Annotated in this window: 60 protein-coding genes and 1 pseudogene; 34 read left to right on the top strand and 27 right to left on the bottom strand. The window is 37.3% G+C overall.

The window, feature by feature from the left end; translation table 11 throughout:
* Positions 1 to 236: 236 nt before the first annotated feature.
* From IYQ91_RS04900 to IYQ91_RS04880, 5 genes are all read right to left on the bottom strand, one after another.
* A complete protein-coding gene (locus IYQ91_RS04900; RefSeq protein ID WP_003026633.1) occupies positions 237 to 794 on the bottom strand; it encodes an SP0191 family lipoprotein in 558 nt (185 codons plus the stop codon).
* Positions 795 to 897: 103 nt separating this feature from the next.
* Entirely contained in the window at positions 898 to 1467 is a 570-nt protein-coding gene (locus IYQ91_RS04895) for an SP0191 family lipoprotein (RefSeq protein WP_003026634.1), read from the bottom strand.
* An 84-nt stretch (positions 1468 to 1551) separates the two neighbouring features.
* Complete coding sequence (gene spx / locus IYQ91_RS04890; protein WP_003026638.1) at positions 1552 to 1950, bottom strand: transcriptional regulator Spx; 399 nt, start codon at positions 1948 to 1950, stop codon at positions 1552 to 1554.
* Positions 1951 to 2036: 86 nt separating this feature from the next.
* Positions 2037 to 3182 carry a recombinase RecA gene (recA, locus tag IYQ91_RS04885; protein WP_126467890.1) on the bottom strand — a complete coding sequence of 382 codons (1146 nt, stop codon included), beginning with the start codon at positions 3180 to 3182 and terminating at the stop codon, positions 2037 to 2039.
* A 46-nt stretch (positions 3183 to 3228) separates the two neighbouring features.
* The gene (locus IYQ91_RS04880; protein WP_195673241.1) at positions 3229 to 4497 is read right to left on the bottom strand and encodes a competence/damage-inducible protein A; all 1269 of its coding nucleotides are present in this window, start codon (positions 4495 to 4497) and stop codon (positions 3229 to 3231) included.
* A 599-nt stretch (positions 4498 to 5096) separates the two neighbouring features.
* Between IYQ91_RS04880 and IYQ91_RS04875 the strand changes: the two genes are divergently transcribed.
* The gene (locus IYQ91_RS04875; RefSeq protein WP_192876136.1) at positions 5097 to 5510 is read left to right on the top strand and encodes an EamA family transporter; all 414 of its coding nucleotides are present in this window, start codon (positions 5097 to 5099) and stop codon (positions 5508 to 5510) included.
* A 102-nt stretch (positions 5511 to 5612) separates the two neighbouring features.
* Here the strand turns inward: IYQ91_RS04875 and IYQ91_RS04870 are convergent, their stop codons facing one another.
* From IYQ91_RS04870 to IYQ91_RS04845, 6 genes are all read right to left on the bottom strand, one after another.
* On the bottom strand, positions 5613 to 6191 hold the full coding sequence (locus IYQ91_RS04870) for a DNA-3-methyladenine glycosylase I (RefSeq protein WP_195673240.1): 579 nt from the start codon (positions 6189 to 6191) through the stop codon (positions 5613 to 5615).
* A gap of 10 nt (positions 6192 to 6201) precedes the next feature.
* A complete protein-coding gene (gene ruvA, locus IYQ91_RS04865) occupies positions 6202 to 6792 on the bottom strand; it encodes a Holliday junction branch migration protein RuvA (protein ID WP_195673274.1) in 591 nt (196 codons plus the stop codon).
* Positions 6793 to 6925: 133 nt separating this feature from the next.
* Entirely contained in the window at positions 6926 to 8872 is a 1947-nt protein-coding gene (gene mutL, locus IYQ91_RS04860) for a DNA mismatch repair endonuclease MutL (protein ID WP_195673239.1), read from the bottom strand.
* Positions 8873 to 8966: 94 nt separating this feature from the next.
* Positions 8967 to 10115 (bottom strand): tyrosine-type recombinase/integrase, encoded by a 1149-nt coding sequence (locus tag IYQ91_RS04855; RefSeq protein ID WP_195673238.1) that lies wholly within the window; start codon positions 10113 to 10115, stop codon positions 8967 to 8969.
* Between the two features lie 156 nt (positions 10116 to 10271).
* Entirely contained in the window at positions 10272 to 11276 is a 1005-nt protein-coding gene (locus IYQ91_RS04850; protein ID WP_117645023.1) for a virulence RhuM family protein, read from the bottom strand.
* A 144-nt stretch (positions 11277 to 11420) separates the two neighbouring features.
* Positions 11421 to 11897 carry a helix-turn-helix domain-containing protein gene (locus IYQ91_RS04845; RefSeq protein ID WP_195673237.1) on the bottom strand — a complete coding sequence of 159 codons (477 nt, stop codon included), beginning with the start codon at positions 11895 to 11897 and terminating at the stop codon, positions 11421 to 11423.
* A gap of 161 nt (positions 11898 to 12058) precedes the next feature.
* Between IYQ91_RS04845 and IYQ91_RS04840 the strand changes: the two genes are divergently transcribed.
* The 16 genes and pseudogenes from IYQ91_RS04840 to IYQ91_RS04770 all read left to right on the top strand — a co-directional run bounded on the left by IYQ91_RS04840 (position 12059) and on the right by IYQ91_RS04770 (position 19649).
* Positions 12059 to 12256, top strand: coding sequence for a helix-turn-helix domain-containing protein (locus tag IYQ91_RS04840; protein ID WP_003038356.1), 198 nt, complete (start codon positions 12059 to 12061; stop codon positions 12254 to 12256).
* A gap of 16 nt (positions 12257 to 12272) precedes the next feature.
* A complete protein-coding gene (locus tag IYQ91_RS04835; protein ID WP_195673236.1) occupies positions 12273 to 12890 on the top strand; it encodes a Rha family transcriptional regulator in 618 nt (205 codons plus the stop codon).
* Between the two features lie 3 nt (positions 12891 to 12893).
* Positions 12894 to 13061 (top strand): hypothetical protein, encoded by a 168-nt coding sequence (locus IYQ91_RS04830; protein WP_003075312.1) that lies wholly within the window; start codon positions 12894 to 12896, stop codon positions 13059 to 13061.
* A gap of 342 nt (positions 13062 to 13403) precedes the next feature.
* Positions 13404 to 13682: a hypothetical protein gene (locus tag IYQ91_RS04825; protein ID WP_003027794.1), complete on the top strand. Its 279-nt coding sequence runs from the start codon at positions 13404 to 13406 to the stop codon at positions 13680 to 13682.
* Positions 13679 to 13855: a hypothetical protein gene (locus IYQ91_RS04820; RefSeq protein WP_003027795.1), complete on the top strand. Its 177-nt coding sequence runs from the start codon at positions 13679 to 13681 to the stop codon at positions 13853 to 13855. Before IYQ91_RS04825 ends, IYQ91_RS04820 begins: the two co-directional genes overlap by 4 nt.
* Positions 13845 to 14081 carry a hypothetical protein gene (locus IYQ91_RS04815; RefSeq protein WP_003038392.1) on the top strand — a complete coding sequence of 79 codons (237 nt, stop codon included), beginning with the start codon at positions 13845 to 13847 and terminating at the stop codon, positions 14079 to 14081. Before IYQ91_RS04820 ends, IYQ91_RS04815 begins: the two co-directional genes overlap by 11 nt.
* Positions 14078 to 14413: a hypothetical protein gene (locus tag IYQ91_RS04810; RefSeq protein ID WP_003038362.1), complete on the top strand. Its 336-nt coding sequence runs from the start codon at positions 14078 to 14080 to the stop codon at positions 14411 to 14413. The genes IYQ91_RS04815 and IYQ91_RS04810 overlap by 4 nt, the downstream gene beginning before the upstream one ends.
* A 1-nt stretch (position 14414) precedes the next feature.
* Positions 14415 to 14684: a hypothetical protein gene (locus IYQ91_RS04805; protein WP_003038376.1), complete on the top strand. Its 270-nt coding sequence runs from the start codon at positions 14415 to 14417 to the stop codon at positions 14682 to 14684.
* Between the two features lie 8 nt (positions 14685 to 14692).
* A complete protein-coding gene (locus IYQ91_RS04800) occupies positions 14693 to 15511 on the top strand; it encodes a phage replisome organizer N-terminal domain-containing protein (RefSeq protein WP_195673235.1) in 819 nt (272 codons plus the stop codon).
* Between the two features lie 14 nt (positions 15512 to 15525).
* The gene (locus tag IYQ91_RS04795) at positions 15526 to 16377 is read left to right on the top strand and encodes an ATP-binding protein (protein ID WP_195673234.1); all 852 of its coding nucleotides are present in this window, start codon (positions 15526 to 15528) and stop codon (positions 16375 to 16377) included.
* Between the two features lie 248 nt (positions 16378 to 16625).
* Positions 16626 to 17054: an ArpU family phage packaging/lysis transcriptional regulator gene (locus tag IYQ91_RS04790; protein WP_126467912.1), complete on the top strand. Its 429-nt coding sequence runs from the start codon at positions 16626 to 16628 to the stop codon at positions 17052 to 17054.
* Positions 17055 to 17346: 292 nt separating this feature from the next.
* A pseudogene (locus tag IYQ91_RS09995) lies at positions 17347 to 17460 on the top strand (phage terminase small subunit P27 family); the annotation flags it as partial.
* Between the two features lie 134 nt (positions 17461 to 17594).
* On the top strand, positions 17595 to 17786 hold the full coding sequence (locus IYQ91_RS04785) for a type II toxin-antitoxin system HicA family toxin (RefSeq protein WP_003038349.1): 192 nt from the start codon (positions 17595 to 17597) through the stop codon (positions 17784 to 17786).
* Between the two features lie 35 nt (positions 17787 to 17821).
* Positions 17822 to 18202, top strand: a complete 381-nt coding sequence (locus tag IYQ91_RS04780) for a type II toxin-antitoxin system HicB family antitoxin (RefSeq protein ID WP_003038371.1) — start codon at positions 17822 to 17824, stop codon at positions 18200 to 18202.
* Positions 18203 to 18753: 551 nt separating this feature from the next.
* Positions 18754 to 19194: a LytTR family DNA-binding domain-containing protein gene (locus IYQ91_RS04775; protein WP_003032335.1), complete on the top strand. Its 441-nt coding sequence runs from the start codon at positions 18754 to 18756 to the stop codon at positions 19192 to 19194.
* The gene (locus IYQ91_RS04770; protein ID WP_126467914.1) at positions 19191 to 19649 is read left to right on the top strand and encodes a DUF3021 domain-containing protein; all 459 of its coding nucleotides are present in this window, start codon (positions 19191 to 19193) and stop codon (positions 19647 to 19649) included. Before IYQ91_RS04775 ends, IYQ91_RS04770 begins: the two co-directional genes overlap by 4 nt.
* Positions 19650 to 19828: 179 nt before the next feature.
* On the opposite strand, the gene mutS is transcribed toward IYQ91_RS04770, so the two are convergent.
* Entirely contained in the window at positions 19829 to 22387 is a 2559-nt protein-coding gene (mutS, locus tag IYQ91_RS04765; protein ID WP_195673233.1) for a DNA mismatch repair protein MutS, read from the bottom strand.
* Between the two features lie 162 nt (positions 22388 to 22549).
* Positions 22550 to 22990, bottom strand: coding sequence for an arginine repressor (gene argR / locus IYQ91_RS04760; protein ID WP_195673232.1), 441 nt, complete (start codon positions 22988 to 22990; stop codon positions 22550 to 22552).
* A gap of 103 nt (positions 22991 to 23093) precedes the next feature.
* On the opposite strand from argR, the gene argS reads away from it, so the two are divergent.
* Positions 23094 to 24782, top strand: a complete 1689-nt coding sequence (gene argS / locus IYQ91_RS04755; protein WP_195673231.1) for an arginine--tRNA ligase — start codon at positions 23094 to 23096, stop codon at positions 24780 to 24782.
* A gap of 54 nt (positions 24783 to 24836) precedes the next feature.
* Here the strand turns inward: argS and nrdI are convergent, their stop codons facing one another.
* The 4 genes from nrdI to malQ form a co-directional block, all read right to left on the bottom strand.
* The gene (nrdI, locus tag IYQ91_RS04750) at positions 24837 to 25292 is read right to left on the bottom strand and encodes a class Ib ribonucleoside-diphosphate reductase assembly flavoprotein NrdI (protein ID WP_022526075.1); all 456 of its coding nucleotides are present in this window, start codon (positions 25290 to 25292) and stop codon (positions 24837 to 24839) included.
* 75 nt (positions 25293 to 25367) lie between these two features.
* Complete coding sequence (locus IYQ91_RS04745; RefSeq protein WP_022526076.1) at positions 25368 to 25877, bottom strand: hypothetical protein; 510 nt, start codon at positions 25875 to 25877, stop codon at positions 25368 to 25370.
* A 149-nt stretch (positions 25878 to 26026) separates the two neighbouring features.
* Positions 26027 to 28285, bottom strand: a complete 2259-nt coding sequence (glgP, locus tag IYQ91_RS04740; RefSeq protein WP_195673230.1) for a glycogen/starch/alpha-glucan family phosphorylase — start codon at positions 28283 to 28285, stop codon at positions 26027 to 26029.
* Between the two features lie 25 nt (positions 28286 to 28310).
* Positions 28311 to 29834 carry a 4-alpha-glucanotransferase gene (gene malQ, locus IYQ91_RS04735; RefSeq protein ID WP_195673229.1) on the bottom strand — a complete coding sequence of 508 codons (1524 nt, stop codon included), beginning with the start codon at positions 29832 to 29834 and terminating at the stop codon, positions 28311 to 28313.
* Between the two features lie 329 nt (positions 29835 to 30163).
* On the opposite strand from malQ, the gene IYQ91_RS04730 reads away from it, so the two are divergent.
* The 6 genes from IYQ91_RS04730 (at position 30164) to pulA (ending at position 37759) form a co-directional block, all read left to right on the top strand.
* Positions 30164 to 31426 (top strand): extracellular solute-binding protein, encoded by a 1263-nt coding sequence (locus tag IYQ91_RS04730; RefSeq protein WP_195673228.1) that lies wholly within the window; start codon positions 30164 to 30166, stop codon positions 31424 to 31426.
* 73 nt (positions 31427 to 31499) lie between these two features.
* Positions 31500 to 32795, top strand: coding sequence for a sugar ABC transporter permease (locus IYQ91_RS04725; protein WP_195673227.1), 1296 nt, complete (start codon positions 31500 to 31502; stop codon positions 32793 to 32795).
* Between the two features lies 1 nt (position 32796).
* Complete coding sequence (locus tag IYQ91_RS04720) at positions 32797 to 33639, top strand: sugar ABC transporter permease (RefSeq protein WP_003026676.1); 843 nt, start codon at positions 32797 to 32799, stop codon at positions 33637 to 33639.
* 215 nt (positions 33640 to 33854) lie between these two features.
* Positions 33855 to 34667, top strand: coding sequence for a DUF1189 domain-containing protein (locus IYQ91_RS04715; RefSeq protein ID WP_195673226.1), 813 nt, complete (start codon positions 33855 to 33857; stop codon positions 34665 to 34667).
* A gap of 10 nt (positions 34668 to 34677) precedes the next feature.
* Entirely contained in the window at positions 34678 to 35664 is a 987-nt protein-coding gene (locus IYQ91_RS04710; protein WP_195673225.1) for a LacI family DNA-binding transcriptional regulator, read from the top strand.
* A gap of 13 nt (positions 35665 to 35677) precedes the next feature.
* Positions 35678 to 37759 carry a type I pullulanase gene (pulA, locus tag IYQ91_RS04705; protein ID WP_195673224.1) on the top strand — a complete coding sequence of 694 codons (2082 nt, stop codon included), beginning with the start codon at positions 35678 to 35680 and terminating at the stop codon, positions 37757 to 37759.
* 219 nt (positions 37760 to 37978) lie between these two features.
* Here the strand turns inward: pulA and IYQ91_RS04700 are convergent, their stop codons facing one another.
* From IYQ91_RS04700 to hisS, 4 genes are all read right to left on the bottom strand, one after another.
* Positions 37979 to 38914, bottom strand: a complete 936-nt coding sequence (locus IYQ91_RS04700) for a YitT family protein (RefSeq protein ID WP_126467932.1) — start codon at positions 38912 to 38914, stop codon at positions 37979 to 37981.
* Entirely contained in the window at positions 38901 to 40655 is a 1755-nt protein-coding gene (gene aspS, locus IYQ91_RS04695) for an aspartate--tRNA ligase (RefSeq protein ID WP_195673223.1), read from the bottom strand. Before aspS ends, IYQ91_RS04700 begins: the two co-directional genes overlap by 14 nt.
* Positions 40656 to 40774: 119 nt before the next feature.
* A complete protein-coding gene (locus IYQ91_RS04690) occupies positions 40775 to 40981 on the bottom strand; it encodes a hypothetical protein (protein WP_106384203.1) in 207 nt (68 codons plus the stop codon).
* 78 nt (positions 40982 to 41059) lie between these two features.
* Positions 41060 to 42340 (bottom strand): histidine--tRNA ligase, encoded by a 1281-nt coding sequence (hisS, locus tag IYQ91_RS04685; RefSeq protein ID WP_195673222.1) that lies wholly within the window; start codon positions 42338 to 42340, stop codon positions 41060 to 41062.
* 228 nt (positions 42341 to 42568) lie between these two features.
* Here hisS and rpmF point away from each other — a divergent pair, with 228 nt between their 5' ends.
* Positions 42569 to 42748, top strand: coding sequence for a 50S ribosomal protein L32 (rpmF, locus tag IYQ91_RS04680; RefSeq protein WP_049533400.1), 180 nt, complete (start codon positions 42569 to 42571; stop codon positions 42746 to 42748).
* 15 nt (positions 42749 to 42763) lie between these two features.
* Positions 42764 to 42913, top strand: coding sequence for a 50S ribosomal protein L33 (gene rpmG / locus IYQ91_RS04675; protein ID WP_003026692.1), 150 nt, complete (start codon positions 42764 to 42766; stop codon positions 42911 to 42913).
* A 280-nt stretch (positions 42914 to 43193) separates the two neighbouring features.
* Here the strand turns inward: rpmG and IYQ91_RS04670 are convergent, their stop codons facing one another.
* Together IYQ91_RS04670 and IYQ91_RS04665 are read right to left on the bottom strand one after the other, a co-directional pair.
* Complete coding sequence (locus IYQ91_RS04670) at positions 43194 to 43655, bottom strand: hypothetical protein (protein ID WP_048800956.1); 462 nt, start codon at positions 43653 to 43655, stop codon at positions 43194 to 43196.
* 4 nt (positions 43656 to 43659) lie between these two features.
* Entirely contained in the window at positions 43660 to 46506 is a 2847-nt protein-coding gene (locus IYQ91_RS04665; protein ID WP_195673221.1) for an SEC10/PgrA surface exclusion domain-containing protein, read from the bottom strand.
* Between the two features lie 158 nt (positions 46507 to 46664).
* Between IYQ91_RS04665 and IYQ91_RS04660 the strand changes: the two genes are divergently transcribed.
* Complete coding sequence (locus IYQ91_RS04660; protein WP_000164875.1) at positions 46665 to 47000, top strand: helix-turn-helix domain-containing protein; 336 nt, start codon at positions 46665 to 46667, stop codon at positions 46998 to 47000.
* A gap of 34 nt (positions 47001 to 47034) precedes the next feature.
* On the opposite strand, the gene IYQ91_RS04655 is transcribed toward IYQ91_RS04660, so the two are convergent.
* Positions 47035 to 47799: a hypothetical protein gene (locus IYQ91_RS04655; protein WP_048800954.1), complete on the bottom strand. Its 765-nt coding sequence runs from the start codon at positions 47797 to 47799 to the stop codon at positions 47035 to 47037.
* A gap of 400 nt (positions 47800 to 48199) precedes the next feature.
* Between IYQ91_RS04655 and IYQ91_RS04650 the strand changes: the two genes are divergently transcribed.
* The 6 genes from IYQ91_RS04650 (at position 48200) to IYQ91_RS04625 (ending at position 53042) form a co-directional block, all read left to right on the top strand.
* The gene (locus IYQ91_RS04650; protein ID WP_195673220.1) at positions 48200 to 48496 is read left to right on the top strand and encodes a hypothetical protein; all 297 of its coding nucleotides are present in this window, start codon (positions 48200 to 48202) and stop codon (positions 48494 to 48496) included.
* Positions 48497 to 48543: 47 nt separating this feature from the next.
* Positions 48544 to 49011: an RNA-binding protein gene (locus IYQ91_RS04645; protein WP_229311675.1), complete on the top strand. Its 468-nt coding sequence runs from the start codon at positions 48544 to 48546 to the stop codon at positions 49009 to 49011.
* Between the two features lie 13 nt (positions 49012 to 49024).
* Complete coding sequence (locus tag IYQ91_RS04640) at positions 49025 to 49771, top strand: type IV secretory system conjugative DNA transfer family protein (RefSeq protein WP_024053245.1); 747 nt, start codon at positions 49025 to 49027, stop codon at positions 49769 to 49771.
* 316 nt (positions 49772 to 50087) lie between these two features.
* Positions 50088 to 51338: a replication initiation factor domain-containing protein gene (locus tag IYQ91_RS04635; protein ID WP_195673219.1), complete on the top strand. Its 1251-nt coding sequence runs from the start codon at positions 50088 to 50090 to the stop codon at positions 51336 to 51338.
* A gap of 78 nt (positions 51339 to 51416) precedes the next feature.
* Positions 51417 to 51680 (top strand): MerR family transcriptional regulator, encoded by a 264-nt coding sequence (locus tag IYQ91_RS04630; protein WP_000097742.1) that lies wholly within the window; start codon positions 51417 to 51419, stop codon positions 51678 to 51680.
* Between the two features lie 96 nt (positions 51681 to 51776).
* Positions 51777 to 53042 carry a tyrosine-type recombinase/integrase gene (locus tag IYQ91_RS04625; protein ID WP_195673218.1) on the top strand — a complete coding sequence of 422 codons (1266 nt, stop codon included), beginning with the start codon at positions 51777 to 51779 and terminating at the stop codon, positions 53040 to 53042.
* Positions 53043 to 53549: 507 nt separating this feature from the next.
* Here IYQ91_RS04625 and IYQ91_RS04620 read toward each other — a convergent pair.
* The 3 genes from IYQ91_RS04620 to IYQ91_RS04610 are packed head-to-tail and all read right to left on the bottom strand — an operon-like array spanning position 53550 to position 56509.
* Positions 53550 to 54200, bottom strand: coding sequence for a hypothetical protein (locus IYQ91_RS04620; protein WP_129326140.1), 651 nt, complete (start codon positions 54198 to 54200; stop codon positions 53550 to 53552).
* A gap of 16 nt (positions 54201 to 54216) precedes the next feature.
* On the bottom strand, positions 54217 to 55722 hold the full coding sequence (locus tag IYQ91_RS04615; RefSeq protein ID WP_195673217.1) for a serine/threonine-protein kinase: 1506 nt from the start codon (positions 55720 to 55722) through the stop codon (positions 54217 to 54219).
* 13 nt (positions 55723 to 55735) lie between these two features.
* Positions 55736 to 56509 (bottom strand): hypothetical protein, encoded by a 774-nt coding sequence (locus IYQ91_RS04610; protein ID WP_195673216.1) that lies wholly within the window; start codon positions 56507 to 56509, stop codon positions 55736 to 55738.
* A gap of 215 nt (positions 56510 to 56724) precedes the next feature.
* On the opposite strand from IYQ91_RS04610, the gene IYQ91_RS04605 reads away from it, so the two are divergent.
* Positions 56725 to 57519 carry a hypothetical protein gene (locus IYQ91_RS04605; protein WP_187327940.1) on the top strand — a complete coding sequence of 265 codons (795 nt, stop codon included), beginning with the start codon at positions 56725 to 56727 and terminating at the stop codon, positions 57517 to 57519.
* The last annotated feature ends 152 nt before the right edge of the window (positions 57520 to 57671 follow it).

Genomic DNA, 57671 nt, shown 5'->3' with positions numbered 1-57671 from the left:
CAATACTTTTCACAAATGAAAGAGGTTGAAAAAGGGAGTGGGACAAAAATCGGTAATTTCGAAGAAATTTGATTTTGTCGTCCCACCCCCGCACAGTTGAGTAGGGCTGTAAAGGTTGATTTATCAACCGCATAGAACCCACTCAACCGCTGCAACTTGCAAGAAACTCATAAAAATCTGACGAGGTTAAGGACTTTTGTCCCAGCCTCTTTTTGTTTCATTATACACCTATAAAATCATGGATTTGCAACTTCTTTAGCTCCAGCTGCCTTGACAGACTCAATATATTGTTTTGGTGTTAAATTTTTAATAGTTGAAAACATAGAGCCATATGTATCTAGTTTTGATGCTTCATCAAGGTTGATTTTGCTCATATCAATATTGATTGTAACTTTAATAATATAGTCTTTTGTAATGTCTGTTTTAACATCAACACCGCCCAAAGACTTAAATTTATCCAATCCTGCGGCCTTTTCAAAAGCAGAAATCAAGTGCGGCTTAGTGCTTTCTAAATCTTGACCCGCTAATACACTCTTCATATTTTCAGGAAGTATTTGTTCAAGATTTATCACAAACTTCTTAAAGGTTTTTCCTTCATAAGAAATAGTTTGCGTAAGTGTTTGTTCAATCCCTTGGACAGTCTGTTTTTGTTGAAAAGACTTGGTCACAACAGAATCCTTTTTCACAACACTCGAACCAGTCTTACTATCCCCTGACTGATTCTGACCGGATTTTTGACCACAAGCTGTGAGCAGCAACAAACTTGCTCCTAACAAAACAACCGATTTTCTCATAAAAATATCCTCCTTGTATTTTAGAGCTTTATAAGAATAGTATACCATCTTTTGTAAGCGTTGTCAAAACGGCCTGTCTAAAAAGGCAACCAATGATTGACAGTTATTGATTGACTTCCGTTGCACCACTCGCAATCTGATTTTCAACATATTCTTTTGGTTTCATTTTTAAAAATTCTTTTAATTTCATATTTTTTAAATATTCAGTATCAGCGGCCTTATTAACATCCAAAACTTGAAAATCAAAAGTATGAACTCGCTTCAATTCTTGATCATTTATAATTTCCAAAGAGGTCGAAAAACCTTCCAAACTTTTTGCTTGTGTAAATTTTTCATCTTCAGCCAAAGATTTCTCCAATAATTTTTGCGCTTCAGCAACTCCAACTTCCGCAACTACTTTTTTCATTTCTTCTTTCATCGGCATGATTTGCTCAATCGTTAAACTTAAAAATTGATCGCCTTTGTAAGTAATTGTTTGTGTTTGTTGAATCCCTTCAGCTGTTTTAGGGAATGATAAGGTTTTTGTCACAACTGTTTCTTTTTCAGCGTTTGCAATAACTGGCAACGTACTATCAATTGATTGCTTGCTTGTTTTTGATTTTGTTTCTTTTTTTTGACCACATCCTGCTAAGACTGTAAGAATAATGGTTAATAGAATCAGGCTTCTTTTCATGGATTAACTCCTCCTCATTCTTTATTTTATCATATTTTTAATATCAATAAACATCGAAATAAAAAAGAGTGGAAATTCCACTCTTTACAAGGCCGCGCGTAAACGCGCTTCTGTATTTTCAACATTACGAACCGAGCGAGGTAAGAATGCACGAATATCATCTTCTTTGTAGCCCACTTGTAGGCGCTTGTCATCTACTAAAATAGGGCTTTTCAAGATGCGTGGAGTTTCCATAATCAAGTCAATCACTTCACTCACACTTAATTCTTCAATATCTACACCTAAGCCTTTTGCATAACGATTTTTTGAAGAAACAATGCTTGCAACCCCATTTTCAGTTTTTGTTAGAATATCTAATAACTCTTCTTTTGTAATTCCTTCTTTACCAAGATTTTGTTCTTTATAAGTTAACTGGTGAGCATTGAGCCATGTTTTTGCTTTTTTACAACTAGTGCAACTTGAGACAGTATAAATTGTAATCATGTAAGTACTCCTTTCGCCACACGGTACTATTATCATACTATATTATACCACAAAATCCCTCCGTCTTGCGACCTATTTTTAAAAAATTATTCCTCAATCTCAATCGTGTCATCCAAATCTAGTGTGACTTCCTCCACCTTGTTTGCTGATTTAGTTGCTTCTGCATTTTTTTCATCTTCAGCATCATCCTCAATCAAACCGTAATGCACTCGAACTTTATAATCAATTTCATCAAAAATTTCTGGATGATCTACCAAGTATTTCTTAGCATTTTCAGACCCTTGACCAATCTTTTCATCATTATAAGAATACCAAGCACCCGCTTTTTTGATAATATCAAGGTCTGTCGCAATTTTAATCAACTCGCCTGTTTTAGAAATTCCTTCACCATACATGATTTCTACGAAAGCTTCCTTGAATGGCGGAGCAACCTTATTCTTCACAACCTTAATCTTGGTTTCCTTACCAACATTGGTATCTTTCTCATCACCAGTCCCCTTGATTTGGGTATTTCCACGAACATCTAAACGAACAGACGCATAGAATTTCAAGGCACGACCACCAGGTGTTGTTTCTGGATTTCCAAACATAATACCAACTTTTTCACGCAATTGGTTGATGAAAATCGCAATTGTCTTCGTTTTGTTAATAGAAGCAGACAATTTACGCATAGCTTGACTCATCATCCGCGCTTGCAAGCCAACGTGACTATCTCCAATGTCTCCATCAATCTCAGCACGTGGTACGAGGGCTGCCACGGAGTCAATAACTACCAAATCTACCGCACCAGAGTCAATCAATTTCCCAGCAATCTCAAGACCTTGCTCACCAGAGTCTGGCTGAGAAAGTAAGAGTTCATCAATATTAACTCCAAGGGCTTGTGCATAAGCCGGGTCAAGAGCGTGTTCTGCATCAATAAAAGCTGCAATACCGCCTTCTTTTTGAGCTTGCGCTACTGCATGAAGAGCTACGGTCGTCTTACCAGAAGACTCTGGTCCATAGATTTCAATAATCCGCCCCTTTGGATACCCTCCTGCACCAAGAGCGATATCTAGCGCCAAGCTACCTGAACTCATGACTTGAACTTTTTGTTCAGCGCGCTCACCTAGGCGCATAATCGCTCCTTTACCAAAATCTTTTTCAATATTTTTAAGTGCAGTATCTAGCGCTTTTTGACGTTCCTCGCCAAATTTCTTTGAAATTTCTTCTAATTTTTTTTGTTTTTTCGCCATTTATTTCTCCTGTATAGTGATAAATTATTTTTTGCCTATCTAATTATTATAGCATATTTTCGTTTTTTAATAAAGTTTTTCGCAGCAGATTGAAAGTATGCAGAACGGCTATTTTACGTACATCTGTCCGACTGCGACCCGCAATATTAACCTTAATAGACTGAACATCCTCTGTAGTTGCTAAGCCGATATAAACTGTCCCTGCTGGATGTCCTTCTAAGCTGTCTGGACCTGCCACACCTGTCAAGCTCACCGCATAGTCACTAGCGGTCAATTTTCTTGCCTGCTCAGCCATTTTCTCCGCTGTAAAAGCTGAAACTACCCCATACTTTTCTAAGTCTGCCAAGGGAATGCCCAGCATTCGGCTCTTTTCCTCCATACTGTAGGTAACAAAGCCACCACTAAAAACATTGGAGGATCCAGCAAAGTTTGCCAAAGTTGCTTGAAAGAGTCCTGCAGTCAAACTTTCAGCTGCTGTGACGGTCTTTCCTGCTCTTCTCAGCAGTTCAAAAGCTGTTTGCCCCAGAGAATTATTATCTCCATAAGCGTAGAAAAGGTCTGCTAAATGTTGTTTCTCAAAAGTCTGTACTGCTAAAATTTTCTTTTCTAAATGAGCAAACTTAATATCTGCTTCCTTTTGATTAGTAGCCTTGGTGGACAATCGCAATGTCACCTCTCCCGTCTTAGCATAAGGAGCAATGGTCGGATCGGTCTGATTATCAATTAAATCTCCTAAAAGGGTTACTAATTGACTTTCACCGATACCAAAGAAACGTAAGACTCTTGAATACAATTTTTGACCAGTCGCTAAAAGTGGAACCAGCTTATTGTTCACCATAGGTTTTAATTCACTAGGCGGACCAGGTAGAACAACATAAGTCACGCCACTGACCTCAATCACGCCTCCTACTGCAAGCCCAGTTTCATTTTGTAGAGGAGTCGAGCCTTCCACTATCTGAGCTTGTCGCTCATTGTTTGGTGTTCGAGCATAATCCGGTCGACTTGCGAAAAAGCGGTCCAATTTCTCCGTAGCCATTCGGTCAAATACCAACCTACGATTTAAGAATTTTGCCAAAGTCTGCTTAGTCAAGTCATCTTCTGTTGGGCCTAATCCTCCAGTTAAGATGACCAAATTACTACGATTTCGAGCAATTTCTAAAATGGATAACAGACGAGCTTCATTATCTCCAACCGCTGTTTGGAAATACACATCTATACCCAGACTCGCTAATTTTTCCGATAAAAATCGGGCATTTGTATTGACAATCTGACCTGTCAGAATTTCAGTACCCACAGCAATAATTTCTGCTTTCATAGAACCTCCTACTTTACTATTCGCAATTGATTTTATTTTATCACAAAAAATCTTAAAAACTTCATTTTAAGAAAAGAATCTGTAAGCAAATTGATAAGACTAAGAATTTTTCAAAAAGAAAAAGTCTGGAATTGCCAGCCTTCTAATTTATAACTATAATTGTGTCACATCAATAATATGATTACCTCGATTATGGGAGTGAGGTAGAACTCATCTTGAAAATTTTTAGTTCGTAATCTCACCTCCGCAAGCTTGCTCAACAGTCTGGGAGACTGTTGAGACGGTGGATAAAGAAAATAAAGTTTTCGTCAAAATTGTTTTTGCGAGCTTGAAAAGCTAATACCCTGAGACTTGCTTCGCATCACCACAAAGCCGTGCTTTGAGTAATCAGCTACTATATCATTGATTTATCGCTTTATATACTTTGAAGTTGGAGACTTTCGCCCCAGCCTCTTCAAAAATGAGGATTAGCTTAGCAAAACTAGGGTTTATATAAAAAACAGACAATTTTGTACTGCCTGAGTGCCTTTAGTTTGCTGTGTTAGATAGACTCAAATGTGATAAAATAAAGAAAACAAAACTTTTAAGGAGATTTAATGATGTGGGCAGTTTTTGCATTTCTTTCTGCTTTATTTGCAGCACTGACATCTATCTTAGCCAAAATCGGGATTTCTGGTGTCAATTCTAATCTAGCGACAGCTATTCGGACAGTGGTCGTTGTTTTAATGGCTTGGGGTATGGTCTTTTTGACAAAAGGGCAACTCGGTCTTGCTAACATCAGCAAGAAAAGTTGGATTTTCTTGATTTTATCTGGATTAGCGACAGGCGCTTCCTGGCTCTGTTATTACCGAGCATTGCAGGAGGGAGAAGCCTCCAAGGTCGTTCCTATTGATAAGCTTAGTGTTGTCCTCACACTCATTCTTGCTTTTATCTTTCTCCACGAGGATTTTACTATGAAATCCTTGATTGGCAGCATTTTGATTACGATTGGAACTTTGGTCATGGTTTTGTAGTGATGTCATATCATCATAAATACAGTAACATTACGAAAAGTATAAAACAGTATCGGTCAATAAATATTGCACTGACTGCTCACATAAAAAATAGCAAAGCTATTAACATCGTTTGATTGTTTTTCTTGCTGGATTAAAATCGCAAGTCTCCTCATGGTCATTGGCGAGACCTGCCGCCTGCAGGAAAGAATAGACACAGACTGGTCCTACAAACTCGAAGCCTCGTCTCTTCATGTCTTTAGCTACTTCTTCGGACAGTGACGTTTTAGATGGAGCAAGTCTGTAGTCCTTTACAGGATTGTCAATCGGTGTAAAGTCTACAAAAGACCAGAGATAATGATCAAAACTGCCAAATTCTGCCTGTATTTTCAAAAAAGCTTGGGCGTTGGCACGTGTTGCATAGATTTTCCGACGATTTCGGACGACGGCAGGATTTTGTAAAATACCTTCTAACTCCGCATCTGTCATGACTGCCACCTGATGAACATCATAGCCATGAAAAGCTTGTCGGAAGGCTGCTCGTTTATTGAGAATAGTCTCCCAAGACAGTCCTGCCTGATAGGTCTCTAGGCAGAGCAACTCAAATAAAGCCCGCTCATCATGCAAAGGAATCCCCCACTCTTGGTCATGATAAGCGACATATAAAGGGTTATTCTCTTTTACCCAGCTACATCGTTTCATCTTTTCTCCTTTATTTTACCAGCATTTTGAGGGCAGATTTGATATAGTTTTCCGCGGTATCATTGGTTCCTTCAAAGAATTTCTTAATTTTCTTGAGTTCAGCCACCTTGTAGCCCAGAGCCAACATAGCTTCCATGGCTTCTTCCAATTCTTGATTGTCACTAGTAGCTGCAACAGCAACTTGCTTAGAAGCAACACCTGTTGCCACAACCTTACCTTCTAAGTCCAGCACCATTTGTTGGGCTGTTTTTTTGCCGATTTTAGGAAATTTTGTCAGATAAGTGATGTTTTTCTGCTCAATAGCCTGCACCAAACCGGCATTATCATCGGCAGCGATTATCGCAAGAGCAGAAACGGGTCCAATACCAGAAACCGAAATCAAATTGAGAAAAAGCTGCTTTTCATCTTCTGTGCGAAAACCGTAGAGGAGCTGGGCATCCTCTCTGACCACTTGATGAACCAAAACCTGAATTTCTTGATTGAGCTGACCTGAATAGGCATAAGGGTTAGCCACATGAAGGATATAACCAATTTGTCCTACTTCCACCACAATATACTTGGCTGTAATTTTACTTAAAATTCCTTTGAAATATTCGTACATCATGTCTCCTTTTCAACCCTTTTAGTATATCATATTTTTAACTAGAAAAAATTGAAACTGTGGGAGAAACCTCACATTGGATAGAAAAAAGCTAAAAAACAGAGAATATGGTGACTCTCTGTTTTCAGGATATTTAGTATTTCCCCAATTCTCTCAGGCTAGTATGGTTTTCCTGAATCCGACGGAACATTTTTTCCATATCAGATTTGGTGAAGTTGACCAAAACGGGACGACCGTGAGGGCAGTTGTAGGGATTGTCGCATTGTGATAACTGAAAAATCAAATCACGTGCTGAATAGTCATCTAAGCTGTGATTGGCTTTAATAGAGCGTTTGCAACTCATCATAATAGCCAGCTCAGCGCGATATTTCTTGATAGAGACTTCCTTGGTTAGAAGTAGCATATCGCACATCTCATAGATACCCGACTCGATCTCCTCTTCCTTAAGCCAAATGGGATGTTCACGAAGAATAAATTGATTAGTTCCGTATTCTTCAAGGAAAACACCGACTTCTTCTAAAAGAGTCATTCGTTGTTTCAGACGCAACATATCATCAGCTGGAAATTCAAAGATATAGGGAACCAGAAGCTGCTGCTGACTAGCATCTACATCTCCGATTTTTTCGCGGTAATATTCGTACTTTACTCGCTCTTGAGCTGCATGTTGGTCAATAATATAAAGGCCACCATTTCCTTGAGCAAAAAGGTAGGTGCCATGCATTTGCCCGAAATATTCCAATTCTGGAAAAGTTGAAGTTTCTTCTCCATCTAGCTTATCTAAAGCTCTCTCTAAGCTCGCCTGATCCAGCTCTGGATGATCTAGTTGATTGTAAGAAGGAGATTGCCTTTCTGCAAATTTGACAGAAGCAGCTTTTGAATTGAGTTCATCTGTATCAGCAGATTGTTGATCTAATCGGGCAGATTCCTCAAAAGAAGGTTGAGCTTCTGACACTTGTGGTTTCACAAAGAAGTCATTTCTTTCTTTATCGTAATAAAGTCGGTTCTCTTTGAGAGGGAGGCTGGTCTGCTCAGGCTTAATTGCTCGGTTAATGGTTGATTTGGCTAAATTCTCTAATGCGTCCGGAATCAAATCTTGCTCTTTCAAACTTGCAGCAATAGCTTGCGATATCAAGACCATAAGCTCTCGCTCCTTTGAAATCCGCACTTCTTGCTTGGTCGGGTGAACATTGACATCAGCAAGATATGGGTCAATCCGAATATCAATCACAGCGATCGGAAAACGTCCCACCATGAGCTTGCTACCATATCCATCTAAAATAGCTCGATTGAGTAGGAAATTCTTGATGTAGCGACCATTGATGAGGATAGTAATGTAATTCCGATTAGTCCTTGTTAATTCTGGCAAACTAATATAGCCTGATACTTCAAAATCCAAATCAGATGCTGAAATTTCAATCATTTTTTTGGCTGTTGTCAGTCCATAAATGCCAGCAATTGCTTGACGCAGATTTCCTGTTCCTGCTGTCCGTGTCATCTCTTTACCGTCATTAACAAGAGTGAAAGCGACCTCCGGATGAGCCAAGCTCAAACGATTCATCACATCTACAATATGAGATAGTTCCGCTTGTTGACTTTTCATATATTTCAAGCGAGCAGGCGTGTTGAAAAAAAGGTCTTCCACTTTGATTTTGGTGCCCCTAGGACAGCTGCTTGGTTCTACAGTTTCAATTTCTCCACCCTGAGCAATTAAACGCGTTCCATGTGCACCACTACTTGTCGCAGTTTCAATCGTCAAACGTGAAACAGAGGCAATGGATGGAAGTGCCTCGCCCCGAAAGCCCAATGTCCGAATTCGAAAAAGGTCGGCTTGTTTCTTGATTTTACTAGTAGCATGCCGCCGCAAAGCCAAGGAAACCTCCTCATGCTCAATTCCTTCACCATTATCAATGACTTGAATGCTCCTGAGTCCCGCTTCTTCAATCTCAACTATAATCTGAGTGGCACCAGCATCAATAGAATTTTCTATTAACTCCTTGACAACGCTGCTAGGTCGCTCAATAACCTCACCCGCTGCAATCTGATTAGCAAGATTTTCTGGTAGTTCAATAATTTTTGACATAGTTTTTGGTTTTACCCTTTCTAAACGTTGATTTAATAAGGTTCTGATGATGTTTACAGCTATCAAAAACTCAATTTGTTCACCTTTTTGTGGACTAAAGGGAGCTAATGGCTTTCTCAAAGTAAGCTACTGCTTCTTTTTCTTTGTCTCTTGATAGGTGGCTGTAGATGTCTAAAGTCATTGTAATATTTGCATGACCTAAGCGATATTGTAATTCTTTGTATGAGATACCAGCATTCAGCAATAAACTAGCGTGAGTATGGCGGAAAGCGTGAAAGGTAAAGCGAGGGATACCTGCTTCTTTACAACGGGTATCTAAAGCGCTTTGCCTAATTGCCAAATCAAAATATTCTCTTGTAGGGGTGGCAAAGACTACAGACGGAGCACGCGCCCCAGTCTCGAAAAATAGCTGGCGTTGCCTATTCTTGTATAGACGCAACATATTGACTGTTTTCTTGTCTATGCTAATAGTTCGATTGGCTGACTTGGTCTTAGCTGTACTAACCGCCTTTAAGCCTTTGTTATACGTTTTATTTACGGTGATTGTACTCTTATCAAGGTCTATGTCAGTCCATTCTAAGGCGCAGGCTTCACCAATCCGTAACCCTGTAGACAAGAGCAAATGATAAAGGACATACTCATAATACAAACCATAACGCTTGTACTGCTTCTTTTCTAGATTATCAAGAAAAGCCTTCAAATCATCTGGAGCAATAAACTTTACCTTGTTATCATCAGCCTTCTTTTGTCTTCTAGGAAGTATAATATCTCTAGCTGGGTTATTAGTGACAAGCTGCAGCAATATTCCTTGCTGAAAAATCCTCCTGATGATTGACCGTATTGTCACAAAGTTTTCAAAATATCTTGATAGTTGATTGATAAAAACTTGTATATCACTAGCCGTTATCTTGTCTAGTTGTCTGTTCCCAAAAACTGGGTAAATATGGGTTCTTAGATTGCTCAATGTTGCCTCATAGGTTTGTGGCTTAACGGTCAGCTTATAGCTTTCTAGCCATATATCAGCCAGCTCTTGAAAATTCTTGACCATGACTGCCTTTTGAATGGTTGAGCCATTCAGTTTAAAATCTATCTGGGCTTGTTGAGCTTTTGATTTAACCTCTTTTCTTGTCCGTCCTGTTACGCTGGTTTTTACTTTCTTACCTGTTACCTGGTCAACACCGAGATAAACACTAGCACGGTATACAGTTGTACCGTTTTTCTTTTTGACTTCTGTTATTCCCATGATATCCCTTTCTATCAGCAGGCAAGCCGTAAAAGTTTTAGATTGGGTTTATATCATGCTAGGAGCTACGAGAACACCCCTATTTTCGTTTGTTTTATGTAAGACGGTAAATTATACCAGAAAAGAAAACAAGCACTTAAAATGCGTTTTATGAGGTTATTTGTCAATCAGCCCTTTAAGCTCTTTCTCAAAGTCTGAATTTATCTTTTGGGTTTTATTGAAAAGTTGATACTCTAACTTTGCCTTATCCTTAGCAGCCTTAGAAGTGATTTTACCATGCCCCTCTAAAATATCGTATTCTTGGAAAGTCAAAAAGCGATCAATGCTTTCAGCAAGCTGCTGCATGGTCTGGGTTTTTCGCTGCTCTATTTGTCTTTCAAGGTAATCAAAATAGCTGGAGATACTTCTTTCAAGAGAGCGAATTTCTTTTTCTGTTAGGTAATTCTTTGCTACCTGAGTATCCATTTGTAAGATACGACCGTCTGGGGAATTTTTCCAAGTGGTTAGTCCCATGTTGTCCTTGGTATGGTCTGCTTTCGTATATATAATTTCTGCAGCAGTCTGACCAGTAATAGCATAATGAAACTTGTTTTGTACATCAGCATAGAATTGTTTTGTAAGTGTACTTTGTGGGTCATAATCGATAGAAATCTCTGCAAAAATATCCGTAATCTGTAACCAGATACGGCGCTCACTAGCACGGATAGAGCGGACACGTTCCAATAGTTCGCGGAAGTAGTCTTTTCCTAGGAGGTTTTCCCCTTGTTTCAAGCGTTCGTCATCCATAGCAAAGCCTTTTATCATGTACTCACGCAGTACCGAAGTAGCCCATTGTCTGAAGCGCGTGGCTTTTTGAGAGTTGACCCGATAACCTACGGAGATAATGGCGTCAAGATTGTAGTAGCTGACATCCTTAGTTTGGGTTTTATCAGCAATTGCACCGTGTTTTGTGGTTATTTCCATTTTGGAAACAACCACTTTTTCTTCTAATTCTCCCTCTTCAAAGATATTTTTTAAGTGTTTACTAATGGCAGGGACACCAACACCAAACAGCCTAGCCATTTCTTTCTGACTAGCCCAGATAGTTTCCCCGCGTATAATAACGCTAGCTGTTTCTTGGTTGTTATCTGCTGAATAGATTAAAAATTGTAATTCGTTCATGGCTTCCTTTCTGTTGGTGTTTTAAAAATTAGATTTTAAGATATTTGACTTGCTGAACTCCGAACGAACCCCGAGAAATCACGCACAAATCATGGAAAAACTTAGTGGCGCGTGAACTTATTAAATATTTAACGATTTAAACAACTAATCAGCCAATTCTTGTTCACGACGTTCTATTGTGGTGAGCAAATCAAGCAAAATATTAGAAATCTCTTCCATTTTCCAGGGATAAGAATAAGGTTTAATAACACCAATAGTTAAACTATTTCTAATACTTTCAATAAACTTAAGGGCTATCAATGCATCTGATTTTAATTCTTTAAGTTGTTCAGTATCTGTTATTTCTTTTAACCCAAATTCTTTTGTTTGCTCATCAGCAACTTTTTCAAAAAGCTTGAAAGTTTCTACATCAGTAACATCTACCTTAGTAATATCGTCATACCCTAACAAGTACCCAACACTTACACCAAAGTAGTCAGCTAGCGTCTGGGCTTTGTCCTGTTTGATTTGACTCTCTTTATTTTCCCAACTTTGAAGAGTTCGTAAAGGAATTTTTAATTCAAGGGCAAGCTCTTTTTGGGTTTGCTTTTTTTGTTTTCGTAATTCTTTTAATCTATTCATACTATTACGGCCTTTCACAACAAACTATAACACATTTTTCTAAGATACGCAAAAAAATTACGGCTTTAGAAAAAACAATACTTGACAACGCAAAAAAATAGCGCTAATATATAATATATGACGCAATTAAGTTGCGGCTTTTGGTGGAAAGGAGCTAAAGTATGAAAAATAATTTTCGCGTTCTTTTAGCAAAGCGACGGAAAAAGGTTTCGGACGTACATAACAAAACAGGTATTTCAAAAAGCGCTTTGATTGCCTTGTATTATGAACGAACTAAAAAGCCAGACATTCAGACATTGCAAAAAGTAGCTGACTATTTAGGCGTCACTATAGACGAACTACTTACGCCAGAAGAATAGAGCGGAGCAGGCAAGCATGGAATTAGTTTACATGGACGGCAAGAAAGAGCCGTACACTACTAGCGAGATAGTCGCTGAATGCGCTGGAGTACAGCACCACACAGTAACGCGCCTATTAAGAAATCATAAGGAACGATTTGAGGTGTTTGGATTTTATGGATTTGAAATCCATAAATTAGACGGAAAAGGAAGACCTAAAAAGGTCTATCATCTAAACGAACAACAAGCCACGTTGTTAATCACCTACTTAGATAACACACCGCAAGTAGTCAAATTCAAAACAAACCTAGTCAAAGCATTCTTTGAAATGCGGGACGAGCTAGCAAAGTTTAAGCTACAGCGTGCTTTAGAAAAGCCAAAGCGTAAAACTTTGCATGACAGCATAGAAAGCTGGAAAGAAGCACCCCAGCACCCGCATAACACCATTACAAATCTTTTACTAAAAGGTACTAGCGGCATGAATAAAAAGCAACTGATGGCAGCGCGTGGCGGTCTGACAGGCATCGATAGCTTGACCAGTACCGAACTAGCCAGATATCAAGACCTAGAAGATATGGCTATTGCTATGATTAAGCTAGGCATGACTTATCAGGAAATAAAATCCATGGTCTTTAGACCACAACAAGGAGGATAAAAAATGTATCTATCAAACGAACAAGAAAAAGCCCATCTATACGCTATGATCGACCTTGCAGACAATGCTATTTTACAAGGTGATAAAAAACAAGCACTAACTAGCCTTTATTTTATCAAAACAGGACTTGAAAATATTTTAAAAGATAACGATAACTCAAAAGCTGAATAAGCAGCAAGCGCTAGAATCGATTTTAAGCTGATTTTCGCCAATAAGATATAGCCAAAATCAACTTGAAATGTCTCAAGGGTATAATTATACCCCTAACCGTTTCAAACGCTCAAAACGCCTATTAGAGTGCTTAAAAACAGAATAAAACAAAAAGGCTTAACCAACCGACCAAGTAGGAAGCCTTTCACACAAATACTAAAACAATACAGCAGGCAAGCCGTAAGGGTTTTAGTAAAGATTTATAGCTAGATTATACCATATCTAGGACATTTTGACCATACGGAGGGCGCTAACCCTTAAAAAGGGCATAAATACAAGAAAATTTAAACGAGGTAAAACACCATGACGAAAACAACAACAGTATTATTGAGCACTGAAAAACTAATCGACTTAGGTAGTGAACTAACTGACATCATGAACAGCTTAGAAATGAATAACTTAACTCTAGAAGCCTTAGAGATAACGCAAAAAGTGGATACAGCGACCTTTAACTGGATAGCTAAGAAATATATTGAGACTGCTTATGCACAAAACGAAAAACTTTGCCAAAGACTAGACAAAATTGCCTTTCTGCTATTAAACAATGACAAACCCAAGGAACTGGAGGCATTAAACAAATGAGCGAACTACTAGGCGCAATTTTAACGCTACTACTTTTCTTTCTTGCTGGTATTTGTACTCAACTGTTTAATGCTTGGGCGATTGCTTACAAGCGGAGGGGCTATATCACTAAAAAGCAACTCAGAAAAATTGAAAAATGGCTAGAGGTTATGGAGGCAGAACATGGCAGATAAAAAAGAGTTTGACCTTGCAAATGAAAGAGCTAAGAACTTTGGTATTTGGCTAGAAGAAGCCTATCAGACTATGCTAGATTTTTCCCTAGAAGATAAATTTGACTGTTACAGTATTGAGGAACGAAACCAACTAGAACGAGTTTTAGAAACTTTAATGGATTTTTGCGATATGTGGGAAAGAGGGCAGATTATCCTAGCCAGCAAAGAAAGAGAGGCGATTGAATGAAGCTTCCAACTTTACCAGAGAATTATAAGCGCGTGCTTGCTCTTATTCCGCAGGGAGCAGAAAGACCACGCGCAGGCAAAGAGATTGTTAAACTCACAGGGCTAGATATCCGAACCGTTCGAGGCATTATTCGCGGTTTAGTAATTAAGTATCATATCGCTATTTGTGGAAGCCGTGACCTAGCAGGCGGTTACTATATCCCAGCAAATGACAGCGAACGTCTGGCAGGTATCAGAGCACTAGATAGACAACGACAAGATGAGCAAAAGCGGATTAGCGCCCTCATGTATGCGAACTTGAATGAACAAGACAAATATTTGAAAGGCGGTTAATATAGCATTATTTAGCTTAGATACAGAAACACAACTAAAGGCAGAAGCCCTAACCTTGCTTTCTAACTTTCTGCAGTCTTACACGCAGCCAAAGCCAAGACAGCTTGGACTAATGACAGCCCAACAGGTTAAGGAGGAACTAGGGATAAAATCCAAAACCTTGGCACGTTGGGAAAAAGCAGGTTTAAAGCGATACCAGCCACCACTAGAAGACACTAGGAAAGTCTTTTATAAAGTAAGCGATATTCTGGTATTTTTGGGAGTAGATTAGGGGGAACAATGGCAAAAACAAAAGTTTATTTTTGGTTAAAAATTGATAAAAAGTTTTTTGATAATATCTTTATCAAGAGACTTAAAACTTTACCGGGTGGTTACACTATGACAGTTATATATATCAGACTTATGCTTGAAAGTCTTGATAGTGACTGCATTCTTTACTACGAGGGATACTTTGATAGTTTAAAAGCAGAATTAGCCTTAAAGCTAGATGTTTCAGAAGATGATATTGAAATGACTATGGCATATTTTACAAAATGCGGTTTAATTCAAATTGATGAGGATAAAAATGCAAAGCTGCCACAAGCTAAAGCCATGGTACAACAGGAAACGAACCAAGCCGCCTATATGCGGGAATACCGCAGAGAACAACGAGAAAAAAATAAAAATCTTACAATGTTATCTGATAATCTTACAACGTTAACTACGTGTAAGACAGAGATAGAGATAGATATAGAGAAAGAGATAGAGAAAGATATAGAGCAACAGCTAGAGCAAGAAAAAGCTGGTGAAGCTGGTAAAAATATTATCTTTGAAAAACTAAAAGAGGCTTTTGGTGAAATGTCTGTTAGTGGCACAATGGTGACAGAGGTTGAAGACTTGCTAGCTACTCACGGCCAGACTTTGTTACTTTATGCTCTTGAACAAACCATATTGAACAACGGTAGGTCTATTAGATACACGCGCTCAATCCTTGAACGTTGGCAAGGTCAAGGATTAAAGACTATCGAGCAAGTCAAACAAAATCAAGCAGCTTATGAAGCTAAGAAACAGCCATTAGCACAACCAACACAGGACAACTTCCCTGATGTCCCGTTTTAGGAGGAGGTGAAAACATGGAGGAACAGTTCAAAGAGTATCAAAATAGAAAAATACTTGATAAGGTCTGCTCAATTCATAACGTGAACTATTGGCAAATATCAATACCTATTAGGGGAAGTGATGAACGTAAGTTGCAAGAGTTTTGCCCTGAATGTGTCAGAGAGAATATACAGCGCGAAGAACAAGAGTTAGCTAACGAAGCCACAAACCAACAAGTCTATCAAAAAACTTATCATGTCCTAATGCGTGATAGTGTAATCCCTGATGAGTTAAAAACAGCAACATTTGACAATTTCATAGTCGAGACACAAGAGGAGAAACAACTATTAGCCTTTGCTCAAAATCAGGTAAAGAAGTACCTAGAGGGTATGAATGGAAATACGCTGGTTACAGGCTCTACAGGCGTTGGAAAAAGTCATCTAAGTGTTGCTATGGCTAAAGCTATCAACGAGGGCAGTAAGGCTAAAAATGACCCTAAAAGCGTTCTGTTTGTAACCTTTACAGATATTGTTAATAAAATTCAAGATGGTTGGACTTATGGCAAGAATGCAGCTTTTACTAAATCTGATGCCGTGGAACTCTTGAAAAGACCTGACTACCTTATCATTGATGATCTAGGGGCAAAGAATGCGGTTATTAAACCTAAGAACGATTGGGAGCAGGATTTATTATTTGATATACTTAACAATCGTGAGAATACAATTATCAATACCAATCTAAGCGGTGATGAATTAAAAACAGTGTATAACGAACGTAACTATAGCCGCATTCTCAAGGGTTTAGAGGGGAATTCATTCAGGATTTATAGTATCAAAGATAAGCGGTATTCAATTCGACAATTAAAGACTAAACAAGTTAAGAAATAACAAAGAGGCGCGTGCCTCTTTTATTGTTTAGCTAGACTTGAAAATTAAGCGGGCTTTTGGTAAGGTATTGAATATAGGATCTAACAAGATAGCGCGTGATTGAACAAAGAACAAACAAAGAGAAAATAACTATTTGAGTCATGGATAATCCAAAGAACATGCGCAGAAAATAGCAAAAAAAGCCAGCTTGTGCTAGCTCCTTTTGGTATAAATTCGATAACTCTATTATATCATAGGAGAGATAAAACATGCTGGAATTGTTTAGAGAGATTGACGAAAAAGCAACTCAAGCCAAGGCTAAAAAGATTTTACAGACTTATCGCCGTTTGTGTCGAATTGCTGGGAGTGAATACACTTTGCGGAGCGCCAGTGCTTTTTCAGACCAACCGCGTAGCAAGAACAATCAGCCAAGCAAAGGACTTGAAACCTTTGTAGTAAAAAGGCTAGACGCAGAAAGAGAGAAAGCAGAGATAGACAAGGCTATTAGTTTGCTCTCTAGTGATATGTACAAAGAAATATTGATTAGAAGATTTTGCAAAGCAAGACAGTGTAGCAATATCTGTATATACATGGAATTAGACTTGTCTGAATCGGAATTTTACAGAGAACAAAGCAAGGCATTATTAGAGTTTGCGGAATGGTATAAAGCTGGTGAATTGCTTGTGTTTAAACCTTAAGTAACAGGTTGAAACAGTATTTATACAAACCAAGATACAGGGGCTATTTGCCCCCTATTTTTTTGAACGGGGTAGAGGTTATTTGGAATAAAAGGACGCTGCCCTCTTCCGTGCAAAAAATTCCCTTTTTGAAATTTTTGAATTCAACAGGAAAGAAAAAATAAATTTGAAAACACCCCCCCGCACCCTTGCGAGAGCAAGAGAGCCGCGACAAGATATCATCTTACATCACGCGCCAATTTTTCAGATTTTTAAGGGGTGTCATGGGGGACGGATTAGGAGGTGAAGTTGCTTGGTTAAAAATCCTTACTATCGGCAGAACAAAGGGCGTTTGGCAAAAGACCCTCCCGCTTATTTTGGAACAATCGCGAGGGAGACTTGGCGCAAAATCGTTCCGTTTTTAGAACCTTGTTATCAATCTATAACCAAATGCTAAACTGTAATATTTTATATATGCTATCAGTTAAAAAACTTTTTCTTTCCGCTTGCTTTTATGCGCATAATGTGTATAATAGAAAATGTAAGGAGGTAACGTACACTATGCCACTTACAGGAAAAGAAATGGCAAAGCTAGCCGAGAAAAATGGTTGGGTAGAAATCCGACAGAACGGCAGCCATCACCATTTCAAACATGAAGATTTTGATTATATAGTGACTATCCCAATCCATGGAAACAAGGATTTAGGAAGAGGGCTAGAAAGCAAAATCCTGAAAGATTTGGGGCTGAAATAATCCCCCTTATCTTTCATTTTTGGAGGTAACAGACTATGTTAAAATCATATCCAGCAATTTTTCATAAAGAGGAAGACGGTTCTTATTGGGTAGAATTTCCAGAGTTTGGAGGAGGCACACAAGGGGCAAATGTTGAAGAAGCCTTGAAAAATGCCCGTGAAATGCTTGAGAGTGTTTTAGCTGCTTACATAGACGAAGGATTAGATATGCCAAAGCCTAGCGACATCATGGCTTTAACCGTTAAAGACGGCTTTGTTAGCATGATACAAGCAGACCCTACCCCGTTTATTCGCAACAATAAAGCCGTTAGAAAGAATGTGACTGTCCCTGAATGGCTAGTAAGATTAGCGGATCGTGAAAAAGTAAATTATTCTGAGGTGCTAACTCAAGCCCTAGAAACAAAGTTACAAGCCTAGACACAGTCAGCATGCGCAGCAACAGAAATGCGTGTGATGACATGGTATAATAATCTTATCAGCAAGGCTACAAGCAACTAAAAAGCGTAGCTATTCACTACGCCAGTTCTTGCCTGCTGAACTCATATTGTAAATGACCTGTAAAGGTCTTTTTTTGTTCACCTTTTTGTGGACTTTTAAGGATTTTCTAATAACTTCTAATATTACATAATATTGATAAAACCCAGTAATACCAACGGTTAAGAGCTATCAATGAGTTGTAAAACTATCTATTTCCTAGTTCAATAATTTTTGACATAGTTTTCTCCGTAAGTATTCTAGCTATTATTATAACATAAAGCTGTTTTTCTATCAGAAGTCCGGTGTGAGGGGAACACACATCGTTTCCTAGAAAGAACCAAATAGACAAGCAAAGCAACCACTTAGGTAAAAGTCCTTGTTTTCCTAGTCGAAATAATGTTTAATAGATTTAGGAAGAGGGAGGTAGTTAGTAACCTCTTGCTATTAACGAAAATAAGCAACAGGCTAACATCTGGAAAGAAGGGATGTTTATGAAAGTTCAATTGCATATTGACGAAAAGTTTTCAGAGGAAAAAGTCATTATCGAAGCACCGGCTTTGTCAGATGCCATTCAGCAACTGCTGAAATTTGCTCAACAACTCGATAAAAACAAAGTTATTCGAGCCAAAAAAGAGGAAGAGATTTACCTATTAGATACTACTGAAATTCAGCGGGTTTATATTGAAAATCGCCAAGTTTGGGCTGAAACAGTAACAGACAATTATCACTTAGGGCTTCCACTTTATCAAGTTTTGGAATTGCTTCCTGCTGATTTTCTACAGATTTCCCAATCTGAAATCATCAATACCAAACAGATCGATCATCTGAAATTGACCGGCAGCGGTCTGATTCAGATTACACTAAAAAACGGTCAGATAACTTATTCATCTCGCCGTTATCTCAAAGCTATAAAGGAGAAATTACAGCTATGAAAAAAACATTATTCAGAGATACTCTAGGAGGTATTGTTATCGGGCTTCTCCTATCCGTCATCTTTTCTTACTTTTTTGCACCTGTCTATCATCCGCTCAACCCTTATTCAGCAGTTGGTCTTTGGATGGAACAGCATCATATTCACGGCGCCTTAGTCGTTCTCTATTGCGCAGCGATATGGTGTCTAATCGGCTTGCTCTTTAGCTTAGGGAAAGAGCTTTTCAAAAAAGATTGGAGCATTCTCAAAGCAACAATCTGTCATTATGGGCTTATGATTTTAGGGTTTATCCCCCTAGCTCTATTAGCTGGCTGGTTCCCAAGTGAACCCATTTTCATCTTACAGCTGATTTTAGAATTTACTGTTGTTTATCTCATCCTTTGGACAATCCTGTCTTATCTGACTAAAAAGAAAATTGAGCAAATCAATCATCACTTAAACAAACAAAGCAAATAGCAAGAAATAACCGCTGTGAAAAAATTCACGGCGGTTATTTGAGTCCAACAGATTGATAGAAAACGATCATAGCTTACTAAATTGTTGTGGTTTGAAGATTAGACCCTAGCTGCAATTCTGGTATGACATTTCAGCAAATTAAGCTGTTAGCCAGTCACATCCACTATAGCTTCAACATTTTAAAGTTTCTTCTTTATCTCTGCCACAGCCAACATCACTTCCATTGGGGTCATATTATAAATGTCCAACTGGCGCAACTCGTCTAAAATAGGTGATTCGGTTGCTTCTGTAAATAAAGACATCTGCTCAGCTACTTGATTTTCCTTGCCATCACTAGCTTCCTTATTAAAGTGATTGAGAGATGACTTCTCATTTGCTTGATCTTCTAATCGTGTTAGTATCTGGTCTGCTCTCATCAGCAAATCATTTGGTAAACCTGCAATTTTTGCTACATGAATCCCATAAGATTTATCAGCAGGTCCAGCTTCAATCTTATGAAGGAAGGTCACTTGACCATCTTTCTCCATGGTTGCTACATGGACATTTTCTAGTTGTGTCAAACTAGTTGACAGTTCTGTCAACTCGTGATAGTGAGTCGCAAAAAGTGTCTTGGCTCCTGTCCGATTGTGAATATACTCAATAATAGCTTGAGCAAGCGCCATGCCATCATAGGTAGCTGTTCCTCTTCCTAACTCATCAAAAAGGATGAGTGAATTTTCTGTTGCTTGAGAAATAGCATGGTTCGCTTCCATCATTTCAATCATAAAGGTTGATTGTCCAGAAACCAAGTCATCAGCTGCACCAATTCGAGTAAAGATTGCATCAAAAATCGGCAATTGAGCGCTTTCAGCTGAAACATAAGAGCCCATTTGAGCCATAATCACAACAATCGCTAACTGCCGCATATAAGTTGACTTCCCACTCATATTTGGGCCTGTAATTAGCTGAACATTAACATTCTCATCCATTGAAATGCTATTAGGAATATAGGTTTGTGCACCCATAACTTTTTCTACGACCGCATGCCGCCCTTTATCAATTTGGATAGAGCGCTGCTCAATAAATTCTGGTCTCACAAAGTGTTGCTTTTCAGCTACAGCTGCAAAGCTTTGCAGCACATCAACTGTTGCCAGAGTTTGCGCCAAGGATTGCAGGCGTTTGATATATTTACCAGCTTCCTCACGAATGCGCATAAAAATCTCGTATTCCAAATTAGCTGATTTTTCACGCGCTTCCAACATCTCCCCTTCAATACGAGCCAGTTCTTCCGTACCAAAACGCTCTGAATTTTTCAGAGTTGCCTTGCGGAAAAAATGACTGGGAACGTGTTCAAGCTGGGAATTTGTGACATGAAAATAATAACCATCTTTTTTATTGTAATCAATCTTCAGGTTGTTAATTCCACTAGCTTCTCTTTCTTTCGCCTCAATATCTGCAATCCAGCTCGTTCCATCTCGCATGACCACTCGATACTTGTCCAAGGTTTCATCAAAACCTGTTTTAATAATATTACCCTCTGTAATGACATTTGGAGCATCCGGCGAAATTGCTGACTGAATCAAGGCCGCCAATTCAGGAATTTCATCCAATTTGGCAATCAAATCTTCCAAAACTGGGCTGTCAATTCCTTTTAAGATTCCCTTAATTTGTGGTACATGACTCAATGTCGCAGCAAGTTGTAATAAATCTTTCGGATTGGTCTTGCCAAACGAAACCCGACTGGCTAAACGCTCAATATCATACACTCCTTTGAGAGTGTCTGATAAGTCACTGCGCTCAAAGAAATGATCTAAAAAGACTTGCACTACATCCTGCCGCTTGACGATTCGCTCTTTATCAATCAACGGACGTTGAATCCACGCTCTCAACAATCGCGTTCCCATAGCTGTCTTAGTCTCATCCATCAGCCAATACAGACTACCGTGCTTCTTTCCTGTCCGAGCATTCTCTGTTAAATCCAGACTTGCCATAGTTGAGTAGTCCATCTGCAAGAAATCTTTGATTTCATAATGATGAACTTGTTTCAAATGACTAAGCTCACGTAGCTGCGTTTTATGAACATACTCTAATAACTTTCCAGCTACTTGGTGCTCTAGCGGCGACAAGTCCTTTCCTAGTAGCTGAACATCATCAAATGTAGTTTCTACTTGCGATAAAAGGAGATTCATTTGAGTCTCCAATACTTGGCGCTCCATTTCAGACAATTCATACCCTAAGACCACTTCACGCGCTCGCAGGTTTCGGATTTCTCCACAAACCATGTTAAAGTCACTAAGACTTGTGACCTGAAATTCACCCGTTCCCACATCCATATAAGCCAGCCCATATACACCTGCCAGCTTATCCAAGGCCACTAAAAAGTTGTTCTGACTGTCTGGCTTTGAAGAATCAACAACCGTCCCCGGCGTAACTACCTGCACTACTTCGCGTTTGACTACTCCAACCGCTTTTTTAGGATCTTCCATTTGCTCTGCAATCGCAACTTTATAGCCTGCTTCAATTAAGACATCAATGTATTGTTGCACCGAATGATAAGGAACTCCTGCCATTGGGATTGGATTTTCCGAGTTTTTATTGCGACTAGTCAGAGCAATCTCTAAAATCTGTGCCGCATTGGTCGCATCATCATAGAATAATTCATAAAAATCTCCCATGCGAAACAACAAAAAAGCATCTGGATAATCTTTTTTTATATCTAAATACTGTTGCATTCCCGGAGATAGTTTTTCTTTTGTCATTCTCAGCCTTTCCGTTTATTAAATAGCAATGAGAGTCGGACAGAAATTAAATATTTCGGAGACACTTGATTTCGTCATCCCACTCACACTACATCTTGTCATTAGAACTATATAAATAAAGGAAGCTGAGCGCTTCTATCTCAGCTCCATCATCTTCTCCTCTTAATGCATTTTATCAAGGAGCTGCTCTTCCATTTGTTTTGCAGCTGCTGTATCACGACAGATCACTAAAAGCGTGTTAGCCCCTGCTACCGTTCCTAAAATCAGCTCGCCTTTATTAGCATCCACAAAGTTAGCCAGAATAGAAGCATCTCCTAAGCGAGTATGAAGAACCAAGGAAAATTCAGCCCGAGAAACACCCTCTACATGATAAGACAAGAATTCAACCAAATCGATTTTATTTGTTTCATCTGCTAAAACATAATAAACTTCATTGTTTTTCTTGGCTTTTGTCAATCCAATTTCACGTAAGTCCCGAGAGAGGGTTGTCTGTGTTACAACGATGCCTTGTGCCTTTAAACGATCCTGAATATCTTTCTGTGTACTCAGTTTTTCTTCCTTAATCATTCGCTTAATTAGTTTATGACGTTCACTCTTTTTCATTTTATCCTCAATAATGTATATTTATACTCAAAATTATACCAAAAAAATTGAAGATTCGTCAAAAAATATGTTAAAATACTAGTAAAAGACCAAAGGAGAAACCATGGATAATAAACAATTGATTGCAAGTGAATTGGCTAAGGTCGTTGACAGCTTAGACCAAGACGCTATTTTAAATTTACTAGAAAAACCCAAAAGCTCAGATTTAGGTGATATCGCTTTTCCTGCCTTTTCTTTAGCGAAAGTAGAACGAAAAGCGCCTCAAGCGATTGCAGCAGATATTGCAGAAAAAATTGACTCAACAAACTTTGAAAAAGTAGTGGCAACTGGTCCTTATGTTAATTTCTTCCTTGATAAATCAAAAATTTCAGCTCAAGTTATCAAAGAAATTGTAAAAGAAGGAAATAACTATGGGCAGCAAAATGAAGGAAATGGAGAAAATATCACCATTGACCTCTCCAGTCCAAACATTGCAAAACCATTTTCAGTTGGTCATTTGCGCTCAACTGTTATCGGTGATGCCCTTTCTAATATCTTCCGTAAATTGGGTTACAACACCATTAAAATCAATCACTTAGGTGACTGGGGAAAACAATTCGGTCTTTTAATGGTGGCCTATAAAAAATGGGGTAGCAAAGAAGCCGTCGAAGCAAATCCAATTGATGAATTGCTGAAACTGTACGTTCGTATCAATGCGGAAATCGAAACAGATCCTGAGCTTGATGATGAAGGTCGCCTCTGGTTCAAAAAATTAGAAGACGGTGATCCTGAAGCTACTGAATTATGGCAATGGTTCCGCGACGAAAGCCTGAAAGAATTTAACCGTATCTACAAATTGCTTGGCGTTGAATTCGATAGTCTGGCTGGTGAAGCCTTCTATAATGACAAGATGGACGAAGGCATCAAAATCCTTGAAGAAAAAGGATTGTTGGAAGAGTCTAAGGGGGCTAGCATTGTCAACCTTGATGATGTCAATCTGCCACCAGCTATGATTAAGAAATCTGACGGAGCAACACTTTACATTACACGTGATATTGCGACAGCTATGTACCGTGCTCGCACTTACAACTTCGTTAAAAACATTTATGCTGTAGGTCAAGAACAAGCTAATCACTTCAGACAATTAAAAGCCGTTTTGAAGAAGATGGGATTTGACTGGAGCGATGATATGATTCATGTAGACTTTGGATTGGTGACAAAGAACCGTCAAAAATTGTCTACACGTAAAGGAAATATCATCCTTCTTGAGCCAACCCTTCAAGAAGCTATCAATCGTGCTCAGTCACAAATTGAAGCCAAAAATCCTGACCTTGAAAACAAAGAAGCTGTTGCTCGTGTTGTCGGAGTAGGAGCTGTTAAATTCTACGATTTAAAAACAGACCGCCGCAACGGTTACGACTTTGATTTGGAAGCCATGGTATCTTTTGAAGGAGAAACAGGACCATATATCCAGTACGCTTATGCACGTATCCAATCAATCCTTCGCAAGGCTGACTTCAAGCCAAGCGCTGAATCAACATACAGCCTAGATGATGCTGAAAGTTGGGAAATCATTAAACTGCTGCAAGATTTTGCCCGTGTTATCAAACGTGCAGCTGACAATTATGACCCATCACTCATTGCAAAATATGCGATCAGTCTTGCACAAGCATTTAACAAATTCTACGCACACACTCGTATCTTGGACGAAAGTCCTAAACGTGATAGCCGTTTAGCTCTTAGCTACGCAACAGCTGTTGTTCTAAAAGAATCTCTTCGTCTTCTCGGCGTTGATGCTCCAGAAAAAATGTAATTTTCTAACCCTATCAAAAAATCCTATCGATATTTACAACGATAGGATTTTTTATTACATTCCGTATAATTCTTCAATTTTCAGACCAATTCGTTTAACATCTTCATTCAAGCCACGAAGTTCAAATGTGTCCAAGACTGGAAAGCCAAATCGCTCTGAATATTGCTTTGCTGTTAAACAATATTGGTTGTTAAAATTACGATTACCACTACCAACAATTCCAAAACAGCGCTTGTAATTCTCTTCAAAAGCGATAAAGTCACCTAAATCATTGGTAAGAATCTCCACATCCCCATTATCCAAACCATTTCCACCTTCTAAGTAGGTTGGCAAAAAGGCTACAAAAGGCTGAGACATGGCGTAAAATGGTCGCTCCTCTTTCACCATATCTTTTATATCCACCTGCTCAATCTCGACATTTTCATGTCGCTCTTGCAAAAAAGTGGACAAGCGCTTGATAAAACTCGCTGTGTTGCCACTTAAGCTAATATAAACTAAGGAAATCTTCATATTTTCTCACTTTCTAAAAATAAAACACATCTATCATTCTCTTAAAATTTTAAGCTGATAGATATGTTTTGTCAACTATTGTAATTCTTCTTTTGCTAAGTCTTGTTGCTGCCGTTTCATCTTGAAAAAGACAATAACAAGGAAAAGAATATTAAATGCAAAATAAATAATGGTTAAAACTCTTGTCGATGAGATTGCTGTAGCACGCATCGTTTGATCTTTATAAAGATTGTTGAGTGGCATACCACCGATATAATTGTAAATTGTCCCAATAATTCCTAATAGCACATAAGCAATATAGGCAAAATTAGCGTATAGAATGTTTTTCTTGACGATAAACACAATGGCAGCAATCAACAGTAGAATGGAAAGGATAACTAATATTTTATGCGGAATATTATGAAGAAAGACAAGACTTCTTTCAGTTACTTCCACGATTTGCTTCACAACCGTTTCAGACAATCCTTTATAAGAACTTGTATTCGTTATTTTTTCACTGCCAAAAAAGGTTCCTACAAGTGTAAAAGATGATAGAATGGCTGATAGTGTCAGCAAGACATATAGATAAATTGGTCGTTTTTTCACAATAATCCTCCTCGTTGTGAAAAAGTTTTCAGTTTTATTTATTATAACGTAAGCAGTCAAAAATGGCAACAAAAGTTTCACTAGTGTCAATTATTTTTTTCAAACAAAAGCCCCTCAACTATCAATCAAGGGGCCTATTTGCTATTGAACTAGTTCAAATGCCAAATTTCATCGTTATATTGAGCAATCGTACGGTCAGCAGAGAAGAAGCCTGCTTTTGCAATATTGACAAGAACTTTTTCAAGCCAGACATCACGGTCTTCATAATCCGCAAACATGCGTTCTTTTGTTTCAATATAGTCTTCCAAGTCAAGAAGCGTCATGAACCAGTCTTTATTGATCAATTCATTGTAAAGTCGTTCCAAGCGCTCTTTCTTACCAACTGCAAGAATAGCATCACTGACAATGAAATCAACCAGCGGTTTGATTGCTTTACGAGCATAGAATTCACTTGACTTATAAGCTTCTTTGGCATACAAATCAATAACTGTTTCAGAATCTTCACCGAAGATATAAATGTTGTCATCGCCGACTAATTCATGAATTTCAACATTTGCTCCGTCTGAAGTACCAAGCGTTAAAGCACCATTTAGCATGAATTTCATGTTACCAGTACCTGAAGCTTCTTTAGAAGCAAGGGAGATTTGCTCAGAAATGTCACCGGCTGCAATTAAGAAGCTAGCTGCTGTTACATTATAGTTTTCAACCATAACGACTTGCAAGTATGGAGAAACTTCTGGGTCGTTAGCAATTACTTCTGACAAGCAAAGGATTAAATGAATAATATCTTGCGCAATCGTGTATGCTGGAGCAGCTTTCCCACCAAAGAAGACTGTAATTGGACGCGCAGGAATGTTTCCAGCCTTGATGTCCAAGTATTTGTGAATGACATAAAGAGCATTCATTTGTTGGCGTTTGTACTCGTGAAGACGTTTGATTTGGATATCAAAGATTGATTCAGGATTGATTTCAACACCTTGGTGCTCTTTCAAGTGACGAGCTAACTTCCGTTTGTTGTGAGCTTTGATTTTTTCAAGTTCAGCTTTCACATCAGCCTTACCAGAAAATTCAAGTAAGTCTTCTAATTTTGAAGCATCATGGTGCCAATCGCGGCCAATCAAGCTATCAATGTAATTTGACAAACGTGGATTTGCGTGCATAAGCCAGCGACGGAAGGTGATTCCGTTTGTTTTATTGTTGAATTTTTCTGGATAAATGTCGTAAAAGGCCTTGAGTTCTGAGTTTTTCAAGATTTCTGTATGAAGAGCAGCAACCCCATTGACACTATATCCATAGTGAATGTCCATGTGAGCCATGTGTACACGATCATGTTCATCAATAATTTGAACAGCTGGATCTGCGTATTCAGCCTTCACGCGCTTATCCAATTCTTTGATAATTGGAACCAAGTGTGGAACAACTTCTTCCAAGAATTCAAGCGGCCATTTTTCAAGCGCTTCAGCAAGAATGGTATGGTTTGTATAAGCCGTCATATTCTTAACGATATTGATTGCTTCATCAAGAGAAATACCACGTTCTGTCAAAAGACGAATCATCTCTGGAATGACCATAGATGGGTGTGTATCGTTGATTTGGATAACAGCATAGTCAGCCAAGTCATGAAGATTGCTACCTTTTTCAATCGCTTCATCAATAATCAATTGTGCACCATTTGACACCATAAAGTATTGTTGGAAGATACGGAGCAATTCACCTTGCTTATTACTATCATCTGGATAAAGGAATAGAGTCAAATTACGAGCAATATCTGTCTTATCAAAGTCAATCCCATCTTCAATGATACTTGCATCTACTGAGTCAAGGTCGAACAGACGAAGACGGTTTTTAGTAGCTGTTTTATAACCAGGCACATCAATGTCATAAAGAGTTGATGTTAAAGTGAAATCAGCAAATGGTACTTGATAGCTACGGCTTGATTTTACTAACCAATTTTGCTCTGTCAACCAGAAGTTTGGTACTGTTGCTTGCTCATTATTTTTCAATACTTGTTGGAAAAGACCAAAGTGATAGTTCAGACCTACACCGTCTCCATTCAAACCAAGTGTTGCAATAGAATCAAGGAAGCAAGCAGCCAGACGTCCTAAACCACCATTACCAAGTGAAGGTTCTAATTCGACTTCTTCCACTTCAATCAAGTCTTTACCAGCATCTGCTAATTCTTTTTTGACATCATCATAAAGGCCAAGGTTGATGAGGTTGTTTGACAACAGTTTTCCAATCAAAAATTCTGCTGAAATGTAATACAATTTCTTTTTACCAGTATTAACTGGCTTTTGTGCACTAGCCAATTTTGTATAGTTTAAAAGGGCAATATACAATTCTTCATTGCTGCATTCAGCAATTTCTTTTTGATAAGTTTGTTGGATAAATTCTTGTAAATTTGACATTTTTTCTCCTACTTAGAAAAGAACGTTACAATTCATTCTCTTTCTTTAATAATTTTTTATTTAAACGACGATATGTTTTCGTCAAGCTATATAACTCTGCTTCAATCACAGGGTCCAATTCATCTGCTGTCATACGCCATGACCAATTGCCACCAATGCTTGATGGATAGTTCATGCGAGCTGAGCCGTCTAGTTCAAACAAATCTTGCATGGTTGCAATTGCCATAAAGCTGACAGAAGCAAAGATAGTCCGTAGCATAGCATGAGGTACTGTTTCATATTCTTTACGATTAGTATATTGAGCCATATATTCACGTGTGGCATCATCAATTTCATCGCGATACCAACCAAGTACCGTGTTATTATCATGCGTACCTGTGTACATGACAGAATTGTTAGGCGCAAGATGTGGACTATCAATACTTTCAGACTCTGGATTAAAGGCGAATTGAGTGACTTTCATACCAGGGAAGCCTGTTTTTTCCCGCAAAGCAATCACTTCGTCGGTCATAAAGCCTAAATCCTCGGCGATGATGTTTAGTTCACCCAATTCTTCCTTCACAGCTTTAAACAAAGCATAATCAGGACCTTTCACCCATTTACCAGGAGCGGCTGTATCGGATCCAGCAGGGATTTCCCAATAAGATTCAAAACCACGAAAATGATCGATACGAACCACATCGTAGATTTTGAAACTCTCACGTAAGCGTTCAATCCACCAGCTATACCCATCTTCATCCATTGCCTTCCAGTCATAAATTGGGTTTCCCCAAAGTTGACCGGTCGCAGAGAATTCATCTGGCGGACATCCTGCTACACATGTAGGCTGTCCTAATTCATCTGTTTTAAAGAAATGCGGTTGCGCCCAAACATCACAGCTATCAGCTGCCACATAGATTGGCATATCGCCAACGATTTCAATATGATGTTCGTTAGCATAATTTTTCAATTCTAACCATTGTTTGAAGAAGAGATATTGCGTAACACGATGATAGGTCAATCGATCAGCTAGCTTTTCGCGATAAGTTGCCAAGCTAGACGCTTCACGATGACGTACCGCTGCATCTGGCCATTCAGTCCAAGCTTTCAAGTCGAAATACTCTTTAATCGCCATGTATTCAACAAATACTTCAAGCCAAGACGCATTATCTGCTACAAATTTTTCATAGGCTGCTAAGTCTCCACGTTCTAAGAAACGTTTCACAGCTTTTTCCAAAACAGGCCTGCGATTGTTAAACACTTTCGCATAATCTACTTTTCTTGGATCTTGACCAAAGTCTAACCCTTCAAGATCACTTTTTACAAGCAGTCCTTCTTCAACCAGTCGATCAAAATCAATAAAATGTGTATTTCCCGCAAATGCAGAGAATGATTGGTAAGGAGAATCTCCATAACTGGTCGTGCCCAAAGGCAAAATTTGCCAGTAGCGTTGCTTTGTTCTTACCAAAAAATCCACAAAATCGTAAGCACTTTTTCCAAATGAGCCGATTCCGTATTTCCCTGGAAGAGAAGAAATATGCATGAGAACACCACTTTGACGCTCTTTCATCTTATCACCTCAATAAATTTTTCTGTTAAATTTTGCATTCATTTAACGAAAACGTTTGCGTTGATTTGATTATAACTTAATTCCGACCTGTATGCAACCATTTTTCTAGTTTTTTTGTAAAATTTTAAAATATTTTGGACAATTGAATCATTTTCTTCTATATTTTTTCAAGATTTTTGGAGTGGAAAATAAAAAATTTTCAAGATTTTTTAAAAAAGTGTTGCAACCGTTTTCTATTTGTGGTATACTTAAGCATAGTTTAAGAAAACGTTTGCGTAAACTATTTTAAATTGTTATCTTATTATTTTATTCTTTAGGAGGAATAAATCATGAAACATAAAATGTTGAAAAGTGTTGCAGTTCTTGGAACTGTAGGATTAGCTAGTTTGTTACTAGTAGCTTGCGGTAGCAAAAATAATAAATCAGCTTCTTCTGGTGATGGTAAAAACCTCACTGTTTACGTAGAAAAACAATACGAAGGCTACATGAAGAAAGCTGCTGCTGCTTTTGAAAAAGAAAATGGAACAAAAGTTACTATTAAAACTGGCGACCAACTTAAAGGTCTTGAAAATCTTTCACTTGACAACCAATCTGGCAAAGCTCCAGACGTTATGATGTCTCCATATGACCGCGTAGGTAGTCTCGGTTCGGACGGCCAACTTTCAGAAGTGAAACTTGACAAAGGTTCAATGACTGATGACACAACAAAAGCACTCGTAACTACAAAAGGTAAGACTTATGGCGCACCTGCTGTTATCGAAACATTAGTAATGTACTACAATAAAGACCTTGTTTCTAAAGCTCCAACTACATTTGCTGAATTAGAAGAACTGGCAAAAGACAGCAAATATGCTTTTGCTAACGAAAATGGCAAAACAACTGCTTTCCTCGCGGACTGGACAAACTTCTATTATGCTTACGGTCTGTTAGCTGGTAACGGGGGTTACGTATTTGGTAAGAACGGTACCGATCCTAAAGACATCGGTCTTGCAAATGACGGTTCTATTAAAGGTATTGAATACGCTAAATCTTGGTACGAAAAATGGCCAAAAGGAATGCAAGATACTAAAGGTGCCGCAAACTTAATTCAAACTCAATTCCAATCAGGTAAAACAGCTGCTATCATTGAAGGCCCTTGGAAAGCTGCATCATTTAAAGAAGCTAAAGTGAACTATGGTGTTGCCACTATTCCTACACTTCCAAATGGTAAAAACTATCAAACCTTTGGTGGTGGTAAAGCTTGGGTCATCCCTGCAGGATCTAAAAATGCCAAAACAGCTCAAAAATTTGTCAACTTCTTGACATCAACAGATCAACAAAAAGCTTTCTATGATGCTACAAACGAAGTACCTGCTAATACAGAAGCTCGTAAATATGCTGAAGGTAAAAATGATGAATTGACTTCAGCTGTTGTTAAACAGTTCCAATCTGCTCAACCTATGCCAAATATCTCTGAAATGAGTACTGTATGGGATCCAGCAGCAAGTATGCTCTTTGATGCTGTAAGTGGTAAAAAAGATACTAAAACCGCTGTAAATGATGCCGTTAAATTGATTAAAGATACTATCAATCAAAAATTTGGTAAAAAATAAAACAGATTGAGGTAGGATAGAACTCGATTGGCAGCACCAGTCGAGTTCTATATTTTAGAAAAAGGAGACTCTGATGACTACACAACAACAGCCACGTAAAGCATTGCTGCTCTCCCTCATCCCAGGACTTGGGCAAATTTATAATAAACAAAAAGCAAAAGGGGCTATCTTTTTAGGAGTTACCATCTTATTTTTGATTTACTTTTTCGCCATTGCTGCTCCTGAGTTAGGAAACTTATTTACTCTCGGTGAGGTTCCTGGACGCGATAACTCTCTTTTCATGCTGATTCGTGGTGCATTCCACTTTATTCTTGTCATTGTTTATTTCATCTTTTATGCTCTCAATCTAAAAGATGCTTATACTATTGCGAAACGTTGGAATAATGATTATCCAGTTCCTACGACTTTCAAAGATATGTTAAAAGGAATTTACGCTAATGGTTTTCCTTACCTATTGATTATTCCTTCATATATTGCAATGACTTTTGCTATCATTTTCCCTGTATTGGTCACTCTTTTAATCGCCTTTACAAACTATGATTTCCAACATTTGCCTCCAACCAAGCTCTTGGATTGGGTTGGCGTGACAAACTTCACTAATATTTGGCGACTTAGCACTTTCCGCTCTGCTTTTGGAGCCGTTCTTGGTTGGACTATTATCTGGGCACTGACTGCCTCAACTGTCCAAATCGTTATTGGTATTTTTACCGCTATTATTGCAAACCAACCATTTATTAAAGGAAAACGCATTTTCGGCGTTATCTTCCTACTGCCTTGGGCTGTCCCAGCATTCATCACTATCTTAACTTTCAGTAACATGTTCAACGATAGTATCGGTGCGATCAATACCCAAGTCATTCCGCTTCTTGGTAAACTATTGCCATTCTTAAATGGACATCTGATTCCTTGGAAAACAGATCCAACCTGGACTAAAATTGCTCTAATTATGATGCAAGGTTGGCTTGGTTTCCCTTACATTTATGTATTGACACTTGGTATCTTGCAATCCATTCCAAACGATCTTTACGAAGCAGCTTACATTGATGGTGCAAATGCATGGCAAAAATTCCGCAATATCACTTTCCCAATGATTTTAGCAGTTGCTGCCCCTACACTCATCAGTCAGTATACTTTCAACTTCAACAACTTCTCTATCATGTACCTCTTTAATGATGGCGGTCCTGGTACAGTTGGTGGTGGTGCAGGTTCGACTGACATCCTCATTTCATGGATTTATCGTTTAACGACAGGTGCAGCTCCTCAATACTCAATGGCCGCTGCGGTAACACTTATCATTTCTCTTATCGTGATTTCAATCTCCATGATTGCGTTCAAGAAACTACATGCATTTGATATGAAGGATGTGTAAGATGAATAATTCTATTAAATTTAAACGCCGTTTAAACCACTTTTTAACTTATTTCTATCTAGTGGCTTTATCTATTATCATTATCTATCCTCTCTTGATTACGATTATGTCTGCTTTCAAGACAGGGAATGTCCTTGCGTTTAAGCTAGATACAGATATTAATTTTAGCCTAGAAAACTTTAGCAAGCTTTTTACTGAAACTCTTTATGGGACTTGGTACTTTAACACTTTAATCATTGCTATCTTGACAATGATTATCCAAACAAGTATAGTTGTACTAGCTGGTTACGCTTATAGTCGTTATAATTTCCTAGCTAGAAAACAAAGTCTAGTCTTCTTCTTAATCATTCAAATGGTGCCAACAATGGCTGCCCTGACCGCCTTCTTCGTTATGGCTTTGATGTTAAATGCGCTCAACCACAGTTGGTTCCTCATCTTCCTTTATGTCGGCGGTGGTATCCCAATGAACGCTTGGCTCATGAAAGGATATTTTGATACTGTGCCTATCTCGCTTGATGAGTCCGCTAAATTGGACGGTGCTGGTCACTTCAGACGCTTCTGGCAAATTGTCTTGCCACTCGTTCGTCCAATGATTGCTGTACAAGCTCTCTGGGCTTTCATGGGACCATTCGGAGACTACATCTTATCTAGTTTCTTACTTCGTGAAAAAGAATTCTATACAGTTGCTGTTGGTTTACAAACCTTTGTTAGTGATGTGAAGAATTTGAAGATTGCCTACTTCTCAGCAGGTGCTATCTTGATTGCCTTGCCAATCTGTATCTTATTCTTCTTCCTACAAAAGAACTTTGTATCTGGTTTAACAAGTGGTGGCGACAAGGGATAATCTTGTCCCACCCTCTTTTATTTATAGTTGTATGATAGCTAATAAACTTTGCTTTATTAGCCATTACCTGATTATAAATTTGGGAACTATATAGCACTTTACACTAATCACAATATATAGTATCTTAAAATAAGATTTTTGTAAATTTGACAACTATACTTTGTAGTTGTGTAAACAGGTATATAATTCCCATAAATTTTTAGAAAGAGTGTCTTATGCTACCTTATCCATTTAATTATTTTTCTAGTATTTACGGTTTTAAAAAGCCTTTTGCCAACCGAAAATTACTGACCTGGTGTCAATTGATTTTTACAAGCATCTTTTTAATCTCCTTATCCATGATACCAGTTGCTGTGCAAAACGCGTCTCTCAAGACTTATCCACTCACTACTTTTGTAGATGGTGTTTTTGACCCTGTTACAAAGGAAGTAATGGACGATATCACAGAGAATGCTAAAATAGCAAATCATCAATTCAGCTATGCTGGTCAGCAATCAACTCACAATAGCAAAGCAGGAACTGTCCTTCTTGGAAAAGGGAATACAGCTTTAGGAGAAAAGCTGACCCTTGCTTTTGAGCCAAAGCAATTGGTTATTAGTAAAAAAGGAAGAAAACTGGCAAACATTCAATATCAGCATATCAATCAAGCTGCTCTAAAAAATAAAAAGTCGCTCAGTGCCGCCATTTCACAAGATTGGTTTCAACAAAATCGTGTTACCGTCAGTCTATTTTTGATTCTGATTTCAGGATTTCTATTGGCATTAAACTTCTTTATTGTCCTTCTAGGTGCCACTTTTTTCCTTTACTTAACGAAAAAATCTCGTCTTTTTTCTTTTAAAACCGTCAAAGAATGCTATCATTTTGCTTTGAATTGTTTAGGTTTGCCAACATTGATTGCTGTCGCGGTAGGGTTATTGTTTGGTCAAGCCATGACCACTATGATTACCATTCAAAACATTCTGTTTGTTCTTTATCTCGTCATTATTTTCTATCGGACACATTTCCGTGATGAAAAAATGAAAAAGTAGGAGGTTTTTTATGCGAGTTACTATTAAAGAAGTTGCTAAATTGGCAGGAGTTTCGCCTTCTACCGTTACCCGTGTTGTCCAAAATAAATCCAGCATCAGCGATGAGACCAAAAAAAGAGTCCGTAAAGCTATGAAGGAATTGAATTATCATCCTAATCTTAATGCACGTAGTCTTGTTAGCAGTTACACACAAGTCATTGGTGTTGTTTTACCTGATGATTCCGATGCTTTTTATCAAAATCCATTTTTTCCTTCAGTCTTTCGCGGGATTGCTCAGGTGGCTTCCGAGCATCACTATGCTATTCAAATTGCGACTGGAAAAAATGAAAAAGAACGCATGGAAGCTATTTCCCAAATGGTTCTAGGAAAACGTGTGGACGGACTCATTTTTCTCTATTCTCAGGAAAATGATCCATTAGTGAAAATGGTCAGCGAAGAACAATTTCCTTTCTTAATTTTAGGAAAATCTCTTTCGCCATTCATTCCTTTGGTGAACAATGACAATATTCAAGCCGGATATGATGCAACAGAATATTTTATCAAAAAAGGCTGCCGCAATATTGCTTTTATTGGTGGTAGTAAAAGGTTATTTGTGACACAAGATCGTTATAAAGGATACCAAAAAGCGCTAGAAGATTACCATTTAGAGCTTGACCCTCAAAATACAGCCTTTGCAAATGAATTTTTGGAAGATAAAGGATATCAATTTACCAAGCGCCTTCTCAGTCATGATACAAAAATTGATGCCATTATCACAACAGACAGTATGCTGGCAGAGGGAGTTTGTAATTATTTAAATGAAAATCAATTATCTGTTCCCACTCTAGCCTTTGACTCTATTAAACCCAAACTTGATTTAATAGCTTATGTAGATATTAACACATTAGAGCTAGGGCGGGTTTCGTTCAAGACTATTCTACAAATTATCAATGATACCAAAGAAAATCGACAAATTTGTTATCGCCAATTAATTCCACATCGCATTATCGAACAATAAAGAAAGGAAGTTTATGGCTTTCCGAACATTCCAAGCCTACTTAGATGACCAAAGTCTCATCACGATCAAGTTAGAAAAACAATTTTATACTGAACAATTACAATTTACAATCGAAACGGTTGATAGCACACAAACCTTACAGATAAGAACTCTGGAAGAACAAGATGACTTCGTGCAATACAGTCTTGCTCCTCTTGAGCCGTTAGATTTAACCAGTCATTATTGGATTTACGACCAAGATCGCAATAAAACCTTTTTGCAATTTCGCCATATTGTGAGAAAACCGATTTTTGACCAGACCTTTGCTTATGATGGCGATGACTTAGGAGCTCATTACACTCCTAAAGTAACGACTTTTAAACTCTGGACTCCTATTTCCGAGCAAGTTTTGCTCCATTTACAAAATCAAGTTTATCCGATGACACTTGGTGAAAAGGGCGTTTGGCAAACAGAGGTCTCTGGAGATTTTGATGGGGCTGCTTATTACTATCTACACAAAGTGAATGGTCATTGGGTGGAAGTCCACGACCCTTATGCCCTATCTTCTGAAAGCAATTCTGGTGTTAGTTATGTTGTCAATCCAGAGAAAATTACTCGCCCAATTCACCGAGCAGCAACACAAATTCCAATAACAAAAGCTGTTATCTACGAGATGAGTGTGAGAGATTTTTCCATGCAAAAAGAAGCTGAGTTTTCTTACCCTGGGAAATTCAAGTCCCTAACAGAGTCTCCTGATTTGCAAGAACACACTTTGGGAATGGATTATGTCAAACAACTGGGCATTACTCATATCCAACTCATGCCAGTGTATGATTTTGGCAGTGTTGATGAAAACCATCCAGAACTCGTGTATAACTGGGGCTACGACCCTATGCAATACAATCTTCCTGACGGCAGCTTTGCAACAAATCCACATGATCCTTATACAAGAATCGTTGAATTGCAAGAAGCAATCGCTGCTTATCATCAAGCCGACATCAGTGTTATCATGGACGTCGTTTACAATCATGTCTACGATCCCCAAACCTATGCTTTTGAAAAAATCGTCCCAGGCTATTTCTTCCGTTATGATCACAATGCCAATTTAACAAATGGGACTTTCTGTGGGAACGACGTAGCAAGTGAACGAGCAATGGTTCGTAGCTATATTAAGCATTCCCTCAAACAATGGCTAACTCTTTATGGAATGGACGGCTTCCGCTTTGACCTCATGGGCATTCTAGATATAGAAACCATGAAGCAGATTGCAGAGGAATTGAAGTCGCTTTATCCAAATGTTTATTTGTATGGAGAAGGGTGGCGTATGAATACGGGACTCGATAGCAATCGACTTGCACATCAATTCAACGCTGACAAATTACCAAGCTATGGATTTTTCAACGATCATTTTCGCAATACAATAAAAGCAACCATTGCAGAAGGGCAACAATTATCAGAGGTTCATTCGCTAAATTCCATAGAGAATGTTCTAACTGCTAATATTGGCTTCTCAGGTACTGGTACTGAGCACTTTATCGCACCGCAACAAGCAATCAACTATGTAGAATGCCATGACGATGCAACTGCTTTTGACTATTTTGCGATTCAAAATCCAAAGATTGATTTGAAGGAACGGCTTGATAATGCCCGTCTCGCTCTGCATCTCTCCTTACTTGCACAAGGGGTGCCTTTTATTCACAGCGGGCAAGAGTTTTTCCGTAGTAAAAACCTCATGGATAATACTTATAATGCTCAAGACGCCATCAACCGTCTTGATTGGCTACGCTCAATTGAATATGAGAAAGACGTAGATTTTGTTCGCCAGTTGATCCAATTCAGAAAAGCAAATCTGCTCCTCAGTTTGGAAACAAGAACAGAAATTAAAGATTACTGTTCTGTCGAATGGCTAAGTGATTCTGTGGTCGAATATAAAATTAAAGAAAAAGAAGATCAAATCACAATCCTCATTAACTTTGGAAACGAAGCATTTAGCTATCCAAATCAGGATAAACAAGCTATTTTTATCAACTACCCAGAGATCAGCCTTGACGTTCCTCTCAATACTAACAGAGATTCCTATACTGTCCCTGCAAAACAAGTTCTCGTACTTAAATAATCGTGAGGCTGGGCAAAAACACCATTTTTAATCAGAAATAGATAATCAACGACATTATAAAAGGCTTAAAATCAAGATTTATTTAAACCAGATTCTAAGCCTTTTTGCTTTTATGCTTGTTTTTGCCCAGCCTCTATTTGTCCCGCACCGAAGGCCGCGAGACAGACTGCAAGTCATATAAAAAAACATCAGATTGACCAAACTAGCCAATCTGATGTTTTATTCTTCTACGAAACGTCCAAGAATGTGAACATTATCTGCTACCGATACAAAAGCATGCGGATCGGTTTTACGCATGATATGCTTGAATTCATTAAATTCAGCACGCGTAATAACTGTAATCAAAACTGCTTTTTTCTCATGATTGTAGGTACCTTCTGCACCATTAACCATGGTTGCACCACGATGCAATTTGTTATGAATTTTATCAATAACTTCTCTGGGATGACTGGTAATAATCATCGCCTGCATCTTCTTTTGCTTAGTAAAGACTGCATCTGTCACACGGCTTGACACAAAAATCGTAATCATCGAATATAGTGCGTATTTCCAGCCGAAAGTCACACCGGCAATAATCATAATCATGCCATTGACCATAAAGGAAATATTTCCCACATTTCTGCCGGTTTTCTTCCGAACCGTCAAGCTGACAATATCCGTCCCACCACTGGAAATATTGGAACGCAAGGCAAAGCCGATTCCCATTCCCATGATAACCCCACCAAACAAGGCATTGATAATCGGGTCATTCGTTAAAGTCACTTCAGGAACAAACTGGATAAACAGCGAGCTCATGGAAACGGTTATAAAAGTAAATACCGTAAACTTGTGCCCAATTTGATACCAAGCCAAAATCATCAGCGGGATATTGATGAGGTAGAAAGTCACAGAAACCGGAATAGTAAATCCTAAAAAACGCGTACTTAAAGCAGCTAAAATCTGTGCCAATCCAGTCGCACCGCTTGAATAAACATGCCCCGGTTGAAAGAAAAGATTCACTGCAACCGCAGATAGAAAACCATAAATGAGCGAAGCAGAAATCTTTTCATCGTACTTCTCACGAGAAATACTCTTAAGTACTCGTATCAACTTAAAATCATAGGCTAGACGGCGCAAATAATAACGCAATCGTTTGTAAATCTTACTTTTCTTCATGAGTTTCTACTTGTAAACTTAATTCTTCAAGTTGTTTAGCGTCGACTATGCTTGGCGCCTGAGTCATTGGATCACTTGCTTTGTTGTTTTTAGGGAAAGCAATCACTTCACGGATATTTTCCTCGCCAGCCAGCAACATGACAAAACGATCTAGCCCAATTGCCAGTCCACCATGCGGTGGAAAACCATAATCCATTGCTTCTAGCAAGAAACCAAATTGATCAGTAGCTTCTTCTTCAGAAAAACCAAGGGCTTTAAACATTCGTTCTTGCAAATCTTTGTGGTTAATACGAAGACTTCCACCACCCAATTCATAACCATTCAAGACAATATCATAAGCAATAGCACGAACCTTGCTCAAATCACCTTCTAATTCATGAGCTGTGTCTGCTTGTGGAAGAGTGAATGGATGGTGCGCACTCATATAGCGACCTTCTTCTTCCGACCATTCAAACATTGGCCAATCCACAACCCAAAGGTAATTAAATTTCGATTCATCAATCAAGTCTAGATCTTTTGCAAGACGAACACGAAGAGCTCCCAAAGATGCATTGGCAACTTCAAGCGTATCCGCTACAAAAAGAACCAAATCATTGTCTTCAAGCTGTAAAGCATCTGTTAAGTCACTTGTCAAGTCTTTCAAAAACTTAGCAACTGGTCCATTTAATTCACCTGATGCCACTTTCACCCAAGCAAGTCCTTTTGCTCCATACTGTTTTGCTTGCTCTGTCAACTTATCTATATCTTTTCGCGAATAGCTGTCAGCTGCATTTTTCACAACAATAGCTTTAACGGCTGGTGCTTCTGAGAAAACTTTAAAGTCAATTCCCTTGACAAGTTCTGTCAAGTCTTGCAATAGCATCTCAAAACGTGTATCTGGCTTATCACTTCCATACAGAGCCATTGCATCATCATATTTCATTCGTGGGAATGGCAGTGTAACCTCAATCCCCTTCGTTTCTTTCATCACTCGAGCAATCAAGCCTTCTGTAATATCCTGGATTTCTTGATCAGATAGGAAAGAAGTTTCTAAGTCAACCTGTGTAAACTCTGGTTGACGGTCTCCACGTAAATCCTCATCACGAAAGCATTTTACAATTTGATAATACCGATCAAATCCAGCATTCATCAACAGTTGCTTGGTAATTTGAGGACTTTGTGGCAGAGCATAAAAATGACCTTGGTTCACTCGACTTGGTACCAAATAATCACGCGCCCCTTCTGGAGTTGACTTAGTAAGAAACGGCGTTTCCACATCAATAAATTCAAGCTCATCTAAGTAATTGCGAATAGAATGTGTTACCTTAGCCCGCAATTTCAAATTTGCCAACATTTCAGGACGACGAAGGTCTAAATAACGGTAACGGAGACGGGTATCATCATTCGCTTCAATACCGTCTTTGATTTCAAATGGAGTCGTTTTGGCCGTATTGAGAACTGTCAAATGCTCCACGTGTAATTCAACAGCTCCTGTTGCCAATTTATCATTCGCCTGCGTACGGCCTTCTACTTTTCCAGTCACTTCGATCACATATTCGCTTCGCAAACTTTCAGCGGTTTCCATGATTTCTTTATCCACATTTTCAGGATTGATAACTAGCTGCATTATGCCTTCACGGTCACGCAAATCAATGAAAATCAACCCTCCCAAGTCACGACGACGGGACACCCAACCTTTCAAAGTGATTTTTTGACCAACATGTTCACTACGAACACGCCCGGCATACATTGAACGTTTCATTTTTATTCTCCAAACTTTTAATTCTTTTACTATTTTACCACAAAAGCGATGAAAAAGAAGACATGCTTTTCAAAATCTTCATATCTTAACGTAATATTTTTACAAAAGAAGATGACGACTCACCTCTTACTTTCTTTGTCATATAATTCAGGATGCAAAACCTTGACCACATAACTTGATGCTAAGCGCAATAGCCCTGCTGCCAAGCCAAAAATCGGTGCTAAAAACCGAAAAAAGAAATTCCCTCTTACAAAATAGGCAATTCCTCCTATAATCAAAAAAACAATTAGAAACTGAATTACAGACGGAATGATTATTTTTTTCATTGTTCTCTCCACTTCTACTTCAACATTCTACTATTATGAGAGAAAAAAGCCATTCGACTGGCTTTCTCCCTTTTTAAATTAAAACCCCAGTTGTTCAAAAATTGTTTGAAAATCTTTTTGAATCTGATTTAAACTGACTGTCAATTCTTCACGAGTTTGATTGTTTTTGATGGTAACTTGATTGCTTTCAATCTCACTTTCACCAAGAGTTATCAAAGTCTTAGCAGAGAAAGTATCTGCTGACTTGAATTGCGCTTTTAACTTACGATTTAAATAATCACGTTCAGCTGTAAATCCTTGCTTGCGAAGTGCTTGTACAATTTCCAAAGCTTTGTTATTAGCACCGTCTCCCAGAACCGCAATATAAACGTCCAAACTATCCTCTAGCGGCAAGGCTACACCCTGCTTTTCAAGAACGAGGAGCAGACGTTCTACGCCCATCCCAAAGCCAAATCCAGCCGTCTCTGGTCCACCAAAATAAGCAACAAGGCTATCATAACGACCGCCTGCACAAATAGTCAGTTCATTACCGACTACATCTGCAGTAAATTCAAAAATCGTGTGATTGTAATAATCCAATCCGCGGACCATATTGGTATTGATAACATAAGGAATTCCCAGTGCTTCCAACATCGAACGCACAGCTTGAAAATGAGTTTGGCTTTCCTCATCTAGATAATCCAGAATAGAGGGTGCATTTTCAACAGCGAGTTTATCTTCTTTTTCCTTACTGTCTAGCACACGGAGAGGATTTTCTTCCAGACGACGCTGACTATCTTTAGAAAGACTGTCTTTCAACGGCGTCAAATAATCAATCAATGCTTGACGATAAGCGGCGCGACTCTCTGCATTCCCCAAACTATTCAACTGCAACGTTACACCTTGAATACCAATTTCATTGAAAAATTGAGCTGCCATGGCAATCGTCTCTACATCAGTCGCAGGATTATTGGAGCCAAAACACTCTACACCAATCTGATGAAACTCACGCAGACGCCCTGCCTGTGGACGCTCATAACGAAACATAGAACCCATATAATAAAGTTTCACCGGCTTTTGGACTTCTGGTGCAAAGAGCTTATTTTCCACATAAGAACGTACAACTGGTGCTGTTCCTTCTGGACGCAAAGTAATATGACGGTCGCCTTTGTCATAAAAATCATACATTTCTTTAGTCACAATGTCAGTCGTGTCGCCAACAGAACGACTAATCACTTCATAATGCTCAAATAGTGGGGTACGAATTTCTGCGTAATGATATTTTTTAAATGTTTTGCGAGCAAATTCTTCTACATATTGCCATTTGACAGACTCTTGAGGGAGAATATCCTGAGTCCCTTTCGGTTTTTGTAATTTCATAGCTTTCCTCTTCATTCATATAATATAATTATTTTACCACAAGTAGCAAATTTTGAGGACAGTTTCGGTATATTTTCTCTGAAAAGCTAGCACGCTCTGCTATTTTACAAAAAGTAAAAGAAAATCTGTCAAGTAACTTTACTTTACAAATTTTTTTTGATATACTATTACAGTTGATGAAAATCAAAGAGATTGAATCGAACTTATATTAAAAGGAGAATAAAGAAAATGGCAGTACCTGCACGTCGCACTTCAAAAGCGAAGAAAAACAAACGCCGCACTCACTACAAAATTACAGCTCCATCTGTACATTTTGACGAAACTACTGGAGATTACTCACGTTCTCACCGTGTATCCCTCAAAGGATACTACAAAGGACGTAAAATCGCCAAAGCTGCAGCAGAATAATAGAAGGGAGCTATCATGCGCGTAAATATCACACTTGAACACAAAGCATCTGGTGAACGCTTGTACCTTACTTCTAAAAACAAACGCAACACTCCAGACCGTCTTCAATTGAAAAAATACTCACCAAAATTACGTAAACATGTAGTGTTTACCGAAGTTAAATAAGGTTTCATTACATTTCAGTACATGCTGAAAACCTTGATTTCATGCGATTTTTGAAATTTTGAATTTCATTACAAATCATTTGAAATTAGTTCTATGGCAACCTTTTTGGCAACCTTTTTTGAAATAAAAAAGAAAGTCAGCAATCGAAGAATGAGAAGTCCTAGAAGATTCCTAGGGCTTTTTTCATTCCTAAAAATGAGTGAAATAGCATAGTCTTTTCAATCCTTTGTGGAATATAAAAATCTTCCTACACCATGTAAGAAGATTTTTGAATCTTATTCTATTTTTCAGTTACATAAATACGACACGAAGCGCCAGATATACTTTGTAAAAGTGGATATTCCCTTTCGTTCGTACTTTTATAGGAATTTAGTTCTTCTTCCGATATTTCTCTTACCCCTTTTAAAGCAAACCAAGTATAACCTTGTTCTATCTCTTCGAAAACATCCCACTGGGATGGAAGTGTATAAATATATCCATCTTTGACTTTCTCAGGAAAAACTCCATGCGCATCTACTTCTGCAAATAAAGATTTTGAACCGTCTTTCAAAGTAAGGATAATATTATCGATTTTTTCAACTTTTTTCCCAACTTTTGTATTATTTTGTGTTGGCACAGTGAATAATACTTTATCACCATGACACTTTGCATGGAATAAGTGAGCATCAAAGACGCTAATTGCAGACATTTTTTCGTCATATTGACTACCTAGACGATATACTATTGTTGTTACTTCTGCCATTTTCCTATCTCCTTCTATGTTTTCCTTTATATCCCAATCCTAGACCTACTAGCAGGCTAAGTCCTAGTAAACCGAACATAGATTCTCTTGAGCCTGTGTTTGGTAGTTGCTTGCTTCTTTCAACCCTTGAATAAGTTACAGGAACTACCTTAGAATTAGTAGGCACTTCTTTGACCGCTGCATCAACAACATCTACAACATTACCTTTAGCATCAAGAATTTCTTTAGGTTGACCGCCGTTTTTACGGATTTCATTAGCCTTATTTTTCAAATCTTGCAAACGTTTAGCATCAGCTTCAGCCTTATCTTGCTCAGCTTTAAGTTTAGCTAATTCATTGTACTTAGCAACCTTTTCTTTAGCTGTTGCCTGCAACTTAGAAAGTGCTTCTTTAGCAGTTTCAAGCTCTGCACGAGCTGCTGCTGCTTTAGTTTGAGCTTCTGCAAGTTTAGAATTGAGTTCTTTAAGTACAGCTGGTTTGTTAGTTAAAGCTGTTTCAAGGTCTTGAGCTTTTTTATTATCTTCATCAGCAAGAACTTTTACTTTGTCACGATTAGCTGTCGCAAACTCAACAGCCTGTTTAGCTACCCCATTAGCTTTGGTAAGTACTTCTAGTTCTTCTTTAGCCTGCGTAAGAGCTTGTTGAGCTTTTGAGTTTTCAGATTTAGCTTTCACAAGTTCAGCCTGAGCCTTAGAAAGAGCATTGGCTTTATCAACCGCACTAGCCTTAGCTACTGCAAGTGTTTCCTTAGCAGATTGCAATGATGCCTTATCCGCATCTAACTGTGCTTGTGCATCTACTACCGCTTTTTCAAGAGCAGGAATATCTACCGTACCTGACTGCAAATCATTAAGACGTTTTTGAGCATCTGCCAAAGCCTTCATAGCAGTATCGTACTTAGTTTGAGCATCTGCAAGTTTAGCTTTAGCATCTTGGTCTGCTTTTACTGCTGTGTCGTAAGCTAATTGAGCTTTAGCTAATGCTTTTTCATCTACAATGGTTTTTGTTTCATAAACAGGAACAACCTCTGTTTTTCCACCTGTTAAAGTCTGATAAGGATTGTCGATAGCCTCTCCATTAGTGTTTAGCATCAAAGCATAAGTTGCTGGTGCAGAGTACCCCAGACCATTAAATGTTGTATAGAAGTCTACACCTACCCCAGCTGAGTTGTAGTTACCACTAAGACCAAGCAAAGCAAGAGCATCTGAAAAATTATCACGTGAAGTACCTGCTGTTGATACATTAGAACCTGTGCCAGTGGAACCGTAGAGCATGTTTCCTACAAAAGCAAGCAAATTAGCCTTTAAATCAGCCATAGTCTGATAAGCACCATTATGTCCTTGGTACTGTACTTGATTAGCTACTACACCATTTAAAAGTTTTCCTGAACCTTGAACAGCATCTAAGTGTTCTTGAGTTTGATTTGATTCTGTTACTTTTTTAATAGACTCTGGTCCCCAGAAACCATTAGCCTTGAGTTCTGCTTCAGACATATTGTTATATGCAGGGAATGTTTTATTAAACAAATTTTTTAGTGCTTGTTTAGTAGCTGCTACACTCTCTTTAGTTACTTTAAGTGGTTCTGTACCAACCTTAGAACGCAGGTCATTAACCAAAGCAGTATAGAACAAAGCTAAATCAGTTAACTGCTCATCTGTCAAATCATGAACTGATACCTTAGTCGTAGAATCTGTATTAGAGAATTGTGGATTGTAACTACTTTTCCAACTTCTAAATACTAGACGATTGGGTGCTGCAATATCAGCTAAAGAACTTCCTGGGTAGTTTTCCAAGCCATCAGCAATAGCTTTACGAACATCAGCATAAGAACCCCTACCCTCTGCCAAAGCCTTAATAGCTTTTAAGTAAGCATCAGAAGTTACTACCCCGTTTGATTCAAACAATTCAGATTTAGCTACTCCGTCCTTAAGGGTTGCCTTACCACCAGTTGTTACAGTTTTAGTTCCCGTTTGTACTTTTTGTGTAGTACCTGCCTTAACTACATCAAGAGCTTTTTTAGCGTCTTCTACTTTCTTAGTAGAATTAGCTTCAGTGGATTTAGCAACATCTAATGCCTGTTTAGCAGACTCTGCTACCTGAGTTGCACCGTTTACAACTTTCTTAGCATCTTCAATAGCCTTAGCTTTATTAGCTTCAGCAGACTTAGCAGTATCCAAAGATTGCTTAGCTGTATCTAGGGCTTTTTGGTCGTCAGCTACCTTCTTAGTAAGGTCATCAACATCTTTTTGCAACTTAGTAGTATCAGTTGTTGATTTCGAAAGGTCATCTACCTTCTTCTGAGCATCAGCCACAGCACTTGCAGTTTTATTAGCATTAGCCTCAGCCTGATTAACTACTGTTGTTTGGTCTGCTACCTTTTTAGCAGTATCAGCTTGACTCTGTTCAGCAGACTTAACGGAGTCCTCAGCCTTAGCAAGCTCATCTGATTTAGTTTGAGCTGCCTGTTTAGCTTCATCAACCTTAGCAGGTGTAACTGTTTCTACTTCTTTAATTTGATTTGTAGTGTCATTAACAACTTTATCAGCACCCTTAACAGCCGTATCAGCCTGAGTAACTACCCCTTGTTGAGCTTCCACAGCCTTATTTGCAGTATCCGCTTGAGACTTAGCTTCTATTACTTGCTGTTCTGTTACTTTAGCAACAGGGGCATCATTCTTAGCATTAGGGTTTTCTACAGTTTTAACAATACTCTCCTTAGCACCTGTACCTACCTCGTCAGCACTTACCGTTGTAGATACCCCATATACAGACGACAGAGCCAATACAGATACCACAGCACCCGTGCGTAACTTTTTAATGGTACCATGACCACTAGTTTTGAAATTTAACATAATAACGTTCTCCTTTATTAAATAAGTCTCAAAAGACTGTTTTATAAATATTATATCACATTTACAGTCTTTATTATTATATTATTTTTAAAAATTCAGTCTTTAATGGGTGGTATTTTAATTAAAAGAAACTTGTATGATAGTTAAGAGGTGCTATCATGACTAAAAATATGAATTTAAGAGAGTTTGTTGCTAAACAAATCAGACATTTAAGACTGAAGAATGGAATGACTCAAGAATATCTAGCAGAAAAAGCTGATTTAGGTTTCAATTACATTTACCGTTTAGAAAATAAACAGTTAAACGTTAAAATAGAAACCATTGAAAAAATCATGCAAGCACTTGAAGTTGACGTGAATACCTTTTTCAATATTGAAAATCAGAATAAAGGCAAGGAATTTGTGCAACTCATTGAAGATATTGAAAATCTCCCAAAAGAAAAAAGAGAGCCTACTATTAAAGCCCTCAGAATATTGTTGAAACAGATAAAATAAGCCAAGTCGAAAAACGACTTGGTTTTTTACATGCTTATTTTATATCTATATAATTATCAAATCCATTTCGTGATTGAACCGATTTAATAAACTTTTCCATATTCTCCCAATCCTCATATTCATCAACTATCTTAAACAAATCCAATCGTTCAGCTACTTGACAAAATACCTCTAGATTTTCTTCTGATTCAAAAATCTTTTCGATTAAAGGGAGGTAGTCCATTGCTTTTTCTATTACATTAAATTTAGTAAATATTTGATATTGATCATCTCTTTTAGAAATATAGTCATAAAAAAAGCTATTCCAGATGACCCAAGCATAATCCAAAGTTTTTGTCCTTTTACTTGGATTTTTTAGGTTTTTTAAACTAGACTGACTGGATTTTTCCAGTGATTGGATAAATGTCGCATTGACTATTTTTTTTAAATCTAACTTATCTAACTTATCAGAAAGTATCCTATTTACCTCTTTGACAGTATTGTCATCTCCGTTCTCAATTTCTTTCGAGATTATTTCGGCAAATTTTTCTAATTTTGTTTGCCTATCACCATTTAATTCAGAATCAAACGAGGGGAAAATTTCTAAATAGTTATTATGAGACACAACCTTTCCAGACAACAAATTTTCAGCCGTTTTTTCATGTACGTGCAAGTTCTCTACTAGATAAGCGACTTTGGCTTCATAATCTCCGCTAATACCTTGTTCTTTCTTAAAATCTTGAAAATCTTGCATTTTGTGCATCAAATTGAGAGTCACTGTAACTAACATACGTTCTTCTATTTTAATTTTGTTTTTCATAGAAACATCTCCTAAAGTTAAAGTATCTTATTTTATCACATAAAATATAGAGATTTCAAGAAGGGAGAAAGCTTTTAGGGTAAAACGTTTTCAAAAAATAATGATGCTTGATTAAACTCTATCATGCTAAATTATAGTTTTTTTAATCTCTAAATAATAGTCTTTATAATCCAGTATTTACAAGGGGTTATGAGTTCATCAAAAATTCCACAGTTTCCTAATTTTTAAATAAAAAAGATTATATCAAAAATATAGCATTTCTTAGGTAAACATATTTTTTTAGTTTTTATACAATAATAATGTGAGATAGCTATCACACACTAATACATACCTTCAATAAATTTGAAAAGCCGTGGATTTTTTGATGTATTTAATAAAACGGTTAGAAAAGAGGTAGTCTATGGAAGCTACACAAATTACTATAAAAGGTCGCCTTATTGGCGCTGCGGAAGTTAAAGACTTTACGTCTGGTCTCAGTACGGGGCAAACCCAATTGTCTATCGGATTACGTACTAAAGATGGACGATTTAATCAAACTAATGTCAAAGCTGATGCAGTTAATGTTACCGATTTTACATCTTTATTTGACGAATTGGTAGAAATTATTCTTGACGATGTTTCTATCAATGCTTACTCAAGCGGAAATCGTGCTGCACTCTCAGTAAAAGCTAAGTCTGCTTTTATTGAACTTGTTTAATGGATAGTGGGGAGTATCTCCCCTTATCCATAGAAAGGAATTGTTATATGTCGTTTATATCGTGGCTAATTATCTTATTTGCTGGATTTCTTTATTTAGCTCTTAGGATTAGTGAAACTATCGAAAAGCAGAGACAGGCTCAGATGCTTCAGTTAAACCTCCCAGCAATCACAGCAGATATTGAGCAGGTAATTGAAGAAAGCGCCACTGTTTCAGGTCAAAAACTTCTTTTTGATAGTCGCTACATTCGATTTTTGCAAAGTAGCAATGACAATCGTTCTTACCTTGTTAGTTTTCCTATTATGCTATCTAAGAAGCCTGTTGATGAAGAAGAAGAAAGCTATATCCAACAAGTCTTTTTAACACAGTTTAGCAAATACCTAGCTGAATCTACAACCTATGAAAGCTGGTCCGACAAAGGACACAGACTGCAATTTGACACTCAATTTGGAAAAATTTTACGGTATAACAATCAATATTACCTTAATCTCCAAATGTCTTTTTCCTACATTTAGAAAGGCACTATACATGAAATGTTTTCTTGATGCAAGCCTATATGACTACGGGGCTCCATTCTTTTGGGATATACCCGTGGAGCGTGTGCCCCATGCTCTATTGGTAGGTTCCAGTGGTTCTGGAAAAACTTATGCGACAAAAATTTTCTTAGCTCGTTTTGCTCATAGTTACCCAAAATCCCCATTCCTTATTGCGGACTATAAGGCTGATTCTGACTTTGCCTTTTTAAATGACTGCAAAACTTTTAAGCGTTTTGATTCTGTATCAGACATATTAAAAATTGGCTTGAACATTTTAGAAAATCGTCAAAAAGGAATTGATAAATCACGAGAATTTGTTGTTATCTGTTTTGATGAGTTTAATGCGTGGCAAAATAGCCTTGACAAAAAGGAGCGTGAGCAGGCAATTAAAGACTATACTCGCTTAATTCAGCTAGGACGTTCCTTTGGAATCTATGTAATTATTTCGCAGCAAGATGCTCATAAAAGTTCACTTGGTCTATCAAGGGATTCGATAGGTACAGTGATTGCACTAGGCAAACTCTCGAAGGAAACTGTCTCAATGCTCTTCTCAGATGAAAAAGAAAACATTGTGAGAAACAACCCTCGAGGTGTAGGATACATGAAGGTAGATGGGCAAGATAGTCGTCACATCATTGTACCAAGTTATAACATGCTTCCTTTAGAAAACCTGATTCGAGAAGCTGTTAATCGTTCAGACCGCTATTTCTATTCTGATGAGACAGTTGCCGAGGGGTAGCCTTGCGGCGGAAACGCTGGCTTACTGTCTCGCCAGCTTTAGCTGGCTGTTATACGGGGGACATGTAAAGACCCCCGTTCCATTTGACCTTGTTTTTAAAGCTTTGTAAATTCCACTTTAGGGTAAAATGCTTAATTCCCTTAAAACGCTGTTATATCAACGTTATTCTACAACATTTTATTTAGGGTGACCGCCACCTTAAAGTGTGGGAGAATAAAAGCATAGGAATTTCGCTACATTACAATAAATAGTTAACCAAACCAATATTTACCGCCCGGTTAACTTTCACTCTTTAGGCGGATAGAAAGAAAATAAAATGATTTGTAGAAATGAAATTGAAAAATATCTTCAAAAAGATAACGACCATAACCTAGTCATTATGACCAGTGTCGATGAAGCTACATTTGTCATCCAACCGACAGAAGATGCTGTAGGAGAATATCCACATAATTGGCATCAAATTGCTTTATCGCTGTCTGAAACAGTAGCAGAAAAGCTATCCCTCCCTGTTCTCTTTGGAAATTATGTTCCACTGAAAACCCCACCAGCAGGCTATACAGACGGATTTACCTTTCAGAATCTCCCCTATTACTTTGCAATTGCTTGGCATCAAACTAATTTCACTATGGGGATTATCCTAAAAATTTCTGCATCAGCTTTGTCTCACTATAAAACCTCCTATCAAGACTATTATGGTGAAGTAATTGACGTTCACAATATAGCGCAACTGCTGTACGCTGACTATTATGACTTGCGCCTCTCTCGTATTGACCTTGCTGTTGATTACTTTAATTATTCAATGTCTGTCAATGACCTGTATCAAGGGCTGAAAAACAAGCGATATATCATTACTAATCATAAGGGACGTAAAAATATTTCTAACATCAGCGCTCAAGAAGTAAATGGTCAAGCGCAAACGATGTATATCGGTAGCAAGAAAAAGAATGTAAATGCTCTGCTGCGTATCTATAACAAGTATCAGGAACAATTAGACAATCAAGGTCGCTATATGCACTTAACTAAGTATTGCAATTCTTGGGTACGTATGGAAGCTTCTTACAAAGGAACTTATAGCAATCAAATACTAACCTTACTTCTTGATATTGATAACCCTCAAGATTTGAGTAAACTCATTGTCAACAAAATGATTGATAAATATTGTTTCCATGATGCAGAGACTGGTCAACCGTTGCAATTCACTAGTGATTTACTTAAAGGGGCTGGCATCTTCTCAGAGCTTGAATCTTTGAACTCTCGTAACAATGACCTTTTATCAACCATTTCATATTTAATGAAGGGTAGTGGACTCTTTCCTCTTCTAACGAAAATTGAAAAAGTATGGGGCACTCAAGCCCGCAATCACTTCATCATCAGGCTCATTCAAGAGTATGAGACCAACTACACCCCCAACCCAGACGTAGGGTTATGGTTAAATAAATTTAGTAGGGAACTTGAGAAATTTAATTTTGAAGATTTTCTTGAAGATGCCTTTCAAATTTTTTACCAAAAAAACAACATCACTCCTAAAGATTCCGCCAAGAAGCCTAAAAGTGATGTTGCGGATTAGCGAGAGATAAGCAGTAGCTTACCCCTACTGCTATTATCTCATATTTCAATTATATTTACCAAAGAAAGTGAGAATAGTATGTCTAGCAATAATTTTGATTTAAAGCAAATTGAACTCATGCTTCTTACTGTTATTGACCTACTAAAACATTTAAATAGTGAAAAGAATAGAACTGGTATTATTTATACTCAAAAAGAGTTATTAGATTTACTGAGTATATCTCCAAATACATTGAAGTCATGGGAAAATAGAGGTCTTAAACGTTTAGAACCACCTATTGAGGGTACTAGAACCGTTTACTATCATATTGATACTGTTTTAGAGTTTTTAAGCCACAACTAGAAGTGAAATGTGCTAAAATAGGAGTATCAAAAAAGAAAGTGAGATACTATCTATTTTAGCTTTTTTCAATTCTTCGATTGATTGAAGAGGGCAGCAATGAATATAGAAAAAATTATCCATAAAGGAAAAACCGTCCTCAAGAAAGTAAAGGACAATGGCGAGATTAGTTATTCAGCAAAGAGCATCTATCTAGGCTTAGATATAAAGACTGGAAAACCTGTAAAAACAACCATAACAGCTAAAACCCTACGCTACTTAGACCGTAAAATTATTCAAGCTAAAATTGATTTTGAAGAAAGTGGTTCAACAAGGAAAGAAACTTTTAGCATTGCTACCTTGTCAGATTTAGCTGAACTGTGGTTCTCCAACTACGAGACTTGGGTCAGCTCAGATAACACTCTAAACCGAGTGAGGAACTATCTAGATACCTATATCCTCCCCCAATTTGGGCAATATCAGCCTGATAAAGTTACTTCGTCTGATATTCAAAACTGGGTTAATGAGCTTGCAACAAAATCAAAAGAATCTGTAGATTCTGGAATAAAAAGAGCTGAAAAAGGCTGTGCTAAAGATTTTGGAGCTATTGCCCATAAATTAAGTGATATTTTTGATTTTGGAATAACACACTTTGAATTAAAGCATAATCCTGCTCAATCTATCAAAATTCCCCCAAAACCTAAAAGCAATCAAAAACGCATTATGGTTCTTCATGATGAAGATTTAACTATCTGGCTAAATTTCGTTGATACTTTACCTAATACTAGGGCTAATCGACGATTTAAAGTTATCTGCGACAGTCTACTTGCTTCAGGAATGAGAATCAATGAGCTATTAGCTTTGACTATCTATGACCTTGATTTTGAAAGTTCTGAAATATTAGTCACTAAAACTCTTGTTTGGAAAAATGCGAAACCTAAGTTAGGATTAAAAGGAAAGGTTGTTTGTAAAAATACTCCTAAATCTGATTCGGGCAATAGAAAAATAGCTGTTCCGTACCAAATTATTGAGCAACTTCAAAACTTCCATGATGAAATGAATCTTTATTTCAAGAAGAACGGTCTTTCAAAAAGTAAGTTGATTTTCCCAACTATTTACGGAAACTATATGTGCGATAGGAATGAACGTGCGACACTCAAAAGACGATTACAGGAAGTTGGTCTACCTGACTATGGTTTTCACTTATTCCGTCATACACACGCTTCTATGATGTTAAATGCTGGTATGAATTGGAAAGAGTTACAGGTTCGTATGGGACATAAGTCTATCAAGACTACTATGGACATATATGCCGAGCTTGCCCCTAAAAATCAAACACAAGCGGTAGATATTTATTTGAATAAAATTGCGGAGCTAACCTCATGAAATTCATGGCAACCTTTTTGGCAACCTCTGACAGTTTTATCCAAATCAATAGCTTATAAACCTTGATTTAATAAGGTTTGTCACAACTAAAATAGATTTTAAGTATTCCTTACCGAGGTTAAATAGTGGGTCATTACGTTTCAGTAGAAACGAAAAAACCTTGATTTAACGCGATTCTTGAATTTTCAAATTTCAATGTATTGCAATAAAAATCAACCGAATGACTACATTTTTGACTACATTTTTTGTGAAATAAATTAGATGTTCGGATATATAGAAAACGCTCTAGTCATATTGTCTAGAGCGTTTTTGTATTTTATAATCTATTCAATCTTTGCTTTCCAATCATCAATGTTCAACGAATCATCATATAAATCATAAGCAATTGAGATTAATGTGATTTTTGAAGCAATATTCTCTATCTTCATAATTCATTTTATCTTATTATTAAATCTTCTATTTTTATCAAGATTGATATTTCAATTTCAACATAGTTCATATTGATTTTTAAATCTCTTTTTGTTTATTATCAAAAACTTTTTTTGAATCAATGATTTTTTGGTAAAAATCATATTCAATCTCTGTAAAGTGACAGAATACTTCAGCACACTCAATTAAAATAGGATTTAGTTTTTCTCTTGGGGGTAATCCAACTGAAAATTTAATTTTGTCTCCTTTTTCAAAACGTTCGGTCCAAAAGGCTTCATGAAATGCGACTTCAGACAAATGAACATAACCAGATGATTTATTGTAAATTTCTTCAATCTCAGGATAATACTTCGACATCCTTTTCTTAAGATTGGCATCAGTCATCTTTTCATTTTGATTATCTTTCATATTCCTAATAGGTGTACCACTTAATGTCTCTTTAATAAATGATCTTCTGTCCTCTGATATAAAAGCTGCAAAGACTCTCATAAGGTTATCAAGTTGTGTTCGTACTATAATTCCTGTACAAGTCAGATTTCTCGTTCTTAATAAGTTCATTATTCCATCAATAAATTGAACTCGTCTGTTAAGTGCAGAAATAAAAAATAAATCATCTTCAGTAAGATTTTCACCAATAATACCAGCAGCTATTGACTTTGATTCCTCACGGTATTCTCTTAATTTAATGAAATATGTCTCTATTTCATTAAAATATTCATCGTTTGTCATTACATCTCCTCCTAATCTATCTTTCTAATATGGATTCAATCATTGGTTCAATCCCATTTTCAATCAAGTTATCTATCTTACGCTGAGCAGAAAAGCGCCCAACTTCATAAGCTACATAGTGTAAAATCTGAGCAGCCACTTCTTTAACATTGAATGAAAATTGTTCCTTTAGAACTCTATAAGAAAGAGTAGCAAAAGAGTCTGCATCTTCAAATCGTTTCAAATATTGCTCATAGTTAGAATGAATCGTCTGAATGATATAAATCGCATGTGTATCATCTAACTTCATAAAGATCATTAAGCTTTCAATAAAAACATTACTTTTTTTTATACATGCTTGACATAACTCTCTTGCTGGCATTTCATAGATATAGTTTTCTATGTCGTCATCAAAAACACCGTTGCTAATTTTTTCCCATATTGTATTCTTAAAAGCATCGTCGCTTCTAATTCTCAACCATGCATTTAATGCACTCAACATTTCAGTAGCATCTTGATACCTATAATCAGGTTCTAAATTCGTAGCTTTTTCACTAACAGAACGAAGTGAATGAGAAGAAATATTAGGATACTTAGTCATAACAAAATTAATAATACGTCCCAGCGAATACACATCGCTTCGTTTATCGGCATCTTTTAAAAGCATTAATTGCTCTGGTGCGCAATAAAAGAGTTGACCAAAGGAAGTTGTGTCCATTGTTTGATGAGATGTCAGAGTGTTTAGGTTTTTTCCTAAACCAAAATCAGCAATCTTAATTATCCCATTCACGAAAAAAACATTGGTCGGACTTAAGTCTCTATGTAGAACATCTCTTTGGTGGACAAGAGACATAGTATAAAGTATTTGACGCAATATATTGAGTTTAGAATCCTCTGTCAGCTCACTTGCTTCAATATAATTTCCCAATGTATCATCGGCTTTTTCCATTGTGTATGAACAATTACTACTATCGAAATCAAATACTCGAATAATACTCTCAATATCCGAACAAGACTTAGTTATTTCATACTCTCTTTTTAACCTACTTCTCAACGATTGTCGTCTCACAGATTCCTCATTTAGTTTTTTTACCACTAATCCTGTAGATTTTTGGAAATAAATATCAGCAAAGCCACCCTTTCCAATCTCAACTAAATCTAAATCAATTTCTACTAAATAAAATTCATTTCCTTTTCTTGAGAGTTTTAAAGAATAAACAGAACAAATTTTATCTAATTCATTTATTATTTTCTGCTGATGCTCTATAGCATCCACTTCACTTATCTGACGCTCTGTTAAAAGATATTGTTTGCTGAGTATAAGGTTGAAAAATGAATTGATAATGCCTCTAGATGAAAAGTCCAACAGCTTGTCATTCACATATATCCATCTTGTAGGAAAACCCTGACCATAACTATCTTGAGTATGGAAATGGGTATTGAAAAAAGAAACTAGCTGAGGCCCTGATTTATAAGTAAACAGCTCTGTCTCATCTCCACAGAATATCTTTGCTAGTCTTTTGTAAAAATCTGGATTGATCAATAACTCGTCCTCCTTATAGATGGTAATTCTTTAATTTAATAAATGTAGGTAGTAACATACAATCTACTTTCTCAATTAAACAGAGGGTGTCGTCAAGAATAGAAAAAATATAAAATCTATCTTGAAATATAGTTACAAAATAGGTATCAAATCCCTTCGATTTTAAACTTCTGTATTCAAATAGTGAGTGGAAATCATAATTTAACGCGCTTACAATAATATCATCCGAATTATCTGTCTCGAGTATATCAATCAGCTCAAACGAATATGGAAAAAATAATAAAAGGCTTTTCTGTTTTTCAAGCATTTTCAACACTTTTATGATATCTCTTTCAATACCATACTTTCTAATATTTAAAAAGTTTTCCCCTAATCGAGTGAGCTCTGATATATCTCTTGTTCGGAATGCAACATGAATCTGAGTAGCTTTTACTTCACCGAATTTCTTTTTACTTTCATGAATACCAATTATACCATCGCCATAATTGCTAATGCCCGGAGAAAACAAATGACTAGCTTGTAATCTAGTGCTAGATGATAATAATTTAAAGTCTATTTCATAATTTTTCGATATTGCATCACATTGACCATTATTTTCATTTAACGGTTTAGAGAAAGGAGATTGCCCTTTATCTTTAAAATGAGATGACTTATTAAGTAGCTCTAGTAAATAGTTCTCATAATTACAATCGGGCTCTCCATCAACAAAATTTTTAATAATAGTAGCTGGTGGTAACAATTTGAATTTTATACGTGGGTCAATATTAGGGTTTAAATTTTCTTCCATAAAAATTCCTCCAGTTTATTATAACATTAACATCTTAAAATTTTTACACTTAATACACTTACAACAAATAATTTCTTTGTTCACTAGCTTATGCTACCACCTACCCTTTAGTAACAACTATGGATACCTTATGTATTAGAGTATTTTGTACTATTATGGTATAATAAAATACAAACATCTTTACCTTTCATTTATATAATTAAAAAGGAATAATTATGCCTGAAACAAATAAATATCAGTACTGTATAAGCAACAATGAAATACTTGAACTTCACGTACTAGAAGAGGAATTCTATAGAAACAAACAAGCAACAAGAGACAGATACAGAGGTCAACTACTATGTCCTGGGTGTAAACAAGTACGATTATCTATAAAAGAGAATAGTAATGGAATTTACCTTGCTGCTTACCCCAACTCTGTTCATACAGAAAATTGTGAGTACTTACTTAAACCTGCTGCTAGAAGAGAATTAAGAGTATTCTATGATCAAATCGCTCCTGACAGAGCTGAACAAATGTTAGAACGTATTTTAGATGATAGAATAATTGTGGTAAATCTACCTCAAAATCAAAATCCTAATGATGATGTTGATGTTGATGAAGGTGATGATGAAAATTACGAATTGACAAATGAAAATGGTATTAGAAAATACTTGCCTCGAAGATCATTACAGTTAAGAAAAATGGAAGAATCTGACCATCTTGTAATGTATTATGGAGAATGCAGATTGTTTCTAGTGCAAGATAAGTGGAACAACTTCTACCTAAGAATTTTTCGAAATGATGAAACTAGGTATTATCTATGTAGTTTAAAAATTCCAAAAGTTGTTTTCAATCATTTATCGGATGAATTAAACTTTATTCCTTGCGAGCAAGATTTCGATGTAAATAATTCTAAGGAAAAATCTGTTCCTGCTAGAATAGCTTTTATCTCTGAAATCGAAAAAAAATTATCGTATTTTAATGGGAAAATAATTCATTCTAAGCTATTAAAAGTAATCCAACTATAAATTAAACTCCTTCATAAAATCCTGTGAGTCTGAGACAAAATAGTTCTCAGTCACAAAAAAGCTAGAGATTCCCAATTATGGAACTCTAGCTTTTTAAGTTTGAGTCGTTCTCTTATTGTATTTAAGGAGATTATTGGCCATGAGCACTAAAC

The organism is Streptococcus sp. HF-2466 (genome assembly GCF_015594645.1).
Taxonomy (GTDB): Bacteria; Bacillota; Bacilli; order Lactobacillales; family Streptococcaceae; genus Streptococcus; species Streptococcus anginosus.
Note: the sequence above shows the minus strand (reverse complement) of the source record. Positions and strands in the feature narration are given on the sequence as shown.

Bases quoted from the DNA above. Each gene is read 5' to 3' on its own strand.
- IYQ91_RS04605 (WP_187327940.1), top strand. From the start codon at position 56,725: ATGCCTGAAACAAATAAATATCAGTACTGTATAAGCAACAATGAAATA.
- IYQ91_RS04795 (WP_195673234.1), top strand. From the start codon at position 15,526: ATGGAGGAACAGTTCAAAGAGTATCAAAATAGAAAAATACTTGATAAG.
- IYQ91_RS04850 (WP_117645023.1), bottom strand. From the start codon at position 11,276: ATGAACGAATTACAATTTTTAATCTATTCAGCAGATAACAACCAAGAA.
- rpmF (WP_049533400.1), top strand. From the start codon at position 42,569: ATGGCAGTACCTGCACGTCGCACTTCAAAAGCGAAGAAAAACAAACGC.
- IYQ91_RS04800 (WP_195673235.1), top strand. From the start codon at position 14,693: ATGGCAAAAACAAAAGTTTATTTTTGGTTAAAAATTGATAAAAAGTTT.
- IYQ91_RS04610 (WP_195673216.1), bottom strand. From the start codon at position 56,509: ATGGAAGAAAATTTAAACCCTAATATTGACCCACGTATAAAATTCAAA.
- IYQ91_RS04770 (WP_126467914.1), top strand. From the start codon at position 19,191: ATGAAAAAAACATTATTCAGAGATACTCTAGGAGGTATTGTTATCGGG.
- IYQ91_RS04730 (WP_195673228.1), top strand. From the start codon at position 30,164: ATGAAACATAAAATGTTGAAAAGTGTTGCAGTTCTTGGAACTGTAGGA.
- IYQ91_RS04715 (WP_195673226.1), top strand. From the start codon at position 33,855: ATGCTACCTTATCCATTTAATTATTTTTCTAGTATTTACGGTTTTAAA.
- IYQ91_RS04830 (WP_003075312.1), top strand. From the start codon at position 12,894: ATGTATCTATCAAACGAACAAGAAAAAGCCCATCTATACGCTATGATC.
- IYQ91_RS04690 (WP_106384203.1), bottom strand. From the start codon at position 40,981: ATGAAAAAAATAATCATTCCGTCTGTAATTCAGTTTCTAATTGTTTTT.
- IYQ91_RS04855 (WP_195673238.1), bottom strand. From the start codon at position 10,115: ATGGGAATAACAGAAGTCAAAAAGAAAAACGGTACAACTGTATACCGT.
- IYQ91_RS04895 (WP_003026634.1), bottom strand. From the start codon at position 1,467: ATGAAAAGAAGCCTGATTCTATTAACCATTATTCTTACAGTCTTAGCA.
- argS (WP_195673231.1), top strand. From the start codon at position 23,094: ATGGATAATAAACAATTGATTGCAAGTGAATTGGCTAAGGTCGTTGAC.
- IYQ91_RS04625 (WP_195673218.1), top strand. From the start codon at position 51,777: ATGAATATAGAAAAAATTATCCATAAAGGAAAAACCGTCCTCAAGAAA.
- spx (WP_003026638.1), bottom strand. From the start codon at position 1,950: ATGATTACAATTTATACTGTCTCAAGTTGCACTAGTTGTAAAAAAGCA.
- malQ (WP_195673229.1), bottom strand. From the start codon at position 29,834: ATGAAAGAGCGTCAAAGTGGTGTTCTCATGCATATTTCTTCTCTTCCA.
- mutL (WP_195673239.1), bottom strand. From the start codon at position 8,872: ATGTCAAAAATTATTGAACTACCAGAAAATCTTGCTAATCAGATTGCA.
- aspS (WP_195673223.1), bottom strand. From the start codon at position 40,655: ATGAAACGTTCAATGTATGCCGGGCGTGTTCGTAGTGAACATGTTGGT.
- IYQ91_RS04820 (WP_003027795.1), top strand. From the start codon at position 13,679: ATGAGCGAACTACTAGGCGCAATTTTAACGCTACTACTTTTCTTTCTT.
- nrdI (WP_022526075.1), bottom strand. From the start codon at position 25,292: ATGAAGATTTCCTTAGTTTATATTAGCTTAAGTGGCAACACAGCGAGT.
- IYQ91_RS04720 (WP_003026676.1), top strand. From the start codon at position 32,797: ATGAATAATTCTATTAAATTTAAACGCCGTTTAAACCACTTTTTAACT.
- IYQ91_RS04835 (WP_195673236.1), top strand. From the start codon at position 12,273: ATGGAATTAGTTTACATGGACGGCAAGAAAGAGCCGTACACTACTAGC.
- IYQ91_RS04815 (WP_003038392.1), top strand. From the start codon at position 13,845: ATGGCAGATAAAAAAGAGTTTGACCTTGCAAATGAAAGAGCTAAGAAC.
- IYQ91_RS04655 (WP_048800954.1), bottom strand. From the start codon at position 47,799: ATGAAAAACAAAATTAAAATAGAAGAACGTATGTTAGTTACAGTGACT.
- hisS (WP_195673222.1), bottom strand. From the start codon at position 42,340: ATGAAATTACAAAAACCGAAAGGGACTCAGGATATTCTCCCTCAAGAG.
- ruvA (WP_195673274.1), bottom strand. From the start codon at position 6,792: ATGTACGAATATTTCAAAGGAATTTTAAGTAAAATTACAGCCAAGTAT.
- IYQ91_RS04900 (WP_003026633.1), bottom strand. From the start codon at position 794: ATGAGAAAATCGGTTGTTTTGTTAGGAGCAAGTTTGTTGCTGCTCACA.
- IYQ91_RS04780 (WP_003038371.1), top strand. From the start codon at position 17,822: ATGTTAAAATCATATCCAGCAATTTTTCATAAAGAGGAAGACGGTTCT.
- IYQ91_RS04640 (WP_024053245.1), top strand. From the start codon at position 49,025: ATGAAATGTTTTCTTGATGCAAGCCTATATGACTACGGGGCTCCATTC.
- IYQ91_RS04725 (WP_195673227.1), top strand. From the start codon at position 31,500: ATGACTACACAACAACAGCCACGTAAAGCATTGCTGCTCTCCCTCATC.
- IYQ91_RS04875 (WP_192876136.1), top strand. From the start codon at position 5,097: ATGTGGGCAGTTTTTGCATTTCTTTCTGCTTTATTTGCAGCACTGACA.
- IYQ91_RS04620 (WP_129326140.1), bottom strand. From the start codon at position 54,200: ATGACAAACGATGAATATTTTAATGAAATAGAGACATATTTCATTAAA.
- IYQ91_RS04775 (WP_003032335.1), top strand. From the start codon at position 18,754: ATGAAAGTTCAATTGCATATTGACGAAAAGTTTTCAGAGGAAAAAGTC.
- IYQ91_RS04630 (WP_000097742.1), top strand. From the start codon at position 51,417: ATGTCTAGCAATAATTTTGATTTAAAGCAAATTGAACTCATGCTTCTT.
- IYQ91_RS04785 (WP_003038349.1), top strand. From the start codon at position 17,595: ATGCCACTTACAGGAAAAGAAATGGCAAAGCTAGCCGAGAAAAATGGT.
- IYQ91_RS04840 (WP_003038356.1), top strand. From the start codon at position 12,059: ATGAAAAATAATTTTCGCGTTCTTTTAGCAAAGCGACGGAAAAAGGTT.
- IYQ91_RS04880 (WP_195673241.1), bottom strand. From the start codon at position 4,497: ATGAAAGCAGAAATTATTGCTGTGGGTACTGAAATTCTGACAGGTCAG.
- pulA (WP_195673224.1), top strand. From the start codon at position 35,678: ATGGCTTTCCGAACATTCCAAGCCTACTTAGATGACCAAAGTCTCATC.
- rpmG (WP_003026692.1), top strand. From the start codon at position 42,764: ATGCGCGTAAATATCACACTTGAACACAAAGCATCTGGTGAACGCTTG.
- IYQ91_RS04810 (WP_003038362.1), top strand. From the start codon at position 14,078: ATGAAGCTTCCAACTTTACCAGAGAATTATAAGCGCGTGCTTGCTCTT.
- IYQ91_RS04790 (WP_126467912.1), top strand. From the start codon at position 16,626: ATGCTGGAATTGTTTAGAGAGATTGACGAAAAAGCAACTCAAGCCAAG.
- argR (WP_195673232.1), bottom strand. From the start codon at position 22,990: ATGAAAAAGAGTGAACGTCATAAACTAATTAAGCGAATGATTAAGGAA.
- IYQ91_RS04700 (WP_126467932.1), bottom strand. From the start codon at position 38,914: ATGAAGAAAAGTAAGATTTACAAACGATTGCGTTATTATTTGCGCCGT.
- IYQ91_RS04665 (WP_195673221.1), bottom strand. From the start codon at position 46,506: ATGTTAAATTTCAAAACTAGTGGTCATGGTACCATTAAAAAGTTACGC.
- recA (WP_126467890.1), bottom strand. From the start codon at position 3,182: ATGGCGAAAAAACAAAAAAAATTAGAAGAAATTTCAAAGAAATTTGGC.
- glgP (WP_195673230.1), bottom strand. From the start codon at position 28,285: ATGTCAAATTTACAAGAATTTATCCAACAAACTTATCAAAAAGAAATT.
- IYQ91_RS04660 (WP_000164875.1), top strand. From the start codon at position 46,665: ATGACTAAAAATATGAATTTAAGAGAGTTTGTTGCTAAACAAATCAGA.
- IYQ91_RS04870 (WP_195673240.1), bottom strand. From the start codon at position 6,191: ATGAAACGATGTAGCTGGGTAAAAGAGAATAACCCTTTATATGTCGCT.
- IYQ91_RS04710 (WP_195673225.1), top strand. From the start codon at position 34,678: ATGCGAGTTACTATTAAAGAAGTTGCTAAATTGGCAGGAGTTTCGCCT.
- IYQ91_RS04845 (WP_195673237.1), bottom strand. From the start codon at position 11,897: ATGAATAGATTAAAAGAATTACGAAAACAAAAAAAGCAAACCCAAAAA.
- IYQ91_RS04650 (WP_195673220.1), top strand. From the start codon at position 48,200: ATGGAAGCTACACAAATTACTATAAAAGGTCGCCTTATTGGCGCTGCG.
- IYQ91_RS04645 (WP_229311675.1), top strand. From the start codon at position 48,544: ATGTCGTTTATATCGTGGCTAATTATCTTATTTGCTGGATTTCTTTAT.
- IYQ91_RS04825 (WP_003027794.1), top strand. From the start codon at position 13,404: ATGACGAAAACAACAACAGTATTATTGAGCACTGAAAAACTAATCGAC.
- mutS (WP_195673233.1), bottom strand. From the start codon at position 22,387: ATGACAAAAGAAAAACTATCTCCGGGAATGCAACAGTATTTAGATATA.
- IYQ91_RS04635 (WP_195673219.1), top strand. From the start codon at position 50,088: ATGATTTGTAGAAATGAAATTGAAAAATATCTTCAAAAAGATAACGAC.
- IYQ91_RS04670 (WP_048800956.1), bottom strand. From the start codon at position 43,655: ATGGCAGAAGTAACAACAATAGTATATCGTCTAGGTAGTCAATATGAC.